Here is a 57,671-nt window from a genome sequence, read left to right on the forward strand (position 1 = left end):
AGCCGGGTTCAAACTCACCGGATAACGCATTTCCATCACGTACTTGTTGTACACAATACCGCCACTTTGTTGCGACTGTGCCGTCGGAATAGCATTCGCATCATTGGGGTCAGCATAGCCGCGCAAGCCAATGTATTCAGTACCTACCAGGAAGTTAGCCGATCCACCATACCCTAGGCCGGCACCACCCATCTTGAAGCGTTCAAATGGGCCAGGGTTGCGGTTGCCATTGTAGGTACCAATGAACCCGAAGTGTGCCCGCGTGTTCAGCACCAGCTTGCCCACAAGAGGCGTAAACCATGAAGCGTCGAACATCCACTTATGAAACTCAATCCATTCGATTGGGTCAGGGTGTGCACCTTTGAATACCGAGTAAGGTGGGGTCAGGCTTAAGCTTAACGACAAGGAAGAACCACGCCGCGTGAAGGTCGGATTGTCAATACTATTGCGGGACAGCGTTGTATTTAACGTGATGTTGTTTGCCTTGCCTGTATTGGGCAGCCCCCCACCTAGGTATTGACCATAGTTTTGGAAGTCGTACTGCGTAAACGACAGTGAATTGCTGAGCGTGAAGTAGTCATCTGGGATGCGGAGGCGACGACCTAGGCCCAGCGAAGCGCTACTTGATTTTATGTAGCTACCCGTGCTTACATCAAAGGTGCTACCGTATGTGATGCGGCTAATGCTTCTGTTTAGGCTAAAGGACAGAGAGTTAGGCTTACGACCACCTAGCCACGGCTCTGTGAAAGACATGGAGTAGGCTTGGTATTGCAAACCGTTGGCCTGCACGTTCAGAGATAAGCGTTGGCCGTCACCGGCTGGTACTGGCGTCCAGTTGTGAAAGTCTCCAGCCTTCCGCAACGAAAAGTTATTGAATACTAGACCCACCGTACCGATAAAGCCTGCATAGCCACCCCAGCCACCCGACAGGGTGATCTGGTCGGAGGGTTTCTCCACAACGGTATAGTTGATATCTACCGTACCATCCGCAGGGTTAGGAACAGGGTTGATACCTACTTTTTCGGGGTCAAAATAACCTAGGGTCGAAATCTCTCGCTGCGAGCGGATGAGCAGTTCGCGGTTGAACTTGTCGCCGGGGAGAGTGCGCAATTCCCGGCGCAACACATGGTCGCTGGTCTTTGTGTTGCCTGCGATGTTTACTTCTTTAATGCGCGCCTGCACACCTTCAGTCAGGCGCATCTCAATATCGATGGAGTCGCCTTCTACTTTAGTTTCTACCGGATCGATCTGGAAGAACAAATAGCCGTCGTTCATGTAAAGCGACGTGATATCCTGGCCCGTTGGATTATAGTTCAGGCGCTTGTCTAAGGTTTCTTTACTGTATACGCTCCCTGGTTTGATGCCTAGCACCGAAGCTAGTGTCTTGTCGTCGTACAAGTAATTGCCACTCCAGGTGATGTTGCGGAAGTAGTATTTTGGTCCTTCATCCACCCGGATGCGCAGTGCCAGCCCATCCTTCTGCCGTATCAGTGTGTCGGACAAGATAACAGCATCCCGGTAGCCTTGGGCGTTATAGAAGTCGAGCAGCTTGGTTTTGTCTTCGTCGTACTCCTTCTGCTGGAACTTACCAGAAGTCAATAGCTTATAAGGCTTCTTGGCTTTCGTCTTCTTTAATTTCTTCTGCAGCTTTCCTTCTGAGAAGGCTTTATTCCCCTCGAAGGCAATATCTCGGATACGAACTTTCTCTCCTTTGTCCACATTGATCCGCATCACCACGCTGTTCGACAAAGCAGAGTCTGGCACCTGCGTAATCGTAACTTTTGCGTCGAGGAAGCTTTTGTTCGTGTAGTACTTCCGTACCTGCGTGCGTGTGTTATTCAGCAACGCATCTGTAACCACTTTACCACGAATCAGCTTAATCTTGTTCTTGAGTTCGTCAGCTTGTCCCTTGCTGATGCCCGTGAACACGAAGCTTGATAAACGCGGCCGTTCCTTTAGATTGAAGTCAAGGAAGATGCGACGACCTTCCGTGCGAGCAATACTCACACTCACGTCGCCTAGAATTCCTTGGTCCCATAGCTTGCGAATGGCTCTACCAATTTCTTCGCCTGGAATCGTGATTGGGTCACCAATTTTTAAACCTGTTAGCCCAATAAGCGTATTAGGATCTAAGTAGCGCGTACCACTAATCGTGATGCCACCTAGCTCATAGCGTTGGGACTCGTCACCGGTTGGCGCAGAGGATGTAGCAGGAGTCGTTTGCGCTTGTGCAGTGCTAGTGCCTAAGCCAAGCACCAGCGCCACTGGCAACAGCCGCAAAAGCGTATTAAAAGAAGAACTCATTCGAAAGCTTACGAAACGGTTAGCTGTTCACTAGTTTTGCCAAAGCGCCGTTCCCGGCGTTGGTACGCTTGTATGGCGTCGTAGAAGTGCTCCTTCCGGAAATCCGGCCACAGCAGATTCGTGATGTACAATTCAGTATAAGCTAGCTGCCAAAGCAGAAAGTTACTGATGCGCTGTTCGCCACTAGTGCGAATCAGCAATTCTGGATCGGGCATACCAGCCGTAGTAAGATACTGGCTGACGGTATGCTCGTTTATTTCAGCCGCTTGCAGCTTACCAGCCGCCGCATCTGCAGCCATACGCTGAGCCGCTTGCGTCAAATCCCAACGCCCACTGTAGCTCAGCGCTAACACCAGCGTCATGCGTGTACCAGCTTTTGTCAGCTCCATAGCTTCGGCCAGTTCTTGTTGACAAGAACTAGGGAGACTACTGATCTGACCTATTGCTTGTAAGCGTATGCTATTCTTAAGTAACGTTGGTGTCTCCTGGCGAATGGTGTGTACCAAGAGTTGCATCAACGCCATCACCTCATGCTTTGGCCGGTTCCAGTTTTCAGTTGAAAAAGCATACAAGGTTAGGAATCGCACTCCTAGCTCTGCAGCAGATTCTACTGTTTCTCGAACGGCCGTTATTGCACTCTGGTGTCCAAAGATGCGCAATCCACCTTTCTGCTTTGCCCAGCGGCCGTTGCCGTCCATAATAACGGCAACATGAGCGGGTATATTATGGGAGTCAATTTCGGACCGGGAGGCCATCGGTATTTTTTAGTAAAGAGGCCGCAAGTTACGCAAATGGTTGCATTCCCTCTTTCCGAATATGACACTCTGTGCCTCAATTACTTCTTAACAATTGGTGAGTCCTCAGGGCAACGAATCTTGTAGAAGGTATATGAGACACTCAGACCGTTGTAGAAATACCAATCTTTGTCGTGGCTATTAGCAATTAATGGGCTCTGCTTGCTGATATGATCTAAGTTATCCGTAAAAGCTTTACGAGCGCCTACTTCCAAGCCTAGGTTCCAGCGCCGCGACATGGCATACTTGAAGCCGATACCTGCTGGCACAGAAATACCCAACATACTGCCACTCTTGTTCAGTTCGCCTGCCAACGCAGCGTTGTTAGTTTTCGTTTCGGTGTTAGCATAGAAACCTGCGATGCCAATAAACACATACGGGGTGAAGTGTACCTTATCGCGCCGGTTATGATAATCATAGAAGTTATACTCAAGAGCCCCTGATAGCTCAAGCAGGCTTCCTTTCATGTTGGCTTGACGGTAAGCAGGCAGTGGCAGTACAGTTCCCCCCTCCCCTTTTACGTTACCATCGTCAGCCCTCAACAGGCCACCTAACAGCGCTCCTCGTAAGGTAACAGGCGCTGATACGTCTCTCCGATAAAATATAGTAAAGGCTGGCCGGTTATTCTTAAACTGATAATTAGGTGACAACTCGCCTTTATAGGTAAGCCCACCAAAGCCCACTCCTAGCTCGCTAGTATTTTGAGCAGATACTGAAGAAGCAAAAAAAACACTCCCTGCTTGCACAAAGCAAGCAAGGAGTGCTGAACGGAGAACCAATTTTGTCATTATACTGGCTGTTGATGGAATGAGACAGCCAAGATAAGACTGCCTAGCGGAATTTCGGGCTCTTAACGCGTGGAGCAAGGATATAGTTAAGCGTTAAGCCTGTAACGATGTACCAATCCTTCTCATTGCCTTTGCCACGCATTTGTCCAGGCTCGTTGAAATTCGTGAAGTCAGTCGTATTACGAACATTGTCATGCCCGAAGTATTGGGCAGCTGGAGTAACTAAGCGACTACGCTCAATGTAGTTACCGCTCACGTCATCTAAGTAGTCGGTAAAGGTCTTGCGCCAACCGATTTCCAGACCAATATCAAAGCTTTTGTTCAGCTTGTAGCGAACACCACCTCCGAACGGAATCGAAATTTGTGTTTTGCTGTAGGATGTGCCCTCTGTTTGCAGTGGTTGTAAGTCGATGTAGCTATCGGTAGATAAACCGCCGGTGTTACCGCCTTGCACTAAGCCTTTAGGCGCGTGGTGAAACACTGCTACCCCGGCAAATACGTAAGGAACAAAGTCAGGACGCTTGAGATAGTTGTTCCGGTTTTCGATTAGATCAAAGATTCCGACGGCAGATAGTTCGAAGATGTCATTTCGAACGTTCATGTTCCGGTTGTAGCGGTAGCGTGCATCCGGGTCGTTTTGGTCAGCCGCCTTGGAGTCTTCAGCTGTGATACGACCATAGGCAAAAGAAGCACGACCCGAAATACGTGGTGCAAAGCGACGCGTGACGTTGATACCCACGTTTGGACGTGAAGCAGCTACTCGGAAGCTTGCGAAGCTAGCTTTAGGAACAATATCGCCGAAGTAGTTCATGGCATTCAGCGTTATGCCCACAGAATTGTATTGTTTCCGCTTAGTAAACTGTTGCGCATCAGCCTCAGTTGCGACTAGCGAAACTGCTAGAAGCAGACCTAAAGTATGAGTGAAAATTTGCTTCATATAAGCGGGTTGTTAAGAAAATACTAAATCAAATTATTCAGACGAATGGTAATGCCACGACTGTAGTCAATGACAAAAGTAGAAGTTGCTGAGAACTTTAAAAACAATTGATTAAAAAATGTGTATGTTTCAAAGGGGTATACCAGCCGGATTCCGACGATCTAACCCCCAGTTCAGCTTGCTTCGTAAGGTGCTTAAAAAGTTAACATGGTTGAGCTTTACGAGCCGAGCCGTAAAGGTCTCTCGCCGAACTGCAATTTGTACGCCAGCATCTACCGGTACTGATCGGGAATCTAGCGACAGTAGAAAATTGTTACTACGCCCTTCTATTTCGAAGGAAATAACACTACGATCAGAAACAATAAGCGGCCGAACGTTCAAGTTGTGCGGGCATACGGGCGCAATGATAAAATTGTTGGTTTGTGGCAACATCACAGGTCCGCCGCAGCTCAAGGAGTAGCCAGTAGAGCCGGTCGGCGTTGATACAATCAGACCATCAGCCCAATAAGAATTTAAATATTCCCCATCGATGTAGGTATGCACCACGATCATCGATGAGGTATCGCGCTTCAAGATAGAGAATTCGTTCAGTCCGAAGTTGACGTCACCGAATACATCGGGGTCAGTATCAACCCGAATCAGGCTTCTCTCCTCAATCACGAAATGCCCTTTGAACAAGCTATCTATCGCTTGCGATAGATGCGCAGGAGTAACAGTAGCCAGAAAACCTAGGCGGCCAGCATTAATGCCCAGGATCGGTATCTGTAGATTACCTACGTAAGTGACCGTGTCTAGCAAAGTGCCATCGCCCCCGATGCTAAACACAAACTGCACCCCGCGCAGCGAGTCGCCGCGACGAAAGCTACCAATCCCCTCCGGTAAGCGGAGGCTATTATCGAGGTAAGTTCGGAAAGACTCCGCAATGAGCACCTCGGTTTGGCGTGCTACTAAATCTTCGAGAAGCGCCTGTACGAAGGGTTGCGCAGCTTCGCTGAAAGGCTTACCCAGGATAGCTATTCTCATAGGGGGATAACCGGCCGCAGCAGGTTGTAAAAGTCAGATAGGAAACTCCGAACGAAAGAAGAAACCGCCTTGGCCACGCGCATTACGCGTGTACTCAACGGTCAGTACTCGGTCGTAGTACGTAACTAAATGTAAACCGACGCCGGCCGAAGCTAATACTTGATTTGGCAAACGATTGTTCGGCCACGGAGTAGGTGCCCCAACATAGCCAGCATCGGTGAAAAGATTTGCGTAGAGCACCAGCGGAATGGTGTTGACTTTTGGGTTTTGGATACCACCCAGCCGAATACGGGCCGCATCAAACAGCTGATACGAAACACTTTGTTGCAACAGCGCATAGTGCCGGCCATCTATCACATAGGCATCATAGCCGCGCACTAAAGCATCATAGCCAAAGGCGCGGTTATCGGCATAGGCTACTCGTCGGCTAAACCGTATCTGCCCTTGTAAACCAATGTTGTAGTAAAACTGATGACCTAGGTCCACGTACTGCACATAACGCGCACGTGCCGTCGTGATAGGCGAACTTCCCGGCGTTAGAAACACGCGCTGCACGAGACCTAGCTGTACAAAACGCCCGGTAAGCGGATAAGCAAATGTATTCCGCTGGTTAAGTGTGGTTGCCAGACTAAAGTCTAAATATTCCCGGCGGGTTCGCCCCAAGAAGTAAGCAGGGTTACGCTGCTGAACTGAATCTGAGATTCGTTCGTGGTGGTACGACACGTCGAAAGCGGATAGATGCTGCACGGTGCGGCGCCACCGCAAGCCGGCAGTCACATATTGTCGTTCAATGGGGAAGCCCTCCTCTTGCCGGAGGTTGACAAGCCGGTCGCGGATAGTCGCGTAGTCGAGGGCATGACTGCGGTAGTAGGAAGCGCCCGCACCAAAGCCAATACGTCGGCGCCGACCGTACCCAGGCGCTTCATAGAACAGCTCGTACTTGCGGTTGAAGCCTAGCTGAACATTGCCGATGACTTGTTCGTTTCGCCCGCGAAAGTTGCGTCGCACTAAGTGCACACCATAATCTACTCGCTTCCATCGATCAGGACGATCAAGCCATGAACGAAAATTGCGGTCGGCGAGTGAAAAGATCGGGATGGGAAACGTGTACCAGCGCTCCTGTACGCCGAACACCACCGTAATATCCCCGTCGCGGCACACAGTCTGCACGGCTACGGAGTGAAAGAGCTGCAAGTTGAAAATACGCCGGCGGTTTTCCTCTAGCCTACGACCTAGCTTTTGGGCTGTAATGGTATCACCTTCCTGGAAATCAAGCTCGGCGCGCAGAATTCGTTCTTTCGTTTTTTGGTTCCCGACGAATAACACCGTAGCGACCCGCATAGCTGTATAGCCAGGACACTGTGCTTGCATTAAGCTATCGAGGGGGGCTCGCCGCACGGAGTCAGGGAAGACCGAGGCAGCCACAGACCTACCTAGCAGCGCAAGGAACAAGAAGAGTACTAAGCTTCGGATGGCGCTTTTTGAGTTAGAATGAATAGCAACTGCTGTGCTTTGTTCGAGCAAGAAGCTTGCCTCTGTTCTATACCACACTCAATTTGCTACACCTTATAGGCTCAAGTACTTCAATAGGGCATCGAAGCGAGATTGTTCGTCTTCAGTTGCTTCGCTGGCTCCATTGAACTGCGCCGTTATGATATAGCCAAAGCGCTCTAGGGTGGCAATAATACGCGTAAGACTCGGTGTATTGAGCTTTAAAGTAAGGCGAATCTTATATGGATTTTGCTCATCCTGTGCCACGTGGGCACTCAAGATCTTGGCGTTATTTTCCTCCACGTAACGACTAATCTGCGTCAGCGAATAGTCGCGCTCGTCCATCGACAGCACTAGGATACCACCTTGTCCTACCGCAATGGGCATTTGGCCGAAAGCAGCTACTGTGTCACCAACAGATACGACACCTAGGTACTCGCGCTCTTCGCTGAGCACAGGTATCAACTGCACTTTATTCTGAATAGCTAGCTCCATAACGCTGTAGAAGTGTTGGTTGTACTGCACGTGCAGGTTTGCGTAACCAATCGGAACAGCGGTCAGCAGTTCTTCCGGATTAGCGTGATCGAGCAAATCGGCCTCGGTAATCAGGCCGCGGTATTCGCGGTTATTGATGACAGGCAATTGGCCAACGTGAAACTCTTCGAGCCACCGGGCCGCTTTGCCGACCGAGTCCGACACCTTGAGCGGCGGAATCATTTGATTAAGCAAGTCTTCGGCAATCATGCGGTATATCGGCGAGAAAACAGGAAACGCAGCAAAATCTCGCCACGCGTAGCAGTATTTAAGTAAGCAATAAAGCGCACTCTCCCCTTATTAGCAAACAGCTCCGCCAATTGTTTACCGACTTGCGACTATCTGCGTTATAGTGCGCCGCAAAAACCTGTCCAACAGGGCATTAAATTCATGCGGACGCTCCATCATGGGCGCATGGCCACAATGATCGAGGAAGTGTAGCTCCGAATTAACGATTAACCGGTTGAATTCGTGCGCTACCAAGGGCGGCGTAATCGTATCATTCAACCCCCATACCAGCAACGTAGGCGCCGTGATCCGACCCAGGTCCTTGCTGAGGTTATGGCGCTGAGCCGAGCGCGCAATACTAATGATGCGCAGACACTTCGCGTTGGAGTTTGTTACACTAAATACTTCGTCGACCAATTCTTTAGTGGCAACTGAAGGGTCGTAGAAAGTATAAGCTACGCGCTCCTGTACGAAGCTATAGTTGCCTCGCTTCGGGAAGGAGCCGCCCATAGAGTCTTCAAACAAGCCGCTGCTGCCTGTGAGTACCAAGCGCTGCACTTGCGTGGGGTAACGCAACGCATACTCTAGCGCCACATGGCCCCCAAGCGAGTTTCCCAATAGGGTCAGTGGCTCATCAATTCTTAGTTCTTTAACAAAGCTTGCCACATAAGAGACCAAACCTGGTACCCCGGCTTTGGTGAGGGGCATCTCATAAATAGGAAGCAGCGGAATGATAACACGGTATTCGGGACTGAATGTCGCAATAACTTCTTCCCAGTTGCTTAGGGCGCCAAACAGGCCGTGCAGGAGCAGTAGGATCTCTCCCTGTCCCTCATCGATGTACTGAAATTCGCCGCGTTCCTTGATCTGAAATTCCATAACTATACAGAGAGCGTGGGGTGGATCGATGCCTCCCGAGCATCCTTTGCAATGATACAATAGTTAACCCAATTCCGAAGTAGTGATAGTCCTTCGGTCGTAAGCAAGGCTTCTGGATGAAATTGCACCCCGTAGAGTGGTAGCGTACGATGCCGCAACGCCATGAGTTCATTGTGTTCATCGTTAGTATAAGCCAGCGGTAATAGCGCCGAGGGCAAGTTATTGAGTGTAAGTGAATGATACCGAGTGACGGTGAGTTGCCGGGGCAAATTGGTAAATAAGGGGTCATCCACTACACAACGCATTTCCGATACCTTTCCGTGCATGGGTCGGGCGGCACGCACTACGCTTGCACCAAAAAACTGCCCTACTGCTTGATGACCTAGGCACACCCCTAGCATAGGCACTCGTTGGTGATACTGCGCAATGACGCGCATCATACAACCTGCTTGGCCCGGCACTCCAGGACCTGGCGACAGCACAATCCCATCGAAGTGCTGCTCCTCTAGCTCCTCTACCGGCACGTTATTCCGACGTACATCAACCGTAACGCCTGCTTGCTGAAGGTAATCGAGCAGGTTGTACGTGAAGGAGTCAAAATTATCCAGCAGTAGGATATGCACGGCTGAGCCAATAGGTAAGAATAGCAGCAACAGCAGGATAGCGTAAGATGTTCAACGCGCTTGCCTGCCCTTATGACTGCTTACTATTTTAAAACACAGATCGTAGTTGGGTCAGGAGCGTACCAGCAAACGGCATCACGATGCTCACCAACTGTAGGGCTACGGGTGTGGCTTGCTTGACCACCGGCAGCACGTGTGACTCGGCGGCTAACTTGGGGGAAATCAGCGGCAAGCCTGCCAACCCGATTCCGTAGAGCAGCAAGCTCATCCCGAGCAGCCATTTGATTCCGCCTAATAGGCCCCCCAACAAGTTGTCGAGCATACCGAGCGGCGTAAGATGGATAGCTGTTTTGATGGCCCCACCTAGCAGATGCACACCCCAGCCGATTAGCACAAAGACGAGGATAAACGACACGAGAGGCAAAAACCCAAAGGCTTCGCCAATGTAGTTGCGCACGAAGGGTACGGCATCGTTGAGTAGTGCCAAACCGCCTATCACACCTAGCACAAAGGCCAGCAACGAAGCCAGTTCGATAACTAAGCCGCGGCGAAAGCCTTTAACGGCACCGACAGCCAGCAGCAGCAGCAGTAAAATATCGAAGCCGGACATTATTAATGGGCCGTGAACAATGAGTACGTATTCATGTAGCTATGATTAACTGCAGTACTCATTATTCACGGCTCATGAAGCTTTACACGTTCGTGTTGTTCAGCAAATTGCCTACTACCTGCGAAATCATACGTCCATCCGCTTGGCCTGCTAGTTCGCGAGCGGCAACGCCCATGACCTTACCTAGATCGGAAGGGCCAGTGGCACCTACGCGCTGGATGATGCCGACGAGCTTTTCCACCAAATCAGCTTCGGAAAGCTGCTTGGGCAGGTATTCTTCGATAACGGCTAGCTCAGCCAGTTCTACTTCTTCGAGGTCGGAGCGAAACTGCTTCTGATACGTTTCGGCGGCTTCGCGACGCTGCTTGGCTGCTTTGGTCAGGAGCTTTGTTTCGGCATCAGAGGTGAGGGCTGCGCCGTGGGCGCCTTCGGCCGTTTCGGCTAGCAGAATCTGGGACTTAATACTGCGCAAAGCCTGAAGCCGAACTTTGTCTTTGGCGAGCATTGCTTTTTTGATATCTGCGTCGATGGTTTCTTTCAGAGCCATGGGAAGAAGTGGGTTAAGGGAAAACTGCCGTGGAGAATGGACTTTAATTCCGGCGGCGGTTCCGATGAGCCGTGTACTTTTGGGGCACACTGCCCGTATGAGGGAACTATACTCAGGCGTAAATCTGATGACAAAGCTAAGCGTAAACATAAATAAAATAGCCACGCTGCGGAATGCACGCGGGCACAACCGCCCTGATCTGCTCCAAGCCGCCCGCGATTGTGAGCGATTCGGGGCCGAAGGAATTACCGTGCATCCTCGCCCTGACGAGCGCCATATTCGCTACCAGGATGTGCGCGATTTGAAAAACATTGTGACCACAGAGCTGAACATCGAAGGCAACCCGACCCCCGATTTCCTGGATCTGGTGCGCGAAGTGAAGCCGGAACAGGTGACACTCGTCCCCGATGCGCCCGACGCTATTACCTCGAATGCCGGCTGGGATACGATAACGCACCAGATGTACCTACTGGGCATCGTGACCGAATTGAAGGCCTTAGGCTGCCGCGTATCCATTTTCCTCGACCCGGACCTAGCCATGGTAAAAGCGGCCGTGGGCACAGGTACCGACCGCATCGAGCTATACACGGAAGCCTACGCCCAACAGTACAAGGCTGATCCAGCCGCGGCTATTGCACCATATCGTGCGGCCGCCGAGTTAGCCCAACAGCTAGGTATGGGGGTGAATGCTGGGCACGACCTTGATCTGGATAACCTAGCTTATCTACACCAAAACTTACCAGCCCTGGCGGAAGTAAGCATTGGACATGCACTGATTTGCGATGCGCTATACCTAGGCTTGGAAAACACCATTCAGCTGTACCGGCGACAGCTTGCATCTACCACTTAGCGTTTATCATCAAACAACCTAGGTGCGAACTACTCCTCACTACTTCGCATTAGAGAACTGATAAATGGTAACGGTTAACTGAAAATTATGCCTCGTCTTCCCCTTTCCGACTTTCTGCAGGTTTCCGCCGACGCTCCTATTCTCGATGCGCGCGCGCCTGTGGAGTATGCGCAGGGGCATATTCCGGGTGCCGTAAGTTTTCCGTTATTCTCTGATGAGGAGCGTGCCCGCATTGGCACCACCTACAAACAGGTGAGTCAGGAAAAAGCCGTGCTGGTGGGGCTCGACTTTTTTGGGCCAAAAATGAGCCGCATGGTGAAGCAAGCGCAGAAAATCGCGCCCAATAAGGAAGTGCGGCTGCACTGCTGGCGGGGTGGTATGCGCAGCGGAGCCGTACAATGGCTGCTGGAGCTAGCTGGATTTCGGGTCCACTTGCTCGACAAAGGCTATAAAGACTACCGGCGCTGGACCTTGGCACAGTTTGCACAGCCTCGCCCCCTGCTGGTGCTAGGTGGTCTTACCGGCTCTGGCAAAACGGATGTGTTACACGAGCTAGCGAAGCAACATGAGGCCGTCATTGATTTGGAAGGATTAGCCAACCACAAGGGTTCTTCCTTTGGGTCAATAGGGCTGCCGCCGCAACCAACACCCGAGCAGTTTGAGAATGATCTAGCGTTGCTTCTCAGCCAACTTCCATCCGACACCGTGCCTTGGGTGGAAGATGAAAGCCTCACTATTGGTGGCATTGGTATTCCGAAGCCTTTTTTTGAGCAAATGCGCCATGCGCCGCTGCTCGTGTTAGATATTCCGCAAGAAGTACGTATTCGCAAGCTAGCTGCTGAGTATGGCCGCGAAGATCCGGCGCAGCTCGCAGAGGCTATCCGGCGCATCGGCAAGCGGCTGGGCGGCTTGGCAACGAAGGAAGCGCTATTGGCTATTGAATCTGGCGACATGGAAAAGATGGTAGCCATTGCGCTGGGCTACTACGACAAGACCTACAGCTATGGGCTTGCGAGCAAGCAAAATGTGCGGGTGGTGCGCGTTACATCGGACACTTGCGACGCGGTAGAAAATGCAGGTCGTGTGCTGGCTGTGGCCCTGCAGGAAGGCTTGCAGTTGCTAGCTAGGCAGACAACTGTTGGGCTAACTTCACCCGCACCTAGCCCCAAAGAAGCGTCGGATAACACCCCTTGGAGCCAATAGTTGATCTTCGCTGCACCTAGTGCCAGCTTTCTTTGTTACGAAGCAATAGAATTTTGCCCATGACTCCCGATTCAACAATTACCGATACCATTCGCCTTACTCAGTATAGCCACGGTGCTGGTTGCGGCTGCAAGATTGCGCCGAAGGTTCTCGACCAGATTCTGCACACAAGCCTGCCTCAGCCTCACGACGACAAATTGCTAGTAGGTAACAGCAGCCGCGACGATGCCGCCGTGTACGACATTGGCGGTGGTCAGGCGCTCATCAGCACCACCGATTTCTTCATGCCCATCGTGGATGATGCCTATGACTTTGGTCGTATTGCCTCAGCGAATGCCATCAGCGATGTGTATGCCATGGGCGGGCGGCCAGTTATGGCTATTGCAGTGCTTGGTTGGCCCGTAGACAAGCTAGCCCCCGAAGTAGCCCGTCGCGTGATTGAAGGCAGCCGCAGTATTTGCCAAGAAGCCGGCATTCCGCTGGCCGGCGGTCATAGCATCGATTCGCCGGAGCCCATCTTTGGCCTTGCTGTTACAGGCATGCTCGATATCAAGAATCTGAAGCAGAACGACACGGCCACCGCTGGCTGTGAGCTTTACCTTACAAAGCCTCTAGGCGTGGGCATGCTGACGACGGCTCAAAAGCGCGGCATTCTGCGACCCGAGCACGAAGCTATTGCGCCACACCAAATGATGCAGCTGAATAAAATCGGCTATGACCTAGGTCTATTGGAAGCGGTAAAGGCCATGACGGATGTTACTGGGTTTGGCCTGCTAGGTCACTTATCAGAAGTGTGCGAGGGCAGCAACTTAACGGCAGAAGTTAACTTCCACCAAGTTCCACTATTGGCTGAGGCCGAGGAATACCGTCAGCAGAAGTCTATTCCGGGCGGCACGGTGCGCAACTGGGACAGCTATGGCCACAAGATCGGGCCCATCACCGATGAGCAGCAGCAATGGCTCTGCGACCCCCAAACCAGTGGTGGCTTACTCGTGTGCGTAGCTCCCGAAGGCCATGCCGCGGTGCAAGCAGTGTTCGAGAAGTATGGTTTGGCTCTGCAGCCCTTCGGCCACTTGCGTGCGCACCAAGCCAATGAGCCTTGGATCTTGGTACACTAGCAGGTGAAGCTGTTAGCGTTTTTGCGGCCGCTGCTAGAGTTTAGCTTCGCCGTTATGACCATTGTGGTGGGCCTACGCTTTATCACGAGCTTTTTCAGCAGCAAGAGCAAAGTATTTCGCCCCACGTTTCTGCGGCAGTTTTACTTGCTCTTTTGGCCTTTGCTCTGCTTGTGTGTGGGCTTGCCTTTCCTAGGTTCCTTCGTATACCTAGGTACGCTTACCACTTATGAGTTGATCTTATTGACCGCATTGGCAGCCGTAGTCTTTGGCTTTTCGGTGCCGGCCTTGGTGCTCCATGCGCAGTATTATGCGCGCAACCTGCACACCACACTTGTCTTTGACCCCAAGCAAAACAAGTTGGAAGTGTACGAAGGCAACTTCCGTATTCCGTTTGCCCGCCGCGATTTGCAGCGTGTAGAGTACGTTACGTGCGTCTCCAAGCGCCTGTTTTGGAGCAATTACAGTTTCTTGCGTCTCCACCTAGACGCCGGCCAGACCCTGACACTAACGTCGCTGCTTACGAACCTTGAACCCGTAGCGGAGTTTCTACGCAATACCAACCTGGAGACGCGTCAGCGCTGGTTTTGCTTCGTTTAACCTGTGAATGAGGTGTGGCTAGGCCTATAGCTTGGCTGCACTACCTTTGCCCCACTATGCAACTACACTACCGCGAGCTAGGCCAAGGCAAGCCTCTGCTGATTCTGCACGGCCTGTTTGGCACTTCCGATAACTGGCAAACGCTAGCCAAGCGTTGGGCCGAAGCTGGGCACCGCGTCATCGTGGCCGACCTGCGCAACCACGGCCGCTCACCCCACGCCTCCGAGCACACCTACGAAGTCATGAGTGCCGACGTGCTCGAGCTATTTGATGCCTTGCAGCTCCAAGACGCGACGCTACTCGGGCACAGCATGGGCGGCAAAGTGGCCATGCGTTTTGCGCTCGATCATCCTGAGCGCCTAGCTCGTTTGGTGGTAGTAGATATTGCGCCTGGCTTTTCCGACATGCGGCACCAGGATGAGATTTTGGCAGGCTTGCACGCTGTTGACTTAGCTAGCTTGCAAACGCGGCAGCAAGCTGATGAAGCCTTGGCACGGCACATTCCGCAGTTCAGCATCCGCCAGTTCCTGCTCAAGAACCTTTACCGCCTCGATGACAACTCCTTTGCTTGGCGCCAGAACCTCGACGCCCTGACTATGCACATTGCGGATATTGGGGCGGAAATCACCAGTGCACATCCGTTTCTTAAGCAGGCACTCTTTGTCCGCGGTGGCCTGTCAGATTACATTACGGCCGATGATAAGCTGCACAGCATTCCGGCTCTCTTCCCAAACTCCCAAGTAGAAACCGTTCCTGATGCAGGACACTGGGTACATGCCGAAAATCCAGATCGGATATTTGAGCTAGTGCAAAGTTTCATGCAGAGTTAAACGGCTGTTCACTCCTTACTTCCTCCTCCCCACTTGAAGCCAGGCATTCTTTACCTCATTCCAACGGTACTCGCTGACGATACGGCTGCGCAAGTATTGCCAGCCCAGATTGCAGCTCGTGTAGCGACCCTCTCCTATTTTCTCGTGGAAAATGCCCGAACGGCCCGGCGCTTCATCAAGAGTGTAGCACCCACCCAGGTGATTGAGGAACTGCGCCTCGCCGTTATCGACAAAGACTCAACACCAGCGGATATTAGTGCGGCCCTAAAGCAAGTACAGGCTGGGCTAGATGCAGGTGTGCTATCCGAAGCTGGCTGTCCAGGCATTGCGGACCCCGGCGCTGAATTGGCCCGCGCGGCTCATCAGCTAGGTATTCGGGTGGTGCCGCTGGTAGGACCTTCGTCGCTGCTACTTGCGCTCATGGCATCCGGTATGAACGGGCAGAGCTTTACTTTCCACGGCTATTTGCCGATTGAAAAGCCTAAGCGAATTGCAGCGCTTAAGAACCTAGAGCGCCTAGCTCTTACGCAGAATCAGACGCAACTTTTCATTGAAACGCCTTACCGCAACATGCAAATGTTGGAGGATCTGGTTACTCAGTTGCAGCCCTCAACGCGCTTGTGCATTGCCGCCAGTCTCACCGCTGAGAACGAGTTTGTGCAGACCAATACGCTAGCTGCGTGGAAGGGTAATCTACCGGATATCCACAAGCAACCCGCTGTTTTCCTGATTGGGCGCTAACGCAATAGGGGTCAATTTACTCGGCCCCTATTGTGTTATTTCATAAGCTGGTAAACAGTTAGCGAAGCTACGTAAGCTAGGCCAGTCATGTAGAGAAGTTGCAGAATAGGCCACTTCCACCCTTTCGTTTCGCGGTACACGACGGCCAAAGTACTCATACACTGCATCGCAAACACATAGAACACCAGCAGCGAAAAGGCTCGGGCCGGGGTAAAGAACGGCTGACCTTGGTCATCTTTTTCAGCAGCTAGCTTTTGCTGTACCGTGCGCATATCAGCATCCTGTCCCACACTGTAGATAGTGGATATAGTGCCGACGAAAACCTCTCGTGCTGCAAACGAGGTAATCAGCGCAATACCTACTTTCCAGTCAAAACCTAGGGGGCGAATAGCTGGCTCTAGTGTGCGTCCGAATAAGCCTGCGTAGGAGTTTTCGAGCTTCTCCGAAGCAATACGGTTGTCGGTTTCTTCAGGCGTTAGGTGCTGCTGAGCAGCCGTAGAACGCACCTTTGCTTCCGCCTGCTCCAGCGCATTGCCAGGCCCGTAAGAAGCGAGCACCCATAGTATAACGGATATAGCAACAATTACTTTACCTGCCTGAAACACAAAGGTTTTTACCTTTTCTACGATGGTGATGCCCACGTTCTTCCAACGCGGCCACCGGTAGACGGGAAACTCCATGATGAAGTAGCTCCGCTCCTTGCGCCGCAGCAGAATCTTGAGCGCCAAGGCCGACAAGATTGCCGCGAAGAAGCCTAGCAGGTACAGCCCCATCAAGGCAATGCCTTGTAAGTTAAAGAAGCCAAGCACCTTTTGATCGGGCACCACCAAAGCAATTAGAACCGTGTACACCGGAATGCGCGCCGAGCAGCTCATGAGTGGCGTCACGAAGATGGTGATAATACGGTCCTTCCAGTTCTCGATGGTGCGTGCACTCATGATGGCTGGTACAGCACAGGCCACGCCCGAAATCAAGGGTACAACGCTTTTCCCGTTCAATCCAAACTTGCGCATGATGCGGTCCATCATGAACGTAACCCGCGCCATATAGCCGGTTTCCTCTAGCACTGCAATAAAAGCAAAGAGCAGCGCAATCTGAGGAATGAAGATCAGGACGCCACCTAGGCCCGCTATTACTCCCTCAGTCAGTAAGTTGATGAGCGGCCCGTGGAAGTTGGTTTGAATAAGACTGTTAATCCATGCCACTCCCTCATCGATGAGCTCCATGGGGTAGCTAGCCCAGGCGAATACCGCTTGGAATAGCATGAACAGTACGCCAAAGAAAATCAGGTAACCCCACACTTTGTGGGTTAAAATTCGGTCGAGGCGGTTGCTGTACGGCTCGTTACGCTCCGTTCGCGTTACCGACACAGTATTCAGTAGAATCTCATTGATGCGCGCGTAACGGTCAATTGTTTCCTGCGCCTGTCGCGGCGTCGGTTGGAAATCGTACTGCTCCGTCAGCTCCTGAATATAGGCTTTGTCGTCAGCCGACAAGAAACTGATGTGCCGAAACTGGTGCGCATAGTGCAGCGCCAGGTAATCGTTGTGCAGGTTGAAGTAATAGCGGATTTGCCGGATCATAGGCAGCAACTCATCCGACGGTTGGTAGAAGGCCACGCTAGGGGCATCTAGCGTCTGCGCTATCACAATCTTGAGCGCCGTTACGCCAATGCCTTTGCGGGCATTCATCGGGATGATCGGTACCCCTAACTCCTGCTGCAACTGCGCCACATCGATATGCACGCCGTGCTGCTCCGCTACGTCCATCATATTCAGCGCCAGCACCGCGGGCAGACCTAGGTCGGCGAGCTGTGTGAAGAGCAACAGATTGCGGCGCAGGTTCGATGCATCAGCCGTTACGACCACGAAATCCGGATACTGCTCAGACGTACGATCGTAGAGTAGATCGGTGATGACCTTCTCGTCTAGGCTTTTAGGATAGAGCGAGTACGTGCCCGGCAAGTCGATGATTTCGGCGCGATGCTGTGGCGTAAGCTGGCTTGTGCCCGTTTTGCGGTCTACCGTTACTCCCGGGAAGTTGCCCACCTTTTGGTTGAGCCCTGTCAGCTGGTTGAACAGCGACGATTTACCGGAATTAGGATTGCCAACAAGGGCAATTCGTGTCAAGCCTTTATGATTGTGCGGCAAGTGTGCCGCTACGGCTTCCAAAGCGGCTGCCGAAGCTGCCGAAGCAGTTCGGTCAATTGTGATTTCTCCGCCGGCCATACTCTAAAACTTAATCCTTCAAAAAAATAGTAGCTGCCTCGCTCACGCGCAATGACAACGTGTAATCATCGTCGCCGAGTACGAGCGTAATCGGGCAGCCTAAAGGAGCCCGGCTGTTTAAACGCACTTGGGTACCCGGTATGCAACCCATTTCTAGGAGCTTGAGCGCCATCTCAGGGTCTTTCAGGCAACAAATTGTGCCGGTCTCACCAAGACGAAGATCGGTTACGCGGCGCTGTTCGGCAGACTTGGGAGATTTGGGACGAATAAGCACGGGCAGGATACTTTTATTTAGATTCTATTCAAACAAAGGTACTACCCATTTAGGTTTCGCCCAACTACTATACTACGACCAATAAAATTTACTCTGGATAGCTAACTAATTGATTCGCAATAAAAAAAACACAACCCTAGTAACCTATTACTATTCTACGACATGTTGTATTTGATTGGCACACTCATTGCAGTTTCGATATATGTCAAGCTTATACTCTATGTTCAAACGCATACTCTCTCTCGTCTCTTTTGCTTTAGTATTACCCATAGTGAGCTGGGCTCAGGAAAATCGTATCTCGGGCCGTATCGTAGATCAACAGACGAAAGAACCTATCCCCTTTGCCTCACTCGGCCTACGTGATGAGCAGTCTGGTGCCCTCACAAACGAATATGGCTTCTTCCAAATGTCTGGCCCTGAGAAGAATGCTCAAGACTCTCTCGTCGTTCTAGCTCTTGGCTACGCTCGCAAAGCTGTTTTGGTAAAACGGGGAGTCAGTCAGAAGGACATGATCATTGAAGTTCCCAAGCGGCAGATCTTGCTTGGCAACGTAACGGTAGAAGCTAGTAAGGTAAAGAACCTTGGCCTAGGGGCTAAAACGAATACACCTGGCGAAGGCATGATGCAGGGTTTGCCTGGTCAGCAATATGCCTTCTACGTGAAAAATGAGAAAGGCAAAAAGCTAGGTAATATTCGTTCGGCCTCCTTCTATATCGGAGAGAACGGCTTTCCTCGTGAGCCCTTCCGAGTGCGTATTTACAAAGCCGATGGTAACTACAACTCGCCTAACACAGATATCCTCAACGATAACGTAGTGGTATCTGCGCCTAAAGGCGGTCAGTGGTACACTATTGATCTTACCCCTTACAACATTCCAGCACCCGACGAAGGGTTCTTCGTTGCCATGGAATGGATTGTTAGCGGTGATAATTTCTACACGACCAACTTCATGGACTCTTACACCCCCTACGGACAGATCATGCGTCCGACGTTTGAATTCAAGGAGAGCCGCACGTGGAGCTACACGATTGGTAAAGGCTGGAGTTTGTTAACACTCGCCAGCAACGGTCAGCGCTGGAATGCAATGATCAAGGCAGAAGTAGATGTTTATAAATAATAAAATAGGCTAGGTTACTTATTGGCGTACGTAGGTGCCACAATAGTTATAGTACATAATAGTTATGTAACCCCAACAAAAAAGGGCGGCTTCTAAGCCGCCCTTTTTTGTTGGGGTTATTACGTCGCAGACCAATATTAGCTAGGTCGTCAATTACTTTGTGCGCACGGCAATTTCTACACGCCGGTTTTGCTGACGACCACTTGCGGTGGCATTTGAGGCGGCTGGTTGTGCTTCGCCCATAGGCTCTACACTGATACGTGAAGCATCGACCTTACCGTTCTGCACAAACCAGTTTTTGACGGCATCTGCACGCTTCTCGCTGAGCTCTTTGTTATAATCTTTATCACCACGCGAGTCAGCAAAGCCCATGATACGCACTTGATTTTTGCCATAGCGCTGCGCAATAGAAGCAGCAACTTGTTGCAGCGCCTTCGTAGCTGTCGGCTTGAGCTCTGCTTTATCAGTGTCGAAGAGCACCTTCTCTTCTAGACCGTACACGTTGTAGTTTTCGCTACCCCGCACGTCGATATCGGGCAAGTTGATCTCGGGAAGCTTAACATTGGAAAGCTTCTCTTTGGTGACGTCCCAGGCCTCGGCCACAACACCGCCAGCATCGGTTACTGCTGCTGCCGTTTTCGCGCCAGCATCGGAAGTAGCATCAGCAGCAGTTTCGCCCGTGCGGGCTACCACTGCTGTATCAGCTGTAGCTTCGCTGAGTTGGTCCTTGGTTTCCGGCTTTTTCAAGTCGTTGCAAGATGCCAGCACAGCTGCCACCGCAACAATAGATAAAAAGTGCTTTTTCATGGTGTAAAAGGTGTAGGAGGAGAGTTGATATGAAAGCACCTACGACAAGAGGCGCGGTACAGTTACCGCGCCTCTTGTCGTAGGTGCTCTATTAGCTACTGCTTACCGTAGCCGGTGCTTACTGCACCTGCTTCATAATCCACTCCCGAATAATCTCCTTTGCCTCGGGTGAAAACGTTTCTTTTCGTTGTCCATTCACGACTGGCCAGTCGTCCGGATCTGACTGAAATAGATGGTTTACTTTCGGCAACTTATAGGCTGTCACGTTTGGGTTCGTTTTCAACCCCTTCGATAAAGCATTGATGTTTGTATCGGCAGTGGTGTAGTGATCAGCAGTACCGTTTAGCAGCAAAACCGGGCACTTAACGGCTGGTAATTGAGCCAGCGGATCAAACGACAAAAAGGCGCGGTACTGGGGAGTCGTCAGCTGTGCTGCTCTTGCTAAAGCTGCAATTTCATCAATGGAGCCATCTTGCTTTTGCAGCACTGAGACGATAATCGAACGTGCCCGCTCGTCATCGGGCGTATGCCGTACTATACTCAACAGCTCTTGCTCATTCCGCACCGAAGTTTGCACCTGTTCATTGTACATACCGAGCGAGTGCAACATCGTTACTTGCTGCTGATAAACTAAGTCGCTGCCGGATACACCATGAGCAGCTAAGGTCACGACGAAGGAAGCCTCCTGCGATTGAGCCGCCGTTAGCAAAGCAACGTTGCCGCCCTCTCCATGACCAATAACTCCGATGTGGGTAGCCTGAATGTCAGGGCGCGACTTTAGGAATGAGATGCCAGCCTGTACATCAGTAACTAGTTCAGTGGTGGTACTACTTGCTGGCTTACCACCCGATTGGCCTATCCCACGGTCGTCGAAGCGCAGTACCGCAATACCACGCCGCGTTAGGTAATCGGCCAGAGACCCCAAGGGATGATAGTCACCAAGCGAACCATCACGGTCGTGCGCACCCGCATCCGACATGAGCACTACTGCTGGGAAAGGCCCTGGTCCAGCGGGTACTGTAAGCGTTCCTCCTAGCTTCAGATTTGCGGGCGTGTTGCTATAAGTGACTTCCTCTTCCCGGTATGGAGGTGTAAGACGAGCCGTTTTGGGGCTAACCAACAGAGGAACATACTGCAGGATCAAAGGCGCCGTGTAACCAGGCTGCTTCCAAGTTCCCTGTAACTGATGACCATCAGAAGCTAGCTTACCTTTGAAGCGGCTGTCAGCGTCTTCAGCCAAAAACATGACTGTATCACCTTGCATGGCTACTTGCACCATCAAGTTCCCAATTCGTTGCTGAGGCACGTCTAATGCGGCGAAATATCCACCACTCGTGAGGCTCACCAAGCGAAAGACTATTTCTAACTCACCTCCTGGAACTTTCAGCTTCCCTTTCCAACGACCTTCCAAAGGTGGATTCGCTGCACATGCGTTCTGAATAGCAGCAATGCTTATCAGAACCAATAACATCATCCAAAAGCGAAGGCTAGCGTAAACGTTTTTCTTCATAATACCTGGTTGAGGATTCCTGTACTCAGATAACAATATCTTTAACTATTTTTAGTTAAAAGCTTACACTTAGTAGTCAAAATACAAACGACTTTTTACGCTTACCGGATTTTTCATCTGGTAAAAATACCCATTCATATGTCCTTTCAGCCATTTGCCTGCTGAAACTAGCTACTTAAGCTTAGTTTACTGTATAGAAAAGCATCTTAATAACCATGCCATTAAAATATAATTATTATAATTCACCTCACTCAACCGCCGTATTATTCTATGACTTGACCTAGCTATCGTATACCCTATCCTTATACATACTTCAGGGCTAGTCTGCTAAGAACAAACTAGCCCTGAAATACCTAAACTTTTACACGTTGGCTCACTCAGCGAAGAACACTCTCTTTACCCGTTCGCTTACACTCGTTAGTAGCTCGTAGGGTATAGTTCCAATGCGTTGAGCTAGCTCTGGCAATGGCATTGCTTCTCCGAAAATGATGGCCATATCTCCAGATTGCGCCCCGGGAATATTCGTCACGTCGATCATGCACATATCCATGCAGACGTTGCCAACAATCGGGGCCCGTTGTTCGCGTACAACTACGGTACCCACGCCGTTGCTGAAGCGACGATTGTAGCCATCTGCGTAGCCGATAGCAAGGGTCGCGATACGGCGCTCATGCTCAACGGCTTGCCCACGGCGGCCATATCCTACAGTTTGTCCTGCAGGAAGAGTCTTAATTTGAGAGATAGTGGTCCGCAAACTACTTACTGGCCGCAAAGCTTCTTGGTTCTCACCGGTGGCTTCCACGCCATATAGCCCGATCCCTAATCGAACCATATCAAAGTGAGCATCGGGGAAACGCAAAATGCCCGCGGAGTTCAGCGCATGCTTCAACACAGTGTAGCCAATAGCCGCTTCCAAGGTTGGGGTCATGCGCTGGAAAGCAGCTAGCTGTTGGCGCGAAAAGTCGTTGTGCTGGGCTTCGTCAGCGCCGGCTAGGTGCGTGAGCATACTCGCTACTCGTAGGCGGGCGGCATTTTCGCGCAGCATGGCACTCAGTTCAGCTATATCTTCTTCTGCAAAACCAAGGCGCCGCATGCCTGTGTCGAGCTTGAGGTGAATGGCCGGTAATGGTTGATCATGGGATACACGCAGATATTCGCGGAGCCGCTCAAACGAATAAATCTCTGGCTCCAGATGGTACTGCTGCATCTTCTGGAAGCTGTCGGGCGACGGGTTCATTACCATGATTGGTAGACTAATACCGTGTTGACGCAGCTCTACTCCTTCATCGGCATACGCCACCGCTAGGTAGTCGACACGGTGAAATTGCAATAGGTTGGCCACTTCATAGCTGCCACTGCCGTAGGCAAATGCCTTTACCATCACCATCAGCTTAGTACCGGGGGCCAAACGGGCGCGATAGTAATTTAGATTATGCACTAAGGCATCGAGGTTCACTTCCAGTACCGTACCGTGAATCTTCTGTTGGAAAGCAGCCACGATTCGTTCGAAGCCAAAGCGCCGGGCGCCCTTCACCAGAATGGTTTCGTGCTGAAACTGATCGGGATAAAAGTTGGTCAGGAAGTCTTCGGTTTTGGCAAAGAATGTTTGCTCAATGCCCTGAAACAAGGCTTGGTGCTGGCTAATTTCTGGGCCGATTCCAATCAGTCGCTCCACTTTATGGATAGCTAGCTGGGTTGCTACACGCGCATAGAGTTCAGATGCGGGCAACCCCGACTCCAGTACATCGGACAGAATAAGCGTGCGCCGACCACGCCGCGGCTGCCGAGTAAGTACATCGAGAGCTAGGGTCAGGCCAGCTAGGTCATTGTTATAGGTGTCGTCGAGAACGTAGCAATCGTTAAGCGCCTGCTTCATTTCTAGGCGCATAGCCACCGGCGTGAGGCGGTCGAGGCGACGTTGAATTTCCGCGGCTGGCACTTGTCGCCACAGCAATACTGCTAGCCCGTGGAGCGCATTTTCCACTGAGGGCTCATCTGCGAATGGTAAGGTGAAGGTATGTTCTTGCGGTAGCGGCTTCGCAATAGCTATGTGCACCACCGTACGGTCGGCGCTAGCTTCCGCAATGGTCACAGCTACATGGGCATCGTGTGGATGGAAACGGCTCCAGGTAAAGGTGCGGTGTTCGGGTAATAACTGCCGTGCCGCTAGGTGCACAGCTTCATGGTCGCGGCAGTAGAATAGGGTATCTACTTCCGCGAAGAGCCGCATCTTCTCCGCCACTTTCTCTTGAGGCGAGGCAAAACCAGCGTCATGCGCAGTACCTAGGTTGGTGAAAATACCTAGGTTTGGCTGGAGTACCTGGGCCAAACGCACCATCTCGCCACGCTCCGAAATGCCCGCTTCGAAGATACCAAGTGTGTGCGTGCTGTTCAGCTCCCACACACTCAATGGCACACCAACTTGCGAGTTGTAGCTGCGCGGGCTTTTGCAAATCAGATCATCGGCGCTCAAGAGTTGCGCTAGCCACTCTTTCACAATGGTCTTTCCATTGGAGCCCGTTATGCCGAATATCGGAATTCGAAATTGGCGTCGGTGATAAGCAGCCACTGCTTGCAGGGCCGCCAAGCTATTAGCAACCATGAGGAAGCCAGCATCCGGGTAAGCACCTAGCTCTCCCGGCACTTCTTCTAATCGGTCCACCACAAACAACCGTACTCCCCGCCGATATAGATCGGGCAGGTAACGGTGTCCGTTGTGCTGAGCGCCGCGGATAGCAAAGAACAAAGCGCCGCTAGGTTGCCCTATCCGACGACTATCAAGCAGCAGTTGATGGATTGCGACACCCTCAGGGCCCGCTTGCAGCAGAGTACCGCCGGTAAGGGCCGGCAGGTCAGAAAAAGTAAGCATAAGACTAGTAACAGCTGCCACAAAGGTAAGGCTGTTGCGTCTTACGCTAGGTTTGCCCCTGCACGATTACAGATGGCTCGATGGATAACCACACGCAAAAGCCTCAGCTACTACTGAGGCTTTTGCGTGTGGTTATCTAATAGATTATCACCCAGTTCTTACCTAAAGTCCAAAGGCTACAGCTACTCTAACGAAGCTTGAAGGTATTTCTGAATTGCGGAACGATGTATTGCACGGTTACGCCCGTTACCATGTACCAATCGTGGCGCTGGCTGTTACCGCGTGCCTGACCAGGCATGGCCTTGCTGTCGTCGCGCGTAACGTCGTGGCCAAAGTAGAGCGCTTCGGGGCTAGTCAACTTACTTACGTCGGTGTAGGTGCCACTCACGTCGTCTAGGTAATCCGTGAAGGTTTTACGCCAACCGACTTCCAAGCTTACATCCATCTCCTTAGTTATGCGGTAGCGTACGCCACCCCCAAACGGCAGTGCGAACTGCGTACGGCTGTAACCGGCACTCTGCCCTTCGGTACGCAAAGGCTGCAAGGCCACGTAGGTTCTTTCAATTAGTCCTTCGGGGACCGTACCACCTTCGATGAAGCCTTTCGGGTTATGATGGAAGACGGCAACTCCCGCAAACACGTAGGGCACAAAGTCGGGGCGACGTAGATAATCTTCCCAGTTCTCAACTAGGTCGAAAACACCAGTCGCTGAGAGTTCTGTTATATCGTTGCGGAAGTTGATGTTGCGCGCATAGCGCATCTGAGCGTTGGCGTCATGGTCGTCGATGGCCTTTACGTCTTGCCCCTTGATCCGGCCGTAGGAGAAGGCTACCCGTGCCGAAATACGCTCTGTAAAACGCTGAGTAGCAGTCAAGGCAATACCCGGTCGCGTCGAGCCTAGGCGTAAGCCGCCCATGCCACGCTCAGGCGTTATATCTCCAAAATAGCTCAATCCGTTCAAGCTAACCCCCACACTCCGATAACGGTCGTGCTTGCTGTAGTTCTGTGCCTGCAAAGAAGAGGCCGCTAGGGTAAGAAAAGGCAACGCCAGTAGAAAAGTAGAGTAGCGTTTAATCATAAATGAGGTGGAGTAGATTAGTAGACGATTGTTCTATTCGGCAGCATACCCTACTGTTTACCCTTCTAAGACCAAGCGGCTATATAGGTTAATATTTATACAAAAACATTGCCGCTTGCACAGTACAAAAGCATACTCAAAGAACTCTTGCTAATAAGTGCCATCTTTTCAACGCTTTACTTTTAAGCGATATGCGAAAGAGGCGCTTTCGCTCTATGCGAATGGGCGTTTGGGTTATGGTGTTAACCTTGTGGCCTACGCACATATACAGCGTCTTCTTACCCGCACTCCCGCCCATTCTACTATCTTCGGCCTGCTTTCTGAACCTCATTGCGCTCAATGACTACTGTTTCTTCCGCTCCTGCGCCCTTATGGCGACGAGCATTGCCCCACCTGCTAGCGGTGGTGTTCTTTCTGGTGCTAGCTGCCATGTACTTTTCGCCAATTCTATTTGAGGGCAAGACACTCGCACAGCACGACATTGTGCAGTTCAACGGCGGAGCGCACGAAGCGGCGCAATACCGTGATGCCACTGGCAAAGAGGCTTTGTGGACTAACTCGATGTTCTCGGGCATGCCCACATACCTTATCAGCACGCGCTTTCCAGGCGACTTGTCGGGGTACTTGCATAAGGCGTTTACCCTAGGGTTGCCCGCCGTGGTAGCCAATCTGTTCCTGGCGTTGCTTTGCGGCTACATCTTATTTGTAGCGCTTGGTGTGCGGCCGTTGGTAGCTGCAGTGGGAGCTGTAGCGCTGGGTTTTACGAGCTACAATGTGATTATCCTAGCGGCCGGCCACAACACGAAGTCGTTGGCCCTAGCCTACGCACCGCTGGTGCTCGGGGGGCTACTGGTCACCTTCCGGCGAAATCGGTGGCTAGGTGCAGCGCTGTTTGCCCTAGGACTGACCATGAACGTGCGCTCCAACCACTTGCAGATAACCTATTATTTGCTGTTACTGGTCGTCCTTTTTGGTATCGTTGAGCTAGTAGCAGCCGTACGGGCCAAGCGCTTGCCTGACTTCCTCGGGCGCACAGCCTTGTTAGCGATAGCTGCGCTGCTGGCCGTGGGCGTGAGCTTCGGCCGTCTTTATACCACACTGGAATATGGTAAATACTCGATTCGCGGCCGCTCGGAGCTGAAGACGCCGCCGCCCGCTGCACCCGGCGCTACGCTCCAACCAGCCGGCGATGATGCCGGTAGTGGCTCGGGCCTCGACCGGGATTACGCTTTCGGCTGGAGCTACGGCGTGGGCGAATCCATCACTCTGCTCATTCCGAATTATTACGGCGGTGCATCGCAGGGTAAATTGAGCGAGACGTCGGAGACGGCGAAGGCACTAGCGGCGCTGGGGGTACCACCCGTGCAGCTGCGCGACTTTCTTGCACAGTTGCCATTGTATTGGGGTGCCCAGCCCTCAACTAGCGGACCCGTTTACATGGGCGCCGTGGTGTGCCTGCTATTTGTGCTCGGCTTATTTGTAGCCGACCGTCGTACGCGCACTTGGTTGCTGATCGGGACTATTTTATCGATTGTATTGGCTTGGGGAAAGAACTTCGAGACGTTCAACTACTTGATGTTCGATTATTTCCCGGGCTATAATAAGTTTCGCTCCGTATCAATGGCGCTGGTTATTGCGCAGCTTGCCATGCCGCTGCTGGCCGTGCTAGCATTAGCGCGTGTGCTCCGTGCTCAGCCGCTCGTTGCCACTGCTGCTGGTCACCCAGCTTTAACGGCTAAGCCCGCCGATTCACCCGAAATGGCGGACCTCAAGCGCAAACTGCTCTATGCGGTAGGCATCGTGGCGGGTATTTGCGTGCTGGCATTCTTGGCCGGCCTAGGTGCTGATTTTGCGGGGCCAGTTGATGCTCAAATGCAGCAGCAAGGTTTCCCGCTGGATGCGCTGCGGCAAGACCGAGCTAGCCTCATGCACACTGATGTATTCCGCTCTTTGATATTTATCCTGCTGACAGGAGGCGTGCTTTACGCCTTTTTGCTGCGCAAGGTAACGGCTACTACTACAACGCTGATTGTTGGCGTGCTGACTTTGGTAGACTTGTGGGGCGTGGACAAACGCTACCTCAACGAAGCCAACTTCCAACGGGAAACGGTAGCCCAGCAATTTATACCAACGCCCGCCGACGAGCAGATCTTACAAGATAAAGATCTGAGCTACCGGGTGCTGAACATCCAGAATCCGTTCAACGAAGCCAATACTTCATACTTCCACAAGAGCATTGGGGGTTACCACGGCGCGAAGCTGCGGCGCTACCAAGACCTGATCGACCGGCAGATTGCTAATAACAATACGCAGGTATTGAACATGCTCAACACGCGCTATATCATCACCGGCGACCCCAAGCAACCGGTGCAGCGCAACCCTGGCGCCCTCGGCAACGCTTGGTTTGTGAGCGAGATTGAGAAGGCACAAAACCCGGATCAGGAGATGGCAGCGCTGAGTAAGTTGAACCCTGCCACGACCGCCGTGATAGACGTGTCGAAATTTCCAGTGACTAAGACCACCTACAACGTAGCCGGCTCTACCATCCGGCTGAGCAACTACGCCCCGGATGAACTGAAATACCAAGTAAATGCAGCCCAGGACGGCTTCGTGGTGTTCTCCGAAATCTTCTACCAGGATGGCTGGAATGCTTACATCGATGGTAAGCTGACGCCGCATTTGCGGGCCGATTATGTGCTTCGCGCATTGTCCGTGCCCGCTGGCCAACACACGATTGACTTCAAGTTTGAGCCGAAGGAATACGCTGTCGGTAATACCGTGTCGCTGGTTTCTTCTATCGCGCTAGTGCTGGCGCTGCTGGCGGCGCTCTACTACGCCGTTAAGCGCAAACCTGCGCCGGTGCAAGCAGAAGAAATAAGGCTTGCGGCATAGCTCAACCTAAAACCTAGCTTCGGCCTGCCTGCTACTCTGTGCTTTGCGCAGGCTAGCAGGCAGCTTCTTTTATGACGGCTCCTCTCCTTCTGCAAGAACTCGTTGAACCAGTTGCCCAGCAACGTGGTGTTCGCCTATTGCTCTTGCGCGACGACCTAGCTCATCCGGATCTGCCCGGCAACAAGTGGCGCAAGCTCAAATACAACTTGTTAGCGGCCCGCGAACAAGGCCATACGACGCTGCTCACATTTGGGGGCGCTTACTCCAATCACTTGGCGGCAGTGGCGGCGGCAGGCCGACTCTACGGCTTTCACACAGTTGGGCTAGTTCGTGGAGAAGAGCACTTGCCGCTCAACCCCACCCTAGCCCAAGCGGCCGCCGACGGCATGGCGTTGCACTACCTCGATCGTGCCACTTACCGCCACAAGCAGGAGCCTGCGTTCTTAGCGACTTTGCAGCGTGAAATTGGATCAGCGTATATGGTGCCAGAAGGAGGCTCCAACGTTTTGGCCCTGCCTGGATGCGCAGAGCTAGTAACCGAGCTAGCTGCCCAAACTGACTTTGATGCGCTTTGTGTGGCTTGCGGTACTGGCGGCACGTTGGCCGGCCTGCTCACTGGCCTAGCCGGCACCCGGCACGCCGTGGGCGTCGCTGCACTGAAGGGCGGTAGCTTCCTGCAAACGGATATTGATACCTTGACCCAGATGGCTACGGGTACCAGCTACACGAACTGGTCGTTGCAAACGGATTATCACTTTGGTGGCTATGCTAGCTTCTCACCCGAGCTAATGCTGTTCATCCGTCGGTTTCAAGCTAGCCATGGCGTGTTGCTCGACCCGTTGTACACGGGCAAGCTGCTGTTTGGCGTGTTGCAGTTGATTGACCAAGGCTACTTTGCTACTGGTAGCACCGTAGTAGCCGTGCACACGGGTGGCTTGCAGGGCTGGCGGGGGTTCCGGCAGCGCTACGAAACCCGTAGCTCCTGGTGGCCAGTGCTTACGTAGCCAGGACCGGGCAGCGCCCTGCACCTAACCTGTTTTCGTCTGCCCCTTGCGCGGCACAGCCGTAAGGATGAGTTTAGCCAAACTTTGTCCTGTCCCGTACTTGCTCATCACAGGCCTTTTTCCTCTTTGTTGTATGCCCCTTGCTCGCTTCCTACGGCGTCTGTTGCCGTTGCTTTTTCTTGTTGGCTTAGGCTGGTTTCTCTGGAAAAAAATACAACCCACCTTGTCGGATCTGGAGAACCCGTTACGGACCGAACCGCGCATCACGGTAAGCCACAACACGGTGCTGACCAAAATAGAAGGGCTAGGTCGGCTGGAGCTGGTGCGCTATCACTTCAAGGATATCGTGGAGTATAAGAAAAACACGTACCGCTTTTTGCCCGACTCGAAAGTAGCGCTCATCGTAGCAGGCGACGCCATCGGCTGCCTCGATTTGCGCAAGGTTCGGGAGCAAGACGTGGTTTTTGAGGGTGACTCTATCGTGCGTATCGCGTTGCCGGCCGCTGAACTCTGCACCTGGCAGGTCGACCACAGCCAGAGCCGCGTGTACAGCGTGGAAAACGGCTTTTTCCAGGATGCGGCCTTAGTTGACGAAAGCTACAAGTACGCCGAGAAAAACGTGCGCCGGGCAGCTCTACAATCAGGCATTTTAACCCAAACGGAGCGAAATGCCCAACAGATTCTACGCCCTATGCTCGAAACTATGACAGGGCGGCGCGTAATCCTCACGCGGCAGATGGCCCCGCCACAGTTGCCGGCTAAGCGCTGAAGCTATTCGTCTTCTTCCGGCGGCTTACCTAGGTCATCCAGCGCTATTTTGATCAGATCTGCTTCGTAGCCTTTGGCAGTAAGAAACAGTTGGAGCTTCTGACGGCGGGCACGCGGATTTTTCTCTTTTTCCTGCCGATCCTTCTTTTCCAGCACGTCTAGCAGATTTTGATAGTACTCGTCGCCATCAATCTCCTTCAAGCCTTGCTTAATGCAGTACTCCGAGATGCCCTTAAACTTGAGGTCTTGCACGATGCGACGGCGGCCCCACTTCTTGAGCCGGTATTTGCCCCGCACAAAGCTTTTCGCGTAGCGCTCCTCATCGAGCAGCTTCTCGCGGCTCAGCCGAATGATGATTTCGCCGGCCTCGTCCTCATCAAGGCCATAGCTGCGTAGTTTCTCTTCCACTTCTTTCTGCGTACGGTCTTGGTAGGCACAAAACGACGCTATTTTCTGTAGAGCCTCGGGAGGAGTGTAGAATTTCTTTTGGGGTTGATTCATCGTCCGCAACTAGCGTCCTAGGGGTTTGGGTAGGTGGTAAACTGACGTTGCTGGTGGCTGTTTCGTTCACTTTTACGCAAGCTACGCGCTACTTCGCTATCTGTTCTACCTGCTAAACTATCGGCATCTATCGATCAGCTTCCTCAAGTCTAGAAATGGCACTCTGGCGTTATGACCGAGTTGCTACTCTCGCTGGCCTAGCCCTGCGTATTTGGGTGAAATAAGCAGGTGAGTACAGGTGTTTGTTTCTAAAACACTCGGCTACATTGTACCACACTAGGCATTCTGCTGTCCCACTCAATTTACACCTAGCTAGCAATGAGCCAACAACCTCCTTCGGAGTTGAACTCCACCCATACGACTACCCATTTACTTACCCATTCGATCCAGCGCCGAAACTTCTTGCGCTACTCTGGTGCTGGCCTAGCTTTAACCGGGCTGCTGTTGACAGGCTGCGACGACGATGATGACACTAGCAACAACAGCGGTGCTTTCGTAGATGTAGGCAGCGGCGACCTAGGGGTGCTGAACTACGCTTATGCGCTGGAGCAGCTAGAATATGCTTTTTACACGCAAGTGCAGGGCGGTGCTTACTACAAAGGCCTAGCTGCAACCACCGCCGAAAAGCAAATCCTAGACGACTTGCTGCTGCACGAGAAAGCTCACGTTGATTTGTTTCGCAATGCGCTAGGTTCTAATGCTATTAAAGACCTAGAGCCAGACTTTTCCACGATCAACTTTGATGATCGGGCCATTGTGCTCGGCACGGCCAAAACGTTCGAAGATACAGGCGTAGCGGCTTACAACGGGGCGGCGCGTTACTTCGAAACACCTACTTACTTACCGTTAGCGGGCAAAATCGTGTCGGTTGAAGCGCGGCACGCGGCGCTTATCCGTGACATCATCACCTTCAACTCTTTTGTTGCTACGGATGTGGTCGACTTATACGTGCCCCCTACCAGCGGTGCTATTGGCAGCGGAGCATCGGGATCTGGGCTAGAGCGCTCCATGCGTCCCGCCTTGATCGTGAACTCTGTTAATCAATACCTTAAAGTTGGCTCAAAGCTCAATGTTAGCAAGTTCGTTTAGTAGCTAGCCACTCCCACCTCAGTTCGTCATTCCCCATGGATTTATTTCAACTCCTTTCAGATATTGAAAAGGTAGACCCCGAAGTCTACGAGCGTTTCGACTCTCGGCGGCGCATATTCAAGCACTTCAATAAAATGGGCAAGGCGCTTTCCGCAGCGGCATTACCCGGTATGGTAAGCGGCTTATTTAGTAAGGCATACGGCCAAACATCCACCTTGCCCCCCGATGTAGTCAATGTGCTGAACCTAGCATTGAGCCTAGAATATCTAGAGTACTACTTCTACGATACGGCTCTGCGGCGGCCTACCTACGGCTTGCCTACCAGCGCTACGCTCCTAACGGGAGGCACTACTGCTACTGGCGAACAGCAGGGCATTACGCTCATCCGCAACGACGAAGAAGGTCATATCAAAACACTCCGCGCCGCCCTAGGTCCGGCGGCTATTGCGGAGCCTGCACGCACAGTATTCGACTATAGCGGTGGTAAAGGCACCTTTAATGGTCCTTTCAAAGACGTATTTACCAATTCAGCTACTTTCTACGCCGTCGCGCAGTCGTTTGTCGATACGGGGGTGCGCGCTTACAAAGGTGGTGCGCCTACGCTGTTCAACAACAAAGACCTGCTGGAAGCGGCCCTCAACATTCACTCCGTAGAGGCGCGGCACTCCTCGCACCTACGCACGCTACGGCGGGGCAAGGCGGCACGCGTTGACGGGGCTCCTTCGGCCCAAGCTGTTCCAGGCTCGCTCAACACAGCTCCGAAGAGTTGGATTTCGGGTAACGACAATGGTGGAGCTTCCCCTACTACTTCGGTTTCCACTACTCCTATCTATGGCGCGGGCTCATCGGCCACCGACTACCCTGCCGAGACTAACGTGGTACAAGCTGGTCGCACCATCACCACCGACAGTGGCATTAGCGCTGCCGCAGCCTCCGAGGCCTTCGACGAGCCGCTTGACCCCGCAACGGTTAAAAGCATTGCACGCAACTTTGTGGCGGCTAGCTCTACGCTGTTCACCTAACCACCACATTAATCTTGCAAAAAAAGGCAGCCGCTGGGCTGCCTTTTTTTGTTTGTGATGCATCTATACGTAAGTGAGCAGCCAATAGTCTTCAAGTCATTGGTCGTCCAGAACTCCTGAGAGGAATTTCATTTAAAAACACGTACAACGCATATCTACTTGAATGATGCAGAAGACGCAAAGCATAGTTTATGACGTTGTGTTTATATCGAGCTACCATGCTACTGTAGCCTTGTCAAAAAGCGGCCTTATCCGCAAGAAAGCACCTAGGTAAACAAGCATTAGCGTGCTGTTTCTCTTTACCTTCACGAAGCTTGAGCTCGTTTATCTTAGCATCACTTATGCCGCGTATCTACTTACTATATTTCCTCTTCTTGCTAGCCGCTTCGACCGTACAGGCTGGTATCGTGCGGGGACGCATTACCAATCCTAATGGCGAAGGACTAGCTTTCGCAAACGTAGCTGTGCGCGCTACCTCGTCTAGCACGGCCACCAACGAGCAAGGCAACTACCAGCTCCGGCTTAATCCAGGCCGGTACGAGTTAGTCTTTCAATACGTCGGCTATCGGCCGCACACGGAAACAGTGCAAGTGGCAGGTGGTGACACAGCAACGGTGCTCAACGTGATTCTAAAGTCTGAAAGCTACCAGCTCAACGAAGTAGTGGTGCGTGCCACCGACCGCGACCCGGCGTATGCCATCGTGCAGCAGGCTATCCAGTGGCGGCGCTACCATCAGCGCGAGGTAGCAGCTTTTAAAGCGCGCGTGTACATCAAAGCCCTAGGTCGTCTCACCGACGTTCCTGGCAAAATCCTGGGGTTGGTGAAAGTAGGCCCTGATCTGAAACCTGGCATTTTCTACCTGTCGGAATCGGTGTCGGAAATGACGTTTCAGCAGCCCAACGTCGTGCGCGAACGGATGATTTCCTCCCGCGTGAGCGGCGACTCCAAGGGCATCAGCTTCAATCGGGCTGGCTCCGGGCGCGACTTGAACTTCTATAATAACGTGGTGAACAGTGGCTTCTCCGAACGGCGCTTCGTGTCGCCGATTGCGGCCAATGCGCTGTTTTACTACAAATACGAATTAACGGGCAGTAGCCAACAGGGCGGCGTGCTAGTGCACAAAATTCGCGTGATTCCGAAGCGGCGCAATGATCCGGTGTTCTCGGGCTATATCTACATTGTGGATGGCACCTGGCGGCTGCATTCGTTGGCGCTGGACCTCACCAAAGACGCCCAGCTCGATTACCTCGACAGTTTCCACCTAGAGCAAATTTTCGCGCCTGCTCCAGGGCCTTCCGACGTGTGGGTCATGCAGTCGCAGAAAGCAACCTTGGCGCTTTCGGGCCTAGGGTTCAAAGGCAACGGCTACATCACGGCGGTGCTCTCGAACTATCAAGTGACGCCCACTTTTCTTAACCGTCCCGCCCCTGCTGCCCAACCGACTACGCCTACCACGCAGCCCACTGCCCCCATTGCCATGCCCGAGCCTGTGGCAGATGCAAAGAAGCCCAAACCCAGCTTGCGCGGCCTAGGCAAACAAGTACGCAAAGGAATCCGGCGCGCCGAGCAAGATAGCCTAAGCAGCAACTCTATCGGCTTGCGGCGAGGCGAGGTAATGCGCGTGGATAAAGGCGTGAATGAGCGGGACTCTAGCTACTGGACGGAAGTGCGCCCCATCCCACTCACAGATGAGGAGAAAGTTGATTACCACGTAAAAGACAGCACCGAAACTATCCGCAACTCGCGCGCTTACCAAGACTCTCTGGACCGTAAGCGCAATGAGTTTGAGCCGCAGAAGCTGCTGATGGGCGGCTACACGTATTCCAATACCTTTCGCAAGCAGCAATGGTACGTAGCTCCCATCTTTAACATCCTGCAATACAATACGGTAGAAGGGGTCGTTGCCAATCCGCACGCGACTTATACGCAGGATACTGACGACCGCCGTACGTTCTCCATTACACCTACTGTGCGCTATGGCTTCGCCAACAAGCTGCTCAGCCCTAGCTTGGTAGCTACCTGGCAGCACGATCCGGTGAAGATAGCTCGGGTGACACTTAGTGCCGGTCGTACCATCGAAAACTTTGACCGCGCCAGCCAGCTTACCCCGTTCATCAACACGGTGTATACGCTGCTGGATAACCGCAACTACGCCAAATACTACCGCCGCGATGGGGCTACGGTCAGCTACAATCGCGAAGTGGTCAATGGGCTGACCTTGCAAGGCCTGCTCAGCTACTATGACCGACGTGAGTTGCAGAACGCCACCATCGACTTGCTGCGCGACGTATCTGGGCGGGCATTTACGCCCAATCAGCCCTACAACGAGGAACTGCCTAGTACCAGCTTTGGGCGTAATCAAGCCCTCACGTTTGAGCTAACGGGCTCATTCACTCCGGGCCAGCGCTACATAACGCGCCCTACTGGCAAATATAATTTCCGCTCTAAGTATCCGACGCTCCGCTTCACGTACCGCCAAGGCATACCCGATGTGCTAGGCTCCGACGTGCGATACACGTTGCTTGCTGCTGGTCTGAACCAGAACATCAGTATGGGCCTGCTCGGTAATGGTAGCTATAATGTGGCGGTTGGTGGCTTCTTGGGTCAACCGCGTCTTTCATTCATGGATTACCGCCACTTCTCCGGCAACCAGACGTTATTTGCTAGCAACTTTGGGCAGTTTCAACTTCTTGACTACTACCGCTTCAGTACGCGGCAGCGGTATATAGAAGCGCACTATAATCAGCATTTCAACGGCTTCTTCCTAAATAATATCCCGCTGCTACGGCGCCTGAAGTGGCAAGAAGTTGCGTCGTTCAACTACCTGCACACGCCGCAAGCCGGCCATTATGTGGAGCTAGGTGTTGGTATTGAGCACATTTTCACGCTGCTGCGCGTCGACTTTTTCACGGCGCTACAATCGGGTCGTAAGCTGGATTCTGGCTTCCGTATTGGTCTAGGTTTCTAGGTTGCGCTCAGTTGATGCGGCTTGCTGCAGGGGCTACACTATGGCAGCTTCCTGCTGCACGGTTCTTAGCTCGAAAGAGGAGAATAGCGCCCTACTTACTGCGTGTGAGAAGTGTAGCTTTGTCAAGTCACGTAAGCTGGTAGCACATGGTATTTGCACGCTATAGGAGCCGGCTCTTGCTGCTGGCTGGTTTGGTCGTTGGGCTGCGAGCACAGGCCCAGCCTTCTTACGAGCCCACTTGGTCTTCGCTCGATCAGCGCCCCATTCCCCAGTGGTTTACCGACGCCAAGTTTGGCATCTTTATTCACTGGGGCGTGTATTCGGTGCCGGCCTACCGACCTGTTAGTCCCAAGATGTACGAGACTTATGCTGAGTGGTACGGAGCCGATGTGTACGGTAACCCTACTCTGCGCCAAAGCTTCCACAACAAGAACTACGGGCCTACCTTTACCTACCGCGACTTTGGGCCGCTGTTTCGGGCCGAGCTGTTCGACCCGGTGCGCTGGGCTGATCTGTTTGCCCGCGCCGGTGCCCGCTATGTGGTGCTCACGGCCAAGCACCACGATGGCTACAGCCTTTGGCCTACTACGGCGCCCTACAAGCAGCAATGGAATAGTGGCGCCGTCGGTCCCAAACGCGATTTGGTCGGCGACCTAGCCCAGGCTGTGCGCGCCCGCGGGCTGAAGATGGGGCTCTACTACTCGCTACTCGAGTGGGAAAGCACGCCGACCCAAAGCCGGCCTAGCGGCTATTACCTACCCCCAGCTAACATCAACCAGTACCGTATCCCCGACGCAGTGTACGTAGAGCAGAATTCGCTGTGGCAGCTGAAAGAACTTGTTACTCGTTATCAACCGGCTTTGCTCTTCGCCGATGGTGAGTGGGACCGGCCGGCTACCTACTGGAAAAGCACCGAGTTTCTGGCCTGGCTCTATAACCATGCGCCTAATCGGGAGGAAGTCGTGGTGAATGACCGTTGGGGCCAAGGAACCCGAGGCCAACACGGCGGCTACTACACCAGCGAGTACGCCAGCGACAACGACAAAGTAGGCGCGCATCATCCGTGGGAAGAAAGCCGCGGCATGGGGCAATCCTACGGCTTCAATCGAGCCGAGAACCTGGAAGACTATAGCTCTTCCGCTCAGCTCGTACACCAGCTCATCGACATCGTTAGCCGGGGCGGCAACCTGCTGCTTAACATCGGCCCGGCTGCTGATGGCACCATCCCGGTGCTCATGCAAGAACGACTCGTGGATATCGGCAAGTGGCTGGCCATTAACGGAGAAGCTATTTATGGCACGAAGGTCTGGAGGGCAAACGCCGAACCTAGCCAGCAGACGAAGACACTCTACTACACCACTAAAGGCCGCGACCTGTACGTGCTAGCAACGAGCTGGCCCACGGCACCCTTCGTGGTAACTGGCCTGCCTGCCACAAGCAACCTGCGCGTAACGCTGCTAGGGAGCCAAGTGCCGGTCAAGTACCGCCGCCACAAAGGCCAGCTCATCCTTCAGCCGCCTCCCCTGACCCCAGCCCAGATTCCCTCCCCGCTCGCGTACGTATTCAAAATTCAAAACGCTACGCCGTAACACTAGCCGCTAGCGGGCGTCCACGTGGAAAGCTAGGTTCGTCACCTTTATACAAATGCTACCGCACAGAAGCTCGCACAAAGCCAAGTTCTCGGCTTATTCCAGCACGATCCGCTGGGTAGCTTGGTAGCTCGGCGGCCCACTTAAGCGCAGCCAATATAGCCCCGCTGGCACAGCCCCTACCGAAACGTTGACCACTGTGGCGGCAGGTAGTTGTTGCCGTAAGACGGAGCGGCCGAGTGCATCTACAAGCTGTAGCTGCAAACCAACTGACGGCGCATCGGCGGGCAACTGTACTGTGAAAGAACCTTGAGCAGGATTCGGATACACCCGCCAAGCATCGCGGGCAGGAGCGGACTGATTGGTTAGGACCGTAGACGAAAGCTTCACCAGCCAATAATCCCCATAAAATTCGCCGCCTCGGCTCGGTTCGCTCTTATTGCCAACAGCATCACCCGTGGACATGCCAGCCAGCAAGTATCCACCATCCGCTGCGGTGCGCACCTGCACGAGTTGCGTGTAACTGTCCCCCGCACGGAGCGTCTGTTCCCATTGCTTGCTGCCGTGCGCATCAAGCTTCAGGACACTATATGTACTAAAGTCATTACCACCTAGCAGACAGCCACCATCCTGTGTAAGCGTGACGCCCGCTAGATAATCTTCCTTGTCCGTGCCGTACGATCGGTCCCACTGCTTATTACCCTGCGCATCTACTTGCACGAGCCAGTAGTCGCGCAGACCTAGGTTCGGTTGGCTCTTATCACCGCTAGCACCTGAGAGGGAAGAACCAGCCAGCAACGCGCCCCCATCGGCCGTGAGTTGTAGCTCACGTAAGTAGTCGTTGGAGTCGCCCCCAAGTGTGCGGTCCCACTGCGTGGCACCTTGTCCATTCAGCTTAACTAGCCAATAGTCGATGCCACCCTGGCTAGCTTGCGTTTTATCACCGGAGATATTGGAAGCAGAATAGCCGCCAAGCAAGTACCCGCCATCAACCGTTTGCTGCATGCTGCTGAAGACCTCCTGACCAGTACCGCCTAGGGTACGGTCCCATTGCTTGGCGCCTTGGCTATCGAGTTTCACAACCCAATAATCCGATCTACCCCAGCTAGCTTCCGTCTTGTCACCGGATGCGGCGGAGCTGGAAGTGCCACCAAGCAAGTAACCGCCATCGGCGGTTGTGAGCACGCTAACGAGCGCATCGCTGCCGCTGCCTCCTAGGGTACGGTCCCACTGCGTGTGGCCTTGCGCGTCCAGCTTGATAACCCAGTAATCTACATTGCCTTGGCTGGCTTGCGTCTTATCACCCGAGTTAGGTGAAGTGGATTGAGCGCCCACAAGGTAGCCGCCGTCGGCAGTTTGCTGCACGCTGATAGCGCCATCGTAGTCGCTCCCGCCGAGCGTGCGGTCCCACTGCTTCCGTCCTTGCGCATCTATCTTCACCACCCACGCATCGTCTGTTCCTTGGCCGTCCTGCGTCTTATCACCCGAACGCGGCGAGGCAGAGGCGCCGACCAGAATGCTGCCACCATCGCGGGTGGTTTGTATGCCAGCGAGGCGTTCCTCATCGCTGCCCCCTAGGGTACGATCCCACTGTTTGGTGGGCGCTTGAGCAAAGACGTGGCCTGCGAGCAAGATCCCGCTTGCCACTAGGAGGTGTCGAAATTTCATCACAAAAAGTAAAGAAGGAAATCATGCTGACGGTGCGCTGAGCCATTGTCAATAGCTCCACCCAATCAGCTTATTTCAACAAGCCAGCTTGGTGTATAGAATCGAAAATAAGTTGAGCGACTGCTGACACTTTAGCGCGGTCAGCGTAGGTAAGCCACACCATCTCTTCGATTTCGGCAGCGGGCGCAAGCTGACCATGGTAATCGGCCGCATAGCAGCGCATGCGAACCAGCGTACCAGCGGGCTTTCCGTGCGCTTGGGCTTCAAACTGCCCCACCAAATGCACCGTTTCTAGGATTAGATCAACGCTTAGCTCTTCCTTGATTTCTCGTAGCAAAGCTTCGTGATCTGATTCGCCGGGTTCTCTCTTCCCACCCGGAATGTAATAAGTGTCGCGGTTGTGGCTGCGAGCCGTCAGGATAGCTCCGTTTTCGATGCGTATCCAAGCTAGTTTATCGATCATATAAATCAGTATTAAGTCGTCAACAGACACATGATCTATGGTGATATATTCATTTATTCATCAGCTTCATAGAAAGCAGCTTATCTGAAAAGCCTGCATCTAGTGCCACTTTGAGCAGTAGTTTATAACACGAAGCCTAGCTTGATACCAGCTTCCGGCTTTACCCTGGTGAGGCGGCGTTGGAGCTCGTACCCTGTATCGGTATAGTGTGCTTGAATATCATTGGATAAACCTAGGCCGGCGTATGCCTCTACCAAACCGTGGTTACCGAAACGGCGCTGAAGCCCCCAAAGCACAGCCACGGCAGTAAAATCGTAGCGCAGACGCCGGCCAATGGTCCGTGGATTCCACCAGCTGCTCGTCGACTGTAGCGCCAGGTAATTGCCAACAAAAGCGCCAGTAGCCAGACCGCGTTGCCGTCGCTTGGTTTGGTTATAGTAACGTCGGACACCAAAGTCAGCCCCGGCGTTGTACAAGTTCATGTACTTCGTGATAGAGCCTTGGTTTTGAAGGTTGACTTTCAGACGCACGCCACTGAACCCGTTCGCATAAACGGTCCAGTGAGGTGCCACCTGACATTCTACTCCAACGACAAGTGGAAGAGTCAACCCCGTGGGCTCTCCCACAGCAAAACCACGCGTGAGCCCCGTGCTGCCTTTGAACAGAACGTGAGAAGAACTGTCTGCTGCGGCAGTCGGCACAGTTTGGCCGGCAGCGGAAGCGTGCACAAGGAGAGCAACGCTACTTGTGCACAGTGTCCTCTTGATGATCGAATAAAACATGTTGGTAGAAAGTAGATAATCCGCTTGGATACATCCCTGCTGGCTAAGCTGTTACCTTAGCTAGGTGATGTGTTTTGCAAAACTAGCGGGTGCTTTCGCCGAGCACTTTTGCGAAACGGATTTCTACTTGCCTAATCCGGATTTGTATAGCGGCTCTTGTGCGACCTAGGCGCCACGTAAGTCATGGGTAATCATGCAGGTCGACGCCAACTGCTACAAACAGGAAAGCTCAGCGACTTGGTAGCCACTGAGCTTGCTTCTACTCTCTGATATCGTTGCGAGCAACTGCTAATCAGGCAGCTATTGACGAGAGCAATGTATCGGTCTGAAAACGTTGTGGAGCGCGGCGTACCTGTGAAGGTCGTAGGCCAAACTTGCGCCGGAAGGCCGTAGCAAAGTGGGCCGGATTGGTGAACCCGACTACTTCGGCTACCTCCTGCACGGGCTGATCGGTGAGGGTCAGCAGTTGGTGCGCTACCGTTAGGCGGCGCTCGGCGATATACCCGAACACAGTGGTGCCAAACAGCTCGCGGAAACCCTTCTTGAGTTTGAAGTCGTTGGTGCCGAACTGACGGGCTAGGGCTAATAGGCTCGGTGGGGCGGCGTAGTTCGTATCCAGAAAGTCGCGAATGGCGTGCAGAATTTCCCGGTCGCGGGAGGTACCACGCGCCCGCATCTGCCTGAGTTGGGTTTGCTGCTCAATAAATAGGTCCAGAAAGCGCGCTTCCAGAAACATTTTCTTCAGCGAACCGCTGTACGGGCAGTTGATAATCTGCTGAATGAGCGTGCGCTGCTGGGGCGAAATGGCCACCCCTTCCGGCAGCATCACAAACGGTTTGGGCTGGTCGAGCTGCCGCCCGTGTATACCGAGCCACTCTTCGTTGCTGGTCACTAGTTGCCCGAAAAGCTCCCGCGTGAGATGGATGGAAAAGCTCGTATGCTGCTGCCCCTGAAAGGTATAGAAGTTGGCAGGTGCCTCATCCGCCATCATGTTGTGCTGTCCTTGCCCGAAGCGCAATGGACGTAGAGCGCAAGCCTTTGAATCGATCTGGCCGTCTAGTTGGTAGAGCATAGCTAGCCACGGCTTTTCGACGGCTAGCTCAAGCTGTAGTGGCCGATCTAAATGCCCAGTCAGCGTCGTGATCTGAAATCCCTCTAAGAAGTAATCTGAAAAAATCGCTTCGTTGCCTCCGCTTTGCCAAGTAGTAGTAGCCTGCAGTAAGCCTGTCTGCTGGTGCAGATTCGTGTGGCAATTGTCAGTAAACTCGGCAGTAAGAACTTGGTAAAATGGCTCCATACGCAGCAATACTTAATAACATACTACACTAAGCTGTGGGGTTAGCTAAGTTAGCAAGCGCCACTGCTTAAGCAAATTACAAAGTTGAGCACACTCAGCACACCGCGCAATCCCATAAACATGTCATAAATAAGGCAATGAATCAGTTTTATGGGCTACTTGCTTCGCCCACTAAACCTAGCCTCCCCGACTTTCACAGCGGTTAGTAAAAGATTGTGCTACACAAGCCTGCTTCCAGAAACCGCACGGCAAGGTTGTGAGCACTTGCTTAAGCTAGTCTGTTGCAAGTGAAGAATCTAGGTGGTGTCCTCGCAAAAGAAAAGCCTGTTGCTAATCAGCAACAGGCTTTTCTTTTATCGTATTCTATAAATAGACAGGCTATTTAACTTCTTCGAAATCAACGTAGTCGCCGCCTTTGAACTGCTGCGGTTTCGACGGTTTCTGCTTAGGTGGCACGTACTCAACACGCACCTCACCCGGCGGAGGCGACGCAGGTGGAGGGTTGAACGGCGAACCACCAAACTGCTGCTCAAAGCGCCGCGAGTGCTTTTGCACAAGGTTCCCCACAAGCAGCCGTAGCACCACGGGCACTACAAAGCGAATGATAAACGAAATAACAAGGAGCGTGAGCAGGAACTTGACCATTAGCTAACGGGAACAGAGGCGGTAACAGGTTGAAAGTAAAAATCGGCCGTGACAGCGCTTTCCAAGTGCGCCATTGTGCACGGGACAAGTTCAGAACGCTCCGACAGCACAAATGGTTTGTAACCTAGCTTTTCTAGCAGCCCAACTACGTTCCGCCGGTTCTCCAGGCCATTGAGCTCTGTTTGGATGAGCGGCTGGAAACGGCGTAGAGTATGCTGCATGTGGCGAAACACTTCATACTCAAATCCTTCGACATCGCACTTCACAAAGTCGAGGCGAGCTAGGTCGGCCAGCAGCTCATCCGGCACACGCATCGGTACGTCGTAGGTGCGGGCGTAGTGTTCTTGGGTATTGCTCGCTGCTATTTTGGTCATACCGTGGTGGAGCAAACCGTTGCGCTCGGGCGTGCCCATCTGCACGGTGGTGTTCTCGCCACCCAAAGCATAAGGCAATAGCGTCAGGTTGGCGTAGCCACTCAAGTGCACATTGTCTTTCCAAATGTTCTGGAACATTGGAATGGGCTCCACTGCCAGCACTTTACCCTGCGGTCCGGCTAGTCGCGATAGGGCTACGGAATAGTAGCCTAGGTTGGCCCCTATATCCAAACACACAAACCCCGGCTTGACGAGCTTAGCTAGAAAAAATAACTCAGGATACTTGTCCTTTCCCCAGCCCGCGCCCACCAACCGCAGGTACACGCGGCTTACCAATCGGATGTAGCGTTCGAAGCCAAGTGCCCGGACCAGCAGTTTGCGGAGTTCTTTCATTATAGGCGTAAAGGTAATACGCCGAGCCGGGCTAGCGATGCGCTACTTGCGCGCTTTGCTCCACAGCCGTGAGGCACCCGCCGCTGCCAGGCCTCCTACTAGGTACCAAGCCACCGTCATGAGCTTGGTTTGGGGAGTACGATTGCTAGGTGCCTTCCCTAGCCCCAATGGGCCCGGAAGCACCACGCCGCCTACACCAGCCGCTAGCCCTAGTAAGGCTCCGCGTCCCCATGCCTTCTTTCCTTTACCTACAAAGCTGTAATACAACCCATTAACCAGTATATCACCGGCCATGGTTACATCGAACAGGGTGTCATGATCCGGCTGAGGGGCTTCTGCGGTGTTCAGGATTTTTCGCAGCGCCCGCATGCCGAACACATCCATCCGCGGAGCAACATCGGGCGCAATACGACGAGCATTTTCGTGCAACAGCGTGAGTACAATGGAACCCGCAAAGCCACTAAAGAGGGCCTGTGGTAACTTAGTCGAAGATTTTTTTCCCATGAGTAATATGGCGTAAGGGCTGCTTGTTTGCCTTACCTAGCTTCCCAAACGAGCAAGCATGGCAGGACGTTGCGGGTATCAGTGTATTAACTCGCCTGAAATTTTTAGGTAGTAAGCTTGTGCTGGTTTATCTAGCTTTTCTATCTTTGCAGCCCTAAGTAGCGCCGGCTGCTTAGTTATTAGCCTTCTTAGCTCAGTTGGTAGAGCAGCTCATTCGTAATGAGCAGGTCGCAGGTTCGAGTCCCGTAGAAGGCTCAAAAAGGCCCGAAAACGCAAACGCGTTTCTCGGGCCTTTTTGCGTTTGGTGCTAGCCGCTCACGAGGCTACGCCTGCTGGTGCAGGTTGTCTAGTCCTAAGCGCTGCATCGTGTCGCCTTCGAAGTCAAACTCAATCATCACGGCTGGCTCATTACCGACCACCCAACCGTCGTGCCCCGGCGTGATAACCACGATTTGGGGTGCCGTGAACGTTTCATTAGCCCCATCAGCATACTGGATGTGCAGCTGGCCCTGCGCTAGAAATCCAACGTGCGCATGCTGGCAATACTCCGTCCCGACAAGCGGCTTCATGTTGCGCGACCAGCGAAAGTCGGGTGGGTATACCACGCGTTTGATTCGTGCGGCACCAGCCCGCATAAAGTCTAGTTGCACGCCACCAACTTCGCGGTGCTCAGTGCCCGACATAGGCGCCATCAGGGAATCGACAGGATTCATGGGAAGTAGGTTTGGGTGGATAACAAGTAGTTGAGGAATAACTAAATATATACACAATCAGCTTACTTCCGTCGCGCTTACGCTAATTCCTAGCAGGAAATTCTAGCTGTAGGTTGTGCTAAGTATCAATTAGGATGTTACCTCAAACGGTTTGCTTTGAACGCACAAAAAAGCCTCGCCAGCACGTGCTGACGAGGCTTTCGAATTGATAAACCTAGCTTTTCTAGCGAGCGGCTGACGTTTGTTCGCGCTGCTCGCGGCGGGGGCGCGTAATGCGAGAGAACAAACTAATTTCCTGATCAAACACAAAGCGGAGAAATAGCCGCGTGTACGACGTATGATGCAGCAGCGGCTCGTAGAATTCGGGAGCCAACGCCTTCAACTCCGGCAACTTCGTCCACGGCACAGAAGGCAAGTCATGGTGCTCGTTATGAAAGCCTACGTTGAGATTAATACCGTTCAGGCGACCATAGTAGCTGTAGGTTTCCTGTTCGGGGTCTAGGGTTAGGTAGTGCTCCTGAATCCAGCGGGCGCCCAGCGGGTGAAAGCCTACCGAAAACCAGAAGCTCATAAACAAGTACAGCAGCGCCATCCAGCCAAAGAAGTAAACGATTACGGCATCGAAAGCTAGCTGCGCCACAATATTGGCGACTACGAAGCGGTCGACGGCGGCTACCTCGCGGCAACGCAGCGTGCGTATCACCTGAAACAGCGGAAAGAAGAACAGCCAAATAGCCTTGCCAATCGAATAGTTACGAATCAGTTTGGCTTCGTACCAATCGGGTAAGTCGGCATCCAGTTCGTGCACGCCTTGGTGCACGTGGTGTTGCAAGTGGAAGTTTTTAAAGGAAATAGCCGTCGGCACTACCGTTGGGAAGTTTGCAAAGATGCCCGCGGCCGTGTTCTGCCAAGTTTTCTTGAAGATCAGGTTGTGCGCTGCTTCGTGAATGGTCACAAAAAGCGTGTGCGAGAAGAAAGCCCCGACCAAGTACGCCACCAGCAAGTTCCAATACCAAGCTAGGCCGGAGACCATATAAGCCAGGAGCACCTGCGCGCCAACGCACGCCACAATAATGGCAAACGTTATAGGCTCCTTGGTAATCAGGCGACGGGCTTCGGGGTGTGTCTTGAGGAGCTGCCGCCCACGTCCCCGGTGCGGCTCATGCGTGTTGACAAGCGTGAAGGTAGCAGACTGAGAAGGCATGGTGCCAAATAGATAAGATGAGGGGATGATAGCAAATTGAGCCGACAAGAATAAGGCAATTCTGTCAGAAAATGCGTCCTATTTTTTGTCGTTGGGCAAATAACGCGTTCGACATGATTTCTTCATGAGGCGCCCATTAGCTTGCCAACCATTCGTGTGCCGAGCGTCTGATTTGGTGCTGGTTCCTCGTAGAAGCCTAAGTTGGCAAATTTAGTTTGTGCGACGGCAAAAATAGTCGATTGCTCGACCTACCGCTGCCCCAGCTTTCGCGCGACCTAGCTCGATCACGGCCCGGTACTGCTCGCCTCTCCCCTGCTTGTCAACTGCTTAACTTATTCTCTAATGCGTTTTTTTGCGCGCACCAAGTATGTTGCCGTCGTGCTACTAGGCATAGGTAGCGCCGTTGTGGCGCATGCCCAAACAACGCCAGCTTCTCCGGCTCCGGCACCACCCGTTCCCACACCTGCCGCCGCACCTGCTTCCCCCCCCGACCAAAAACTGGCCCCGGATACGACTGTGGTGCAGCCGTGGAGTTTTCACTTTCAGCAAACCGTCATTCAGCAGTGGCATAACAAGTTTGAGGCTCCACGCACGGGCGCTTACAGCTTGCAGCCGGTAGAAAAAGCGAAGCTTTCCCTCACTACTACCCTCTTAGTGGGCCGACGCCTGTGGCACGGTGCTTCGCTATACTTCAACCCAGAAGTGGCGGGTGGCAGTGGCCTGAGCGGCGCCCGTGGCATAGCCGGCTTCGTGAATGGCGAAACGTTTCGCATCGGCAATCCGGCGCCACAGCTCTACCTAGCTCGTTTGTTTTTGCGGCAGGTGTGGGACCTAGGGTCGGAAAAAACAACGGCCACAGATGCGCCCAACCAACTCGGTGGCCCCGCCCCTACTCGCTACTTTGCGCTCAATGCTGGCAAGTTTAGCCTGTCTGATTACTTCGATCTGAACAGCTACAGTCACGACCCGCGCACGCAGTTTCTCAACTGGAGCTTGATGAGCACGGGCGCTTGGGATTACCCGGCCAACACCCGCGGCTACACCGTGGGCATAGTAGGCGAATACGTGACGCCCGCCTTTGCCTTGCGAGCCGCTAGCACGCTAGTGCCGAAGGAAGCTAATGGCCCAACGCTGGAGAAGAACTATGGCCGCTCGCACTCCGAAACTCTGGAGCTCACCCGTACCACCTACTTGCACGGCCGGGCCGGCGCGGTGCGCTTGCTGGGTTTCGTAACTCATGCCGACATGGGTGACTACCGCCTAGCCGCCAAGCGTCCCGACCTCGACCTAGTTGCTACCCGAGCAATTGGTCGTACCAAATACGGTGTTTCAGCGAACGTAGAGCAGGCCCTCACCGACCAGCTAGGGGTATTTGCGCGGGCTAGTGTCAACGACGGCAAGCACGAAACCTGGGCCTTCACCGAAATTGACCAATCGGTGAGCATTGGCGCGAGTAGCGCCGGCAGCCGCTGGCAACGCCCCACGGACCGCCTAGGTCTTGCATTTGTAGGGAATGGCATTTCGCAGCCGCATCGCGACTTCTTAGCGGCGGGTGGGCACGGCTTCATCGTTGGCGACGGCTACCTGAAGTACGCGCCCGAGCTCATTGGCGAGCTATACTATAGCTTCAACATCCCGAAATACTTTATCACCATCAGCCCTGATTACCAGTTCGTTGTTAACCCAGGCTATAACTGTGACCGTGGGCCTGTGCACGTGGTAGCCGTGCGAGCACACATTGCCTTCTAAGCAGCGGCTTACCGAAGCAGCATGCATTGCGCTACTACGCATCCATTTCATTTGGCGGGCGCGCCGGGTTAGATTTTGTGCCTAGCACGGAATAACAACTTGATTGCCTAGGTTTGGGAAACTCAATTACAGCCTCCTGCCCGTGGCCAATTCCGTTACTCGTGCTAACTTTTTAATCGGCCTGTGCTTGGCGCTGGGCGCTGCCCCCGTTGCCCAGGCGCAGCTCGACAATCGCGCCTTTCTGTATCCGCTAACTGTGCGACCCGCTTACGACCATCAGCTGCGGTTGAGCGTTAACGCCTTTCAGTTTTTCAAAGACAACGAGTATTTCAACAAAATTGCCGACGGGTATACGCTATTTGGTACGCAGTTCAACCCGCGCCTGACGTACTATCCTAGCCCTAACCTGCGTCTGGAAGCCGGCATCTTTTTGTGGAAGGATTACGGCAACCCACGTCTGCAACAGGTGCGCCCAACGTTCACCGGCGTTTACCAGAGCCCCAATGGCCGTCACCGGGTGCTGTTTGGTAACATCGAAAGTCACCTGCACCATGGCTACATTGAGCCGCTGTTCGACTTTGAACGGGTCATTCTGAAGCGGTTAGAAGAAGGCTTGCAGTATCAGCTTCAAACCCGGCGCGTGCGGCTCGATACCTGGGTCGATTGGCAGCGGCAGCAGTATCGCTACAGCAACTACCAGGAGGAAATTACGGGAGGCCTAGTTTCTGAATTCATTCTTACGCCTGATTCTACCCGCAAGTGGCGCTTGAGCGTGCCCGCCCAATTCACAGCACAACATTATGGCGGTCAGATTGATACGTTGGACAAGCCGCTGCAAACGCTCTTCAACTACAGCCTTGGTTTGCGGGTAGCACGGCAGCTAGCTTCCCGTACAGTACCACGCCTGCGCGCCGAAATACACGGTGCTTTCTTCGACGATCATTCTTTCACGAAAGCTTATCCTTACAGCCAAGGTACTGGCCTATATGCTAATGCGGGCGCCGATACGCGTTTTGTGAACGTACTGGTTAGCTACTGGCAAGGGCACCATTTCATTGCGCCCCTAGGTGGTCGGCTCTACCAATCTGTTTCGACTACAGTGGCCAATCCGCAGTTCACGGATGCTAACCGCGAGATCCTGCTGGTGCGCTTCTTACGCGACTTTCGCCTGCCGGGCCACGTGGTACTCACAACGCGCTTAGAGCCCGTGTACGATTTCAACGCCCATCTGCTCGATTTCTCCCTGGGCGTATACCTAAACTTTAATCAGGATTTCTTCCTGGCTAAGATCCGGCCATCAGAATCCAACTAAGCGGCACACGATAAGCTAGCTAATGAAAAAGGACCAGAGCACGAGCCCTGGTCCTTTTTCATTAGCTACTTAATCTCTTGGTTTACGAAGCAGAATCTTTGCTAGAACCTTTCTGCGAGGTACCCCGGTAGCTGCTATCGTTCACCGTGCCCGGCGACGAGTAGCTGCTGGTTGAGCCATAGCGTGAGCCGTAGCTGTCGCCGGAGGTGAACTTGCCACCCGTAGTGTAGCCCGCCGAGCTACCTCGGTAAGCTTCCTTCGAGCTTTTGCTCATAGGGTTTTTGCCGCTTTTCGAGCGCATAGACAACCAGCCAATACCGCCTAGCAACAGCGCGCCACCTACAATTTTTTGTGTGGTGCTTAGCTTATTTACTTGGGCAGTAGCTTTCGTACCTAGGTCTTTCAGGCTTTGTGGTAGCTGGTTTACCGTTTCTTTTAGGTTCGACTGATCCAGCCACTTCTTGGCGGTATCACCTACAGCCCCTAGGTTGAGAGCATCAATGGTGCTATCAAATAAGTTGCTTGGCTGCTGATCGGCTTGGGCATCGGCATGAGCAGCTTGGGGGGCAGGCTGCACGCCTTCATCCCCTACTTCGAGTGCAGCATCGGAGCTGCTATCGGCAGTAGCCGCTGATCCTAAATCAGTTGAACCTGATAGTGAATCAGATGTATTCGTAGAAGCTAGGTCCGGATCTTGGGCGGGTTGATTTTTTTTGCTGTCCATGAGCATTGAAAGTTTTGTGGTGCAAAGTAATGGCCGCTTGGGAAGCCAGGTGGCCCCTGTCTATTCGTAAACCACTGGAATGGGGTTGCAATTAGATTTGGGTTTTTCTTCTTCGTCGGCAACCTTCCGTTCAGCTGGTCAGTACGATAAGGCAGTTTGTTGCCCCTCCACCACCCTATCCCCTAACGAAACTATCCTCATGGCACGCGATTCAAATCTTTCTGTTGCGCTCGTAACCGGCGCTGCTAGCGGCATTGGCCAAGAGCTAGCCCACTTGCTAGCCAAAGATCAATACCAGCTCATTTTAGTTGACCAAAACCCCGGTGGCCTGCAAGGCTTTGCCGACCACTTACAGAGCGTACACCACATCACGCCAACGCTCATCACCCAAGATCTTGGTGAGCCTGGCGCGGCCCAAAAGGTATACGATGAGGTGCAGAGCAAAGGGCTGCAAGTAGACATTCTGGTCAATGACGCCGGTTTTGGTGTGGCAGGCCCGTTCTTGGATGCTGATCTTAACCGCAACGTGGCGTTGATCAACACCAATATCACGGCTCTAATGGAGCTCACCTACCTTTTCGGGCGCGACATGAAGCAGCGCGGCAAGGGCCGCATCTTGCAGCTAGCTTCCTTGGCTTCTTTCCAACCTAACGCCAACCTAGCCGTGTATGGAGCCTCGAAGGCGTTCGTTTTATCTTTCACCGAAGCTATCATTGCGGAACTGAAAGATTCGGGTGTAACGGTAACGGCGCTTTGCCCCGGTGCTACCGAAACCGAGTTCTTCGAAACGGCCGGCGCTCAGGACACCAAAGAGGGCCAGAGCAAGAAGGCTGACCCAAAAGACGTAGCAAAAGACGGCTACGAAGCCCTCATGAACGGCGAGCCCCGTGTGATTTCCGGCGTCAGCAACAAATTGCTGGCTACGCTGACCAATATTATCCCAGATAGCTGGTTAGCTGCTGGCAGCAAGAAAAACTTCGAGCCTGCCAACTAACCGCTTAGGTTAGCCCAAACGATAAACGCCCGTCCCTCAGCTGAGGGACGGGCGTTTATCGTTTGGGCTAACCTATCACTACGGCCTAGCTAGGTTCGCCAGCCCCACGGTGCATAGTAGCGGGGTCAGGCAGCACACCGTTGTGCACGTACAGTTGAGCATCGCGCTGACCAGCTACGCGGGCCTCCGCCTCATACTTATTGTTATAATACCCGACTCGCGCCGACTCAACCAGATACTTCCAGAGGAAAGGCAAATACCCATGCTCCTGGAATTGCCGGATGTGACACATCTCGTGTGCTACCCAGTACGGGTCGCGCAAAAACTCTTCGCGCGTGGCACCGCTCAGGTGAATAGCGTTGCCGAGTACCATTGCTACGCTTGAGGAGCCAAGCACCCGGCGAGCGATACGCGCAAAGGGAGAGTTGGGGATAATACGAGGAGGCTTCATAGAGGCAAAAAACAGCAGGCGCCATATACGCCAAGCAACGAGTTCAGGTTTTCTTTTTAGCAGGGATATTCTCGAAAAAAGTGTTCCTAAATCAAGAAAGTTGTTCATTTTGACACCCCAAATTTGGATACCACAGAAATTATGGTTTAGCTTTAGACACCGGCGGAAGAAATATCCGTTGGTTTTGCCGCCTCGCGCGACTCATTTACGGCTTGTTTTCTACTGCTTTTAGCAACCGAATTATCGAGTAAAAAGACGTACGCTCTGGCTTACCAGCCACCCAGGAATCCGATTTTGCCACCTTACGACGGACAATGAAAAACACCATCCTATATTGCCTCGCCGCTGCTTCCACTACGCTTTCCTTTTTCTTCGAGCGCACACCTGACGCTACCAACACTTCCTCGGCTTCTATTATAGCAGAAGCCTCTCTCCTGCCAAGCTTCGCGGACGACGGCACGCCCAGTGACGCCACAACGGCCTCCCGCGACTCGCTAGCTTACCACTACTACTCCCAGACGCTTGGCGTAGACCTAGCTTTCAACGAAAATAAAGACCTGCTACGCACCGTCACCGACTGGATCGGGACGCCTTACCGCTACGGCAGCAACTCCAAAAAAGGCACCGACTGCTCCGGCTTCGTAACGCGCGTGTTTGAGGAGGTATACGGTGTTACGCTTAAGCGCAGCTCCCGCTCCATGTTCGAGAATGTGAAGCGCGTTAACAAAGAGCAGATGGAAGCCGGCGACTTAGTATTCTTCCGTCGCGGTCCGGGTCAACCCATTTACCATGTGGGCATCTACATTAAGGATGGCAAGTTTGCCCACTCTGCTACCAACGGTGGCGTCATGATCAGCTCCCTCAACCAGCCGTATTACCACCGCAATTTCTACGCGGCGGGTCGTGTTGAAAACGAGTAATCCGCCCCACACTCCTCTCAAGCCCCGTTCCAACCGAGCGGGGCTTTTTTGTGACTTTTAGCCTAGCTTGCAAACTCGGTGCGGAGAAAACTATTTTGCCCTGAAATAGTATAGCAGGCAAGCTATGGTTGCGTTTTCGCTCCTAGCTAAGTAGCTAGCTTTTTCCTTTTAGCTTGCTGCTTGTCCTCTCTCAACCACCACTCTCTCCTCTTTTGTATGGATACGCAAAACCCTAAAGGCGACCAGATTGCCTCTTCGCCACTGTTCAAGAAGTTTCTGGGCAAAGCTGAAGAATACCTCAAGAAGCCTACCCGCATCAAGCAACTCCTGAGTGATGCGTACGAGAAGGCCAGTGAGAAAAAAGATATTGGCTCCATCGCCCAAGAGGCTTGGGAAACGATGCAAACCCTCTTCCGCCTGATCAAGCTGTCGGCTTCGGGTGAGTACACAGGTTTGCCGACGTCGACGGTCGTAGCGGCAGTCGCCGTTACCATCTACTTCTTGTTTCCCATTGACCTTATTCCAGATTTCATCCCGGTACTCGGTTTGCTCGACGATGTAGCGCTAGTAGCGTGGTTTAGCACGTCTATCAAAGAAGAGCTCGACAAATTCACGGAGTGGGAAAAAACCCGCCCTACGGTTGTGGAGCCGAGCGACATGGTACCAAGTGCGGCCGTAGTGCTGAATACCGGCCAAGACGGCAGCACGCACAACTCTGGCCCCCAGCCACAGGATGCCAACCCAACGCCTTTCGGCCACGATTTGCATGGGCAAGTTTCCACTGAATCGTCCAAGCGCCATAGCACCACAGACCTAAAGCCTTCTGAAGCTCCCGTGTCGAACACTGATTCCGGTATTTCGTCGCCCGATAGCAGCAACCCAAACCCTAGCCTTACCGGGCCAGATGATACGGAGCCAGCGGCTAACCCAAAGCCACACGCCGACGACATTTACAACACCGACGGCAGCCGCACGCCCAACGATGGCTCCAACGACGCGGGCGGCAACGTACGTTAGGGGAGTACGCAAAATCACCCACAAAAAAGCAGCCCGGAGCCATATAATGGCTCCGGGCTGCTTTTTTGCTGCCTAGTTGAGGAAGGGCGAATAGTAAGAAGTTACGCGACCTGTGCCTGCTCAGGGGTATGCGAGGCCACGTAGGTCACGAAATCACCGACTGTTGCGAGCGGCACCTCATCCGGAATAGTGATGTGGAAGTTACGCTCGAGTTCGAGGATGATATCTACCACATCAACGGTATCAAAGCCTAGCTCGTGGCTTAAGTTGCTACCGATACGCAGGCGACGAGGCTTGATAGCCTTGCGCTTGCTAATGATTCGCAGTACTTGCTGCTCAATTGATTTGGGAACGGAGGTCGTTGAGGTGATCATAGGGGAACGACAGAGAAAAGGGAAAGCAACTATTTAAGCTAGCCGCCCGCTGTCATATGCTAGGTCTGTTGATCGAGTTGACGTTTTTACAGGCAGCAACTAACGCAACATTTTCGGCAACAGACTTCGCTAATAGACAACGGGCAACTAGTAACAGACAAGTAGGGACTGGCAACCGACTTACGCTTCGGCCAGCACAGGAGGGCGGGTTGCGTGAATCTCTTCCGCGTCGGCGGGCGGCGTCTGCGGAGCGTCTGGATTAACGCCGGTGATCTTAGAACGAAGAGTCTCGTTCAATAAGTACATAACAGGGACTACCAACAGGGTAATCATGGTTGCAAACACCAACCCGAAAATAATCGTCCAGGCGAGCGGACCCCAGAATGTTACGGACTCACCCCCAATGAAGAAGTGCGGGTGGAAGGAGTTGAACAGCTCGTAGAAGTCGATGTTCAAGCCAATAGCCAGCGGAATCAGACCCAAGGTAGCGGCCGTAGCCGTCAGGATTACCGGGTTCAGACGCGTACGACCAGCCAGTATAATGGCTTCACGAAGCGGCATCCCCTGCGAGCGGAGCATGTCGGTGAATTCCACGAGCAGAATACCGTTTTTCACCACAATACCTGCCAGCGCAATAATACCCACGCCCGTCATCACGATACTGATGTTCATGCCTGTGATGGCCAGACCTAGCATTACCCCGATTACCGAGAAGATAATTTCGGATAGGATAATGAGCGGCTTACTCACCGAGTTGAACTGCGTTACCAGGATGAGGAAGATGAGGGCCAAAGCACCTAGGGCTGCTACCCCGAGGAAGCTACTAGTTTCCTGCTGGTCTTCCTGCGCACCACCCATCCGAACGTTGTAGCCGGCCGGGGTCCGGAAGGACTTTAGTGCCTGCTCGATGTTGCGCACCACGTCGGGGCCGGTGTAGCCACTCAACACGTTCGACGAGATGGTAATAACACGCTTGTTGTCCTTGCGCTTAATACCGCCGTAGGTCGTGCCGTAGTTCACACTAGCAATCGACGAGATTGGCACCTGCCGCACTTGGCCCGTGGCGTCACGGAACGTAAGGGGCGAGTTGACGATGGCATCAATGTCTTCGCGGTACGGCTTAGCGTAGCGCACCTGGATTGGATACTCATCATCAGGCGTTTTGAACTTGCTAGCCTCGAAACCATAGATGGCCGTGCGTACCTCCGAACCAATCTGCGCCGTGCTGATGCCTTCGCGGTTGGCCCGCACCCGGTCAATATTCACGGCAATTTCTGGGTTGCGGTCTTCTAGATTAGAGCGCAGTTGCTCAATACCGCCAATGTTTAGCGAATCGACGTAGCGCGTGACCTTCTTCGACAGCTTCGCCAAAGTTGGGTAGTCGTCGCCAGCTACTTCGATGGCAATTTCCTTACCCGTAGGCGGGCCGCTCGCTTCCTGGTCAACCGAAATTTCGGCGCCCGGAACGCCTTTCACGGCCTCACGAATTTGGTCCATGTAATCGCGGGTGGGCTTACCAGTCCGCTCGCCGCTTTCTTTGAAGGCCACTGCCACCTTGGCTAGGTTCGACTGCGACGTACCTGATGCGGTAGCTTCGCCGGGGTCACCAGCACCGATAGCAACGTTGGTAATGACAGATTCCACGTCGTGATTATGGGCCCCGATGACGCCATAGATACGACGCTCAAGCACCCTAGCTACCGAGTCCGTTACCTCTACCCGCGTGCCCACTGGCATTTTGAGGTACGTATAGATAAACTTGGGGTCGCCTTTCGGGAAGAAGTCAACCTTCGGCTTACGTACGCCCACCGCAAAAATCGACAGGAAGAACAACACGATCAGGCTGACCATGATACCTGCCTGGCGCCAAATAGAGCCGCCCACGGCAATCCGCACCAAGCTAGCATAGCCATTCTGGAAACGGGGTAGCACTTTGGTCTGGAAGCCAGCAATCCAGTGCACGAACACGAACTTATCGAGTACGCAAAACAGGATGACGAACACGAACAGGTTGCCCACGAAAGGCGAACCAGACACGTAACCAATCACGGCAATGAGCAGCAGCACACCCATAGCAATCAAGAAGTTCTTGGTCAGCTTGGGCTTCTCGCCGCTGTGGTGGTCTTCGCGCTCCATGAACGACACGGCAAACACCGGGTTCATGATGAAGGCCACAATAAGCGACGACATCAGGGTGAGAATCAGCGTAACAGGCAGGTAGAACATGAAGCTACCCACAATGCCCGGCCAGAACATGAGCGGCACGAAAGGCGCCACCGTCGTGAGCGTACCAGCTAGCACCGGAATGAATACCTCGCCTGCTGCGTATTTAGCGGCTTGCGCCGTCGTCAGGTTGGGGTGCTCGTGCAGCAAGCGGTGCGTGTTTTCGATTACCACAATGGCATCGTCCACTACAATACCGAGCGCTAACAAGAAGGCGAACAGCACAATCATGTTCAGCGAGAAGTCCAGCGTGGGCAGCATCACGAAGGCCAAGAACATAGAAATCGGCACGGATAGACCTACGAACAAGGCGTTGGTGGTACCCATGAAGAACATCAGGATCAGCGTCACCAGGATGAAGCCGATGATGATGGTGTTGATCAGGTCATTCAGTGTTACGCGTGTGTCGTTCGAGGTATCACCCGTTACAGTGATGGTCAACTCCTTAGGAAGCGCCTGCTTCGACTCCTTAATGATCTGCTGAATCTTGTCGGAAGCATCAATCAGGTTTTCCCCCTGGCGCTTAATTACGTTCAGGGTAATAGCCTGCTTGCCGTCGAGGCGGGCGTATGACTCCCGGTCCTTGAAGGCATCTTGCACGGTGGCAATGTCGCCGAGGCGCACTGCCGCACCGTTCAGGTTTTTCACCTGGATGTTGGCGATGTCGGCTGCGTTGGCATATTGACCAGCCACGCGCACAGCACGCTTCTGGTCGCCCACGTCGATGGAACCGCCCGAGATAGTAATGTTCTCGCGGGCAATAGCCCCTTCAATGTCGGTGAAACCTAGGCGTGACGCCCGCAGCTTGTTCAAATCGACATCGACGTTCACTTGCTGCTCAAGCGCACCGATAATATCGACGCGGGTGATTTCGGGCAGCGCTTCAATCTTGTCCTGGAAGTCGTCGGCGTACTTCTTTAGCTGATTGAGGGGAAGGTTACCGGCCAAGTTGATGTTCATGATCGGCACCTCCGACAGGTTCACTTCCTGCACAGTAGGAGGCGTAGGCAAATCGTTCGGTAGTTCCGAGCTAGCTTTATCCACGGCATCCTTGATGAGCTGCTTGGCATACTGCACATCTACCCCAGAGTTAAACTCTACGTCGACAATACAGTAGTCCTGGTTGGAGGTGGAGTTAATCTTCTTCACCCCGTTTACCGACTTGATTTCCTTCTCCAGCTGGCGCGTCACGAGGTTCTCGATGTCGGCTGGCGAAGTGCCGGGGTAAATCGTGGCCACGATGATGCGCGGAATTACGATGTCAGGGAATTTCTCTTTGCCTAGCTTGATGTAGGCAAAGATCCCCGCCACGCATAGGAGAAGCGTGATAATGTATACGCTAGTTTTGTTATCAATCGACCAACTGGTCGGCTTGAATTCTTTCTCAATGTCCTGCATAGTCGATTTAGTTGTCGTTCAACGACTAGCCTCAACCTATAAGGTCACGACTTGCCCTTCGTTCACGTTCTGATAGCCCGCTGAGATTACTTGGTCGTTAGCGGCTAGACCTTTCGTTACTTCCACTTTCCCGTTGTAAGTGGCACCAGTCTGAATAACGCGCTTGGCAGCAATTTTCTGATTACCTTTCTGCTCTACCACATACACGTAGCTGTTTTCCTCATCCTTCTGCACAAGGTCAACGGGTACTACGGTGGCGTTGGCGCGGTTGTAGTTTTGGATGCGGACTGAGGCTACCATGTTGGGGCGAAGCTGAGCACCCTCTTTCCCATTAAGACGCAGCTCCACGGTGAAGGTGCGGCTCGTTGGATTGATGATGCGGCTCACGGTACGTACCGTCGAAGTCAGGTTCTCAGCACCTAGGTCAGGGATGCTGACCAACGCTTTGTCACCGGCCTTGATGCTGTTAGCATACGCCTCCGAGATGTCGGCCACAATCTTGCCTGACGATCCACTCAGCAGCCGCACGACGGGCACACCCGGCGAAGCTAGCTCCCCAACTTTAGCTGGCACATCATCGACGGTACCCGAGAAAGGCGCCCGCACGTTGTAGAGGTCGCGCTGCTGCTGCTGGGTAGCGAGGTTGCGCTGC

Annotated in this window: 51 protein-coding genes and 1 tRNA gene (2 of these 52 only partly in view); 20 read left to right on the forward strand and 32 right to left on the reverse strand. The window is 53.1% G+C overall.

Going from position 1 to position 57,671, the window contains the following annotated elements:
* From bamA to SD425_RS22555, 11 genes are all read right to left on the reverse strand, one after another.
* Positions 1-2,304 carry the 5' portion of an outer membrane protein assembly factor BamA gene (gene bamA / locus SD425_RS22505; RefSeq protein WP_324672484.1) on the reverse strand. Its footprint begins 243 nt before the window's first position, so only the first 2,304 of its 2,547 coding nucleotides appear in the window; it begins with the start codon at positions 2,302-2,304; the stop codon falls past the left edge of the window.
* Positions 2,305-2,312: 8 nt separating this feature from the next.
* Positions 2,313-3,059, reverse strand: a complete 747-nt coding sequence (locus SD425_RS22510; protein WP_324672486.1) for an isoprenyl transferase — start codon at positions 3,057-3,059, stop codon at positions 2,313-2,315.
* 80 nt (positions 3,060-3,139) lie between these two features.
* Positions 3,140-3,886, reverse strand: coding sequence for a DUF6089 family protein (locus SD425_RS22515; protein ID WP_324672490.1), 747 nt, complete (start codon positions 3,884-3,886; stop codon positions 3,140-3,142).
* Positions 3,887-3,929: 43 nt separating this feature from the next.
* Positions 3,930-4,823, reverse strand: a complete 894-nt coding sequence (locus SD425_RS22520; RefSeq protein ID WP_324672493.1) for a DUF6089 family protein — start codon at positions 4,821-4,823, stop codon at positions 3,930-3,932.
* A gap of 129 nt (positions 4,824-4,952) precedes the next feature.
* On the reverse strand, positions 4,953-5,846 hold the full coding sequence (locus SD425_RS22525; protein WP_324672496.1) for an NAD kinase: 894 nt from the start codon (positions 5,844-5,846) through the stop codon (positions 4,953-4,955).
* A gap of 33 nt (positions 5,847-5,879) precedes the next feature.
* A complete protein-coding gene (locus SD425_RS22530) occupies positions 5,880-7,187 on the reverse strand; it encodes a BamA/TamA family outer membrane protein (RefSeq protein ID WP_324672498.1) in 1,308 nt (435 codons plus the stop codon).
* Positions 7,188-7,412: 225 nt separating this feature from the next.
* Positions 7,413-8,081 carry a CBS domain-containing protein gene (locus SD425_RS22535; RefSeq protein ID WP_324672500.1) on the reverse strand — a complete coding sequence of 223 codons (669 nt, stop codon included), beginning with the start codon at positions 8,079-8,081 and terminating at the stop codon, positions 7,413-7,415.
* A 114-nt stretch (positions 8,082-8,195) separates the two neighbouring features.
* Positions 8,196-8,978, reverse strand: a complete 783-nt coding sequence (locus tag SD425_RS22540) for an alpha/beta fold hydrolase (protein ID WP_324672503.1) — start codon at positions 8,976-8,978, stop codon at positions 8,196-8,198.
* 2 nt (positions 8,979-8,980) lie between these two features.
* The gene (locus SD425_RS22545) at positions 8,981-9,601 is read right to left on the reverse strand and encodes an aminodeoxychorismate/anthranilate synthase component II (protein WP_324672506.1); all 621 of its coding nucleotides are present in this window, start codon (positions 9,599-9,601) and stop codon (positions 8,981-8,983) included.
* A gap of 88 nt (positions 9,602-9,689) precedes the next feature.
* Positions 9,690-10,211, reverse strand: coding sequence for a CvpA family protein (locus SD425_RS22550; RefSeq protein WP_324672508.1), 522 nt, complete (start codon positions 10,209-10,211; stop codon positions 9,690-9,692).
* 82 nt (positions 10,212-10,293) lie between these two features.
* Complete coding sequence (locus tag SD425_RS22555; protein ID WP_324672510.1) at positions 10,294-10,758, reverse strand: GatB/YqeY domain-containing protein; 465 nt, start codon at positions 10,756-10,758, stop codon at positions 10,294-10,296.
* Positions 10,759-10,885: 127 nt separating this feature from the next.
* Between SD425_RS22555 and SD425_RS22560 the strand changes: the two genes are divergently transcribed.
* From SD425_RS22560 to SD425_RS22585, 6 genes are all read left to right on the forward strand, one after another.
* A complete protein-coding gene (locus SD425_RS22560; RefSeq protein ID WP_324672513.1) occupies positions 10,886-11,608 on the forward strand; it encodes a pyridoxine 5'-phosphate synthase in 723 nt (240 codons plus the stop codon).
* 87 nt (positions 11,609-11,695) lie between these two features.
* On the forward strand, positions 11,696-12,811 hold the full coding sequence (gene mnmH, locus SD425_RS22565; protein ID WP_324672515.1) for a tRNA 2-selenouridine(34) synthase MnmH: 1,116 nt from the start codon (positions 11,696-11,698) through the stop codon (positions 12,809-12,811).
* Positions 12,812-12,888: 77 nt separating this feature from the next.
* Entirely contained in the window at positions 12,889-13,929 is a 1,041-nt protein-coding gene (gene selD / locus SD425_RS22570; protein WP_416381041.1) for a selenide, water dikinase SelD, read from the forward strand.
* Positions 13,930-13,950: 21 nt separating this feature from the next.
* Positions 13,951-14,526 (forward strand): hypothetical protein, encoded by a 576-nt coding sequence (locus tag SD425_RS22575; protein ID WP_324672519.1) that lies wholly within the window; start codon positions 13,951-13,953, stop codon positions 14,524-14,526.
* Positions 14,527-14,582: 56 nt separating this feature from the next.
* A complete protein-coding gene (locus SD425_RS22580; protein WP_324672521.1) occupies positions 14,583-15,356 on the forward strand; it encodes an alpha/beta fold hydrolase in 774 nt (257 codons plus the stop codon).
* 33 nt (positions 15,357-15,389) lie between these two features.
* Positions 15,390-16,097, forward strand: coding sequence for an SAM-dependent methyltransferase (locus SD425_RS22585; RefSeq protein ID WP_324672523.1), 708 nt, complete (start codon positions 15,390-15,392; stop codon positions 16,095-16,097).
* A 35-nt stretch (positions 16,098-16,132) separates the two neighbouring features.
* Here SD425_RS22585 and feoB read toward each other — a convergent pair whose 3' ends face one another.
* On the reverse strand, positions 16,133-18,325 hold the full coding sequence (feoB, locus tag SD425_RS22590) for a ferrous iron transport protein B (RefSeq protein ID WP_324672525.1): 2,193 nt from the start codon (positions 18,323-18,325) through the stop codon (positions 16,133-16,135).
* A gap of 10 nt (positions 18,326-18,335) precedes the next feature.
* The gene (locus SD425_RS22595) at positions 18,336-18,497 is read right to left on the reverse strand and encodes a FeoA family protein (protein WP_324672528.1); all 162 of its coding nucleotides are present in this window, start codon (positions 18,495-18,497) and stop codon (positions 18,336-18,338) included.
* A 322-nt stretch (positions 18,498-18,819) separates the two neighbouring features.
* Here SD425_RS22595 and SD425_RS22600 point away from each other — a divergent pair, with 322 nt between their 5' ends.
* Positions 18,820-19,716 carry a carboxypeptidase-like regulatory domain-containing protein gene (locus tag SD425_RS22600; protein ID WP_324672530.1) on the forward strand — a complete coding sequence of 299 codons (897 nt, stop codon included), beginning with the start codon at positions 18,820-18,822 and terminating at the stop codon, positions 19,714-19,716.
* 153 nt (positions 19,717-19,869) lie between these two features.
* Here SD425_RS22600 and SD425_RS22605 read toward each other — a convergent pair whose 3' ends face one another.
* From SD425_RS22605 to SD425_RS22620, 4 genes are all read right to left on the reverse strand, one after another.
* The gene (locus SD425_RS22605) at positions 19,870-20,523 is read right to left on the reverse strand and encodes an OmpA family protein (RefSeq protein WP_324672532.1); all 654 of its coding nucleotides are present in this window, start codon (positions 20,521-20,523) and stop codon (positions 19,870-19,872) included.
* 118 nt (positions 20,524-20,641) lie between these two features.
* Positions 20,642-22,033 (reverse strand): alpha/beta hydrolase family protein, encoded by a 1,392-nt coding sequence (locus tag SD425_RS22610; protein ID WP_324672534.1) that lies wholly within the window; start codon positions 22,031-22,033, stop codon positions 20,642-20,644.
* Between the two features lie 373 nt (positions 22,034-22,406).
* Positions 22,407-24,902 (reverse strand): bifunctional UDP-N-acetylmuramoyl-tripeptide:D-alanyl-D-alanine ligase/alanine racemase, encoded by a 2,496-nt coding sequence (locus SD425_RS22615; RefSeq protein WP_324672536.1) that lies wholly within the window; start codon positions 24,900-24,902, stop codon positions 22,407-22,409.
* A gap of 187 nt (positions 24,903-25,089) precedes the next feature.
* The gene (locus SD425_RS22620; RefSeq protein WP_324672538.1) at positions 25,090-25,980 is read right to left on the reverse strand and encodes a DUF6089 family protein; all 891 of its coding nucleotides are present in this window, start codon (positions 25,978-25,980) and stop codon (positions 25,090-25,092) included.
* Positions 25,981-26,319: 339 nt separating this feature from the next.
* Here SD425_RS22620 and SD425_RS22625 point away from each other — a divergent pair, with 339 nt between their 5' ends.
* The 3 genes from SD425_RS22625 (at position 26,320) to SD425_RS22635 (ending at position 30,645) form a co-directional block, all read left to right on the forward strand.
* Positions 26,320-28,872, forward strand: a complete 2,553-nt coding sequence (locus SD425_RS22625) for a YfhO family protein (RefSeq protein WP_324672540.1) — start codon at positions 26,320-26,322, stop codon at positions 28,870-28,872.
* Between the two features lie 71 nt (positions 28,873-28,943).
* Entirely contained in the window at positions 28,944-29,876 is a 933-nt protein-coding gene (locus SD425_RS22630) for a 1-aminocyclopropane-1-carboxylate deaminase/D-cysteine desulfhydrase (protein ID WP_324672543.1), read from the forward strand.
* Positions 29,877-30,009: 133 nt separating this feature from the next.
* Entirely contained in the window at positions 30,010-30,645 is a 636-nt protein-coding gene (locus SD425_RS22635) for a DUF4230 domain-containing protein (protein WP_324672545.1), read from the forward strand.
* A 2-nt stretch (positions 30,646-30,647) separates the two neighbouring features.
* On the opposite strand, the gene SD425_RS22640 is transcribed toward SD425_RS22635, so the two are convergent.
* Positions 30,648-31,145 carry a regulatory protein RecX gene (locus SD425_RS22640; RefSeq protein ID WP_324672547.1) on the reverse strand — a complete coding sequence of 166 codons (498 nt, stop codon included), beginning with the start codon at positions 31,143-31,145 and terminating at the stop codon, positions 30,648-30,650.
* Between the two features lie 318 nt (positions 31,146-31,463).
* On the opposite strand from SD425_RS22640, the gene SD425_RS22645 reads away from it, so the two are divergent.
* From SD425_RS22645 to SD425_RS22660, 4 genes are all read left to right on the forward strand, one after another.
* Entirely contained in the window at positions 31,464-32,234 is a 771-nt protein-coding gene (locus SD425_RS22645) for a ferritin-like domain-containing protein (protein WP_324672549.1), read from the forward strand.
* Positions 32,235-32,269: 35 nt separating this feature from the next.
* Entirely contained in the window at positions 32,270-33,256 is a 987-nt protein-coding gene (locus SD425_RS22650) for a ferritin-like domain-containing protein (protein ID WP_324672551.1), read from the forward strand.
* Between the two features lie 341 nt (positions 33,257-33,597).
* Positions 33,598-36,225 carry a DUF5686 and carboxypeptidase regulatory-like domain-containing protein gene (locus tag SD425_RS22655; RefSeq protein WP_324672553.1) on the forward strand — a complete coding sequence of 876 codons (2,628 nt, stop codon included), beginning with the start codon at positions 33,598-33,600 and terminating at the stop codon, positions 36,223-36,225.
* A 146-nt stretch (positions 36,226-36,371) separates the two neighbouring features.
* Positions 36,372-37,814 carry an alpha-L-fucosidase gene (locus SD425_RS22660; RefSeq protein WP_324672555.1) on the forward strand — a complete coding sequence of 481 codons (1,443 nt, stop codon included), beginning with the start codon at positions 36,372-36,374 and terminating at the stop codon, positions 37,812-37,814.
* Between the two features lie 96 nt (positions 37,815-37,910).
* On the opposite strand, the gene SD425_RS22665 is transcribed toward SD425_RS22660, so the two are convergent.
* From SD425_RS22665 to SD425_RS22695, 7 genes are all read right to left on the reverse strand, one after another.
* Positions 37,911-39,482, reverse strand: a complete 1,572-nt coding sequence (locus tag SD425_RS22665; protein ID WP_324672557.1) for a T9SS type A sorting domain-containing protein — start codon at positions 39,480-39,482, stop codon at positions 37,911-37,913.
* Between the two features lie 70 nt (positions 39,483-39,552).
* Positions 39,553-39,945 carry an NUDIX domain-containing protein gene (locus SD425_RS22670; protein ID WP_324672559.1) on the reverse strand — a complete coding sequence of 131 codons (393 nt, stop codon included), beginning with the start codon at positions 39,943-39,945 and terminating at the stop codon, positions 39,553-39,555.
* Between the two features lie 122 nt (positions 39,946-40,067).
* Positions 40,068-40,673 carry a hypothetical protein gene (locus tag SD425_RS22675; protein ID WP_324672562.1) on the reverse strand — a complete coding sequence of 202 codons (606 nt, stop codon included), beginning with the start codon at positions 40,671-40,673 and terminating at the stop codon, positions 40,068-40,070.
* A 346-nt stretch (positions 40,674-41,019) separates the two neighbouring features.
* Entirely contained in the window at positions 41,020-42,024 is a 1,005-nt protein-coding gene (locus SD425_RS22680; protein ID WP_324672564.1) for an AraC family transcriptional regulator, read from the reverse strand.
* A gap of 378 nt (positions 42,025-42,402) precedes the next feature.
* Positions 42,403-42,669 (reverse strand): DUF4834 family protein, encoded by a 267-nt coding sequence (locus SD425_RS22685; protein ID WP_324672566.1) that lies wholly within the window; start codon positions 42,667-42,669, stop codon positions 42,403-42,405.
* Entirely contained in the window at positions 42,669-43,436 is a 768-nt protein-coding gene (locus SD425_RS22690) for an FkbM family methyltransferase (RefSeq protein ID WP_324672568.1), read from the reverse strand. Before SD425_RS22690 ends, SD425_RS22685 begins: the two co-directional genes overlap by 1 nt.
* A 42-nt stretch (positions 43,437-43,478) precedes the next feature.
* The gene (locus SD425_RS22695) at positions 43,479-43,940 is read right to left on the reverse strand and encodes a hypothetical protein (RefSeq protein WP_324672570.1); all 462 of its coding nucleotides are present in this window, start codon (positions 43,938-43,940) and stop codon (positions 43,479-43,481) included.
* A gap of 182 nt (positions 43,941-44,122) precedes the next feature.
* Here SD425_RS22695 and SD425_RS22700 point away from each other — a divergent pair.
* Positions 44,123-44,195 (forward strand) — tRNA-Thr (locus SD425_RS22700).
* Between the two features lie 68 nt (positions 44,196-44,263).
* Here SD425_RS22700 and SD425_RS22705 read toward each other — a convergent pair.
* On the reverse strand, positions 44,264-44,653 hold the full coding sequence (locus SD425_RS22705; protein WP_324672572.1) for a hypothetical protein: 390 nt from the start codon (positions 44,651-44,653) through the stop codon (positions 44,264-44,266).
* A gap of 223 nt (positions 44,654-44,876) precedes the next feature.
* Positions 44,877-45,857 (reverse strand): fatty acid desaturase, encoded by a 981-nt coding sequence (locus SD425_RS22710; RefSeq protein ID WP_324672574.1) that lies wholly within the window; start codon positions 45,855-45,857, stop codon positions 44,877-44,879.
* A gap of 342 nt (positions 45,858-46,199) precedes the next feature.
* Between SD425_RS22710 and SD425_RS22715 the strand changes: the two genes are divergently transcribed.
* Both SD425_RS22715 and SD425_RS22720 read left to right on the forward strand, forming a co-directional pair.
* Positions 46,200-47,606 (forward strand): carbohydrate porin, encoded by a 1,407-nt coding sequence (locus SD425_RS22715; RefSeq protein WP_324672576.1) that lies wholly within the window; start codon positions 46,200-46,202, stop codon positions 47,604-47,606.
* Between the two features lie 142 nt (positions 47,607-47,748).
* Positions 47,749-48,918, forward strand: coding sequence for a hypothetical protein (locus SD425_RS22720; protein ID WP_324672578.1), 1,170 nt, complete (start codon positions 47,749-47,751; stop codon positions 48,916-48,918).
* An 82-nt stretch (positions 48,919-49,000) separates the two neighbouring features.
* Here SD425_RS22720 and SD425_RS22725 read toward each other — a convergent pair whose 3' ends face one another.
* Positions 49,001-49,642 (reverse strand): hypothetical protein, encoded by a 642-nt coding sequence (locus SD425_RS22725; protein WP_324672580.1) that lies wholly within the window; start codon positions 49,640-49,642, stop codon positions 49,001-49,003.
* 199 nt (positions 49,643-49,841) lie between these two features.
* On the opposite strand from SD425_RS22725, the gene SD425_RS22730 reads away from it, so the two are divergent.
* Entirely contained in the window at positions 49,842-50,636 is a 795-nt protein-coding gene (locus tag SD425_RS22730) for an SDR family oxidoreductase (protein ID WP_324672582.1), read from the forward strand.
* An 85-nt stretch (positions 50,637-50,721) separates the two neighbouring features.
* Here the strand turns inward: SD425_RS22730 and SD425_RS22735 are convergent, their stop codons facing one another.
* Complete coding sequence (locus SD425_RS22735) at positions 50,722-51,087, reverse strand: hypothetical protein (RefSeq protein WP_324672584.1); 366 nt, start codon at positions 51,085-51,087, stop codon at positions 50,722-50,724.
* Positions 51,088-51,401: 314 nt separating this feature from the next.
* Between SD425_RS22735 and SD425_RS22740 the strand changes: the two genes are divergently transcribed.
* Positions 51,402-52,007: a C40 family peptidase gene (locus SD425_RS22740; RefSeq protein ID WP_324672586.1), complete on the forward strand. Its 606-nt coding sequence runs from the start codon at positions 51,402-51,404 to the stop codon at positions 52,005-52,007.
* A gap of 216 nt (positions 52,008-52,223) precedes the next feature.
* A complete protein-coding gene (locus tag SD425_RS30055; RefSeq protein WP_416381013.1) occupies positions 52,224-53,024 on the forward strand; it encodes a YkvA family protein in 801 nt (266 codons plus the stop codon).
* 101 nt (positions 53,025-53,125) lie between these two features.
* Here SD425_RS30055 and SD425_RS22750 read toward each other — a convergent pair whose 3' ends face one another.
* From SD425_RS22750 to SD425_RS22760, 3 genes are all read right to left on the reverse strand, one after another.
* Entirely contained in the window at positions 53,126-53,398 is a 273-nt protein-coding gene (locus SD425_RS22750) for an acyl carrier protein (protein WP_324672588.1), read from the reverse strand.
* Positions 53,399-53,578: 180 nt separating this feature from the next.
* On the reverse strand, positions 53,579-57,019 hold the full coding sequence (locus tag SD425_RS22755; RefSeq protein WP_324672590.1) for an efflux RND transporter permease subunit: 3,441 nt from the start codon (positions 57,017-57,019) through the stop codon (positions 53,579-53,581).
* A 36-nt stretch (positions 57,020-57,055) separates the two neighbouring features.
* Positions 57,056-57,671, reverse strand: the 3' portion of a protein-coding gene (locus SD425_RS22760) for an efflux RND transporter periplasmic adaptor subunit (protein WP_324672592.1). 506 nt of this gene lie beyond the right edge of the window; 616 of the gene's 1,122 nt are visible here — the last part of the coding sequence; the start codon falls outside the window, past its right edge; it ends in the stop codon at positions 57,056-57,058.

The organism is Hymenobacter sp. GOD-10R, assembly GCF_035609205.1.
In the GTDB taxonomy this organism is placed as follows: Bacteria; Bacteroidota; Bacteroidia; order Cytophagales; family Hymenobacteraceae; genus Hymenobacter.

Bases quoted from the DNA above. Each gene is read 5' to 3' on its own strand.
- SD425_RS22530 (WP_324672498.1), bottom strand. From the start codon at position 7,187: ATGCGGGTCGCTACGGTGTTATTCGTCGGGAACCAAAAAACGAAAGAA.
- SD425_RS22690 (WP_324672568.1), bottom strand. From the start codon at position 43,436: ATGAAAGAACTCCGCAAACTGCTGGTCCGGGCACTTGGCTTCGAACGC.
- SD425_RS22510 (WP_324672486.1), bottom strand. From the start codon at position 3,059: ATGGCCTCCCGGTCCGAAATTGACTCCCATAATATACCCGCTCATGTT.
- SD425_RS22740 (WP_324672586.1), top strand. From the start codon at position 51,402: ATGAAAAACACCATCCTATATTGCCTCGCCGCTGCTTCCACTACGCTT.
- SD425_RS22625 (WP_324672540.1), top strand. From the start codon at position 26,320: ATGACTACTGTTTCTTCCGCTCCTGCGCCCTTATGGCGACGAGCATTG.
- SD425_RS22705 (WP_324672572.1), bottom strand. From the start codon at position 44,653: ATGAATCCTGTCGATTCCCTGATGGCGCCTATGTCGGGCACTGAGCAC.
- SD425_RS22600 (WP_324672530.1), top strand. From the start codon at position 18,820: ATGTTCAAACGCATACTCTCTCTCGTCTCTTTTGCTTTAGTATTACCC.
- SD425_RS22595 (WP_324672528.1), bottom strand. From the start codon at position 18,497: ATGGCGCTCAAGCTCCTAGAAATGGGTTGCATACCGGGTACCCAAGTG.
- SD425_RS22730 (WP_324672582.1), top strand. From the start codon at position 49,842: ATGGCACGCGATTCAAATCTTTCTGTTGCGCTCGTAACCGGCGCTGCT.
- SD425_RS22515 (WP_324672490.1), bottom strand. From the start codon at position 3,886: ATGACAAAATTGGTTCTCCGTTCAGCACTCCTTGCTTGCTTTGTGCAA.
- SD425_RS22615 (WP_324672536.1), bottom strand. From the start codon at position 24,902: ATGCTTACTTTTTCTGACCTGCCGGCCCTTACCGGCGGTACTCTGCTG.
- feoB (WP_324672525.1), bottom strand. From the start codon at position 18,325: ATGGCCGGCGGAGAAATCACAATTGACCGAACTGCTTCGGCAGCTTCG.
- SD425_RS22610 (WP_324672534.1), bottom strand. From the start codon at position 22,033: ATGAAGAAAAACGTTTACGCTAGCCTTCGCTTTTGGATGATGTTATTG.
- mnmH (WP_324672515.1), top strand. From the start codon at position 11,696: ATGCCTCGTCTTCCCCTTTCCGACTTTCTGCAGGTTTCCGCCGACGCT.
- SD425_RS22735 (WP_324672584.1), bottom strand. From the start codon at position 51,087: ATGAAGCCTCCTCGTATTATCCCCAACTCTCCCTTTGCGCGTATCGCT.
- SD425_RS22550 (WP_324672508.1), bottom strand. From the start codon at position 10,211: ATGTCCGGCTTCGATATTTTACTGCTGCTGCTGCTGGCTGTCGGTGCC.
- SD425_RS22560 (WP_324672513.1), top strand. From the start codon at position 10,886: ATGACAAAGCTAAGCGTAAACATAAATAAAATAGCCACGCTGCGGAAT.
- SD425_RS22670 (WP_324672559.1), bottom strand. From the start codon at position 39,945: ATGATCGATAAACTAGCTTGGATACGCATCGAAAACGGAGCTATCCTG.
- SD425_RS22710 (WP_324672574.1), bottom strand. From the start codon at position 45,857: ATGCCTTCTCAGTCTGCTACCTTCACGCTTGTCAACACGCATGAGCCG.
- SD425_RS22725 (WP_324672580.1), bottom strand. From the start codon at position 49,642: ATGGACAGCAAAAAAAATCAACCCGCCCAAGATCCGGACCTAGCTTCT.
- SD425_RS22755 (WP_324672590.1), bottom strand. From the start codon at position 57,019: ATGCAGGACATTGAGAAAGAATTCAAGCCGACCAGTTGGTCGATTGAT.
- SD425_RS30055 (WP_416381013.1), top strand. From the start codon at position 52,224: ATGGATACGCAAAACCCTAAAGGCGACCAGATTGCCTCTTCGCCACTG.
- SD425_RS22695 (WP_324672570.1), bottom strand. From the start codon at position 43,940: ATGGGAAAAAAATCTTCGACTAAGTTACCACAGGCCCTCTTTAGTGGC.
- SD425_RS22655 (WP_324672553.1), top strand. From the start codon at position 33,598: ATGCCGCGTATCTACTTACTATATTTCCTCTTCTTGCTAGCCGCTTCG.
- SD425_RS22640 (WP_324672547.1), bottom strand. From the start codon at position 31,145: ATGAATCAACCCCAAAAGAAATTCTACACTCCTCCCGAGGCTCTACAG.
- SD425_RS22525 (WP_324672496.1), bottom strand. From the start codon at position 5,846: ATGAGAATAGCTATCCTGGGTAAGCCTTTCAGCGAAGCTGCGCAACCC.
- SD425_RS22685 (WP_324672566.1), bottom strand. From the start codon at position 42,669: ATGGTCAAGTTCCTGCTCACGCTCCTTGTTATTTCGTTTATCATTCGC.
- SD425_RS22540 (WP_324672503.1), bottom strand. From the start codon at position 8,978: ATGGAATTTCAGATCAAGGAACGCGGCGAATTTCAGTACATCGATGAG.
- SD425_RS22620 (WP_324672538.1), bottom strand. From the start codon at position 25,980: ATGATTAAACGCTACTCTACTTTTCTACTGGCGTTGCCTTTTCTTACC.
- SD425_RS22635 (WP_324672545.1), top strand. From the start codon at position 30,010: ATGCCCCTTGCTCGCTTCCTACGGCGTCTGTTGCCGTTGCTTTTTCTT.
- SD425_RS22650 (WP_324672551.1), top strand. From the start codon at position 32,270: ATGGATTTATTTCAACTCCTTTCAGATATTGAAAAGGTAGACCCCGAA.
- SD425_RS22555 (WP_324672510.1), bottom strand. From the start codon at position 10,758: ATGGCTCTGAAAGAAACCATCGACGCAGATATCAAAAAAGCAATGCTC.
- SD425_RS22680 (WP_324672564.1), bottom strand. From the start codon at position 42,024: ATGGAGCCATTTTACCAAGTTCTTACTGCCGAGTTTACTGACAATTGC.
- SD425_RS22660 (WP_324672555.1), top strand. From the start codon at position 36,372: ATGGTATTTGCACGCTATAGGAGCCGGCTCTTGCTGCTGGCTGGTTTG.
- SD425_RS22715 (WP_324672576.1), top strand. From the start codon at position 46,200: ATGCGTTTTTTTGCGCGCACCAAGTATGTTGCCGTCGTGCTACTAGGC.
- SD425_RS22535 (WP_324672500.1), bottom strand. From the start codon at position 8,081: ATGATTGCCGAAGACTTGCTTAATCAAATGATTCCGCCGCTCAAGGTG.
- SD425_RS22630 (WP_324672543.1), top strand. From the start codon at position 28,944: ATGACGGCTCCTCTCCTTCTGCAAGAACTCGTTGAACCAGTTGCCCAG.
- SD425_RS22520 (WP_324672493.1), bottom strand. From the start codon at position 4,823: ATGAAGCAAATTTTCACTCATACTTTAGGTCTGCTTCTAGCAGTTTCG.
- SD425_RS22750 (WP_324672588.1), bottom strand. From the start codon at position 53,398: ATGATCACCTCAACGACCTCCGTTCCCAAATCAATTGAGCAGCAAGTA.
- SD425_RS22665 (WP_324672557.1), bottom strand. From the start codon at position 39,482: ATGAAATTTCGACACCTCCTAGTGGCAAGCGGGATCTTGCTCGCAGGC.
- SD425_RS22580 (WP_324672521.1), top strand. From the start codon at position 14,583: ATGCAACTACACTACCGCGAGCTAGGCCAAGGCAAGCCTCTGCTGATT.
- SD425_RS22605 (WP_324672532.1), bottom strand. From the start codon at position 20,523: ATGAAAAAGCACTTTTTATCTATTGTTGCGGTGGCAGCTGTGCTGGCA.
- SD425_RS22645 (WP_324672549.1), top strand. From the start codon at position 31,464: ATGAGCCAACAACCTCCTTCGGAGTTGAACTCCACCCATACGACTACC.